At 66.4% G+C, this 56,622-nt stretch carries 50 protein-coding genes (2 of these 50 only partly in view); 36 read left to right on the forward strand and 14 right to left on the reverse strand.

Annotated elements, in window-relative coordinates:
• A protein-coding gene (locus tag EJI00_RS18735; RefSeq protein WP_126749002.1) for a hypothetical protein crosses the window boundary here: on the reverse strand, positions 1 to 216 show its beginning. The gene continues 1,458 nt to the left of window position 1, outside the view; only the first 216 of its 1,674 coding nucleotides appear in the window; its start codon is at positions 214 to 216; its stop codon lies off the left edge, out of view.
• 123 nt (positions 217 to 339) lie between these two features.
• Here EJI00_RS18735 and EJI00_RS18740 point away from each other — a divergent pair, with 123 nt between their 5' ends.
• The 8 genes from EJI00_RS18740 (at position 340) to EJI00_RS18775 (ending at position 7,285) form a co-directional block, all read left to right on the forward strand.
• Positions 340 to 1,011, forward strand: a complete 672-nt coding sequence (locus tag EJI00_RS18740; protein WP_126749056.1) for an amino acid ABC transporter permease — start codon at positions 340 to 342, stop codon at positions 1,009 to 1,011.
• A 27-nt stretch (positions 1,012 to 1,038) separates the two neighbouring features.
• The gene (locus EJI00_RS18745) at positions 1,039 to 1,692 is read left to right on the forward strand and encodes an amino acid ABC transporter permease (protein ID WP_126749003.1); all 654 of its coding nucleotides are present in this window, start codon (positions 1,039 to 1,041) and stop codon (positions 1,690 to 1,692) included.
• A 165-nt stretch (positions 1,693 to 1,857) separates the two neighbouring features.
• Complete coding sequence (locus EJI00_RS18750; protein WP_126749004.1) at positions 1,858 to 2,655, forward strand: transporter substrate-binding domain-containing protein; 798 nt, start codon at positions 1,858 to 1,860, stop codon at positions 2,653 to 2,655.
• 35 nt (positions 2,656 to 2,690) lie between these two features.
• Positions 2,691 to 3,446, forward strand: a complete 756-nt coding sequence (locus tag EJI00_RS18755) for an amino acid ABC transporter ATP-binding protein (protein WP_126749005.1) — start codon at positions 2,691 to 2,693, stop codon at positions 3,444 to 3,446.
• Positions 3,446 to 4,189: a sugar phosphate isomerase/epimerase family protein gene (locus EJI00_RS18760; RefSeq protein WP_126749006.1), complete on the forward strand. Its 744-nt coding sequence runs from the start codon at positions 3,446 to 3,448 to the stop codon at positions 4,187 to 4,189. Before EJI00_RS18755 ends, EJI00_RS18760 begins: the two co-directional genes overlap by 1 nt.
• A 6-nt stretch (positions 4,190 to 4,195) precedes the next feature.
• Positions 4,196 to 5,149: a sugar kinase gene (locus EJI00_RS18765; RefSeq protein ID WP_126749007.1), complete on the forward strand. Its 954-nt coding sequence runs from the start codon at positions 4,196 to 4,198 to the stop codon at positions 5,147 to 5,149.
• Positions 5,150 to 5,151: 2 nt separating this feature from the next.
• Entirely contained in the window at positions 5,152 to 6,135 is a 984-nt protein-coding gene (locus tag EJI00_RS18770; RefSeq protein WP_126749008.1) for a 2-hydroxyacid dehydrogenase, read from the forward strand.
• A 124-nt stretch (positions 6,136 to 6,259) separates the two neighbouring features.
• On the forward strand, positions 6,260 to 7,285 hold the full coding sequence (locus EJI00_RS18775; RefSeq protein WP_126749009.1) for a LacI family DNA-binding transcriptional regulator: 1,026 nt from the start codon (positions 6,260 to 6,262) through the stop codon (positions 7,283 to 7,285).
• Positions 7,286 to 7,610: 325 nt separating this feature from the next.
• Here the strand turns inward: EJI00_RS18775 and EJI00_RS18785 are convergent, their stop codons facing one another.
• The 5 genes from EJI00_RS18785 to EJI00_RS18805 all read right to left on the reverse strand — a co-directional run bounded on the left by EJI00_RS18785 (position 7,611) and on the right by EJI00_RS18805 (position 16,294).
• Positions 7,611 to 8,069, reverse strand: coding sequence for a RidA family protein (locus EJI00_RS18785; RefSeq protein WP_126749010.1), 459 nt, complete (start codon positions 8,067 to 8,069; stop codon positions 7,611 to 7,613).
• On the reverse strand, positions 8,066 to 9,058 hold the full coding sequence (locus tag EJI00_RS18790) for a transglutaminase N-terminal domain-containing protein (protein ID WP_126749011.1): 993 nt from the start codon (positions 9,056 to 9,058) through the stop codon (positions 8,066 to 8,068). Before EJI00_RS18790 ends, EJI00_RS18785 begins: the two co-directional genes overlap by 4 nt.
• A 26-nt stretch (positions 9,059 to 9,084) precedes the next feature.
• On the reverse strand, positions 9,085 to 9,897 hold the full coding sequence (locus tag EJI00_RS18795; protein ID WP_126749012.1) for a basic amino acid ABC transporter substrate-binding protein: 813 nt from the start codon (positions 9,895 to 9,897) through the stop codon (positions 9,085 to 9,087).
• Positions 9,898 to 9,926: 29 nt separating this feature from the next.
• Positions 9,927 to 12,680 (reverse strand): circularly permuted type 2 ATP-grasp protein, encoded by a 2,754-nt coding sequence (locus EJI00_RS18800; RefSeq protein WP_126749013.1) that lies wholly within the window; start codon positions 12,678 to 12,680, stop codon positions 9,927 to 9,929.
• A gap of 83 nt (positions 12,681 to 12,763) precedes the next feature.
• Positions 12,764 to 16,294 (reverse strand): DUF2126 domain-containing protein, encoded by a 3,531-nt coding sequence (locus EJI00_RS18805; protein ID WP_126749014.1) that lies wholly within the window; start codon positions 16,292 to 16,294, stop codon positions 12,764 to 12,766.
• Between the two features lie 139 nt (positions 16,295 to 16,433).
• Here EJI00_RS18805 and EJI00_RS18810 point away from each other — a divergent pair, with 139 nt between their 5' ends.
• From EJI00_RS18810 to EJI00_RS18820, 3 genes are all read left to right on the forward strand, one after another.
• Entirely contained in the window at positions 16,434 to 18,875 is a 2,442-nt protein-coding gene (locus EJI00_RS18810; RefSeq protein WP_260590777.1) for a DNA internalization-related competence protein ComEC/Rec2, read from the forward strand.
• A 91-nt stretch (positions 18,876 to 18,966) separates the two neighbouring features.
• A complete protein-coding gene (locus tag EJI00_RS18815; protein WP_126749015.1) occupies positions 18,967 to 20,466 on the forward strand; it encodes a circularly permuted type 2 ATP-grasp protein in 1,500 nt (499 codons plus the stop codon).
• Between the two features lie 35 nt (positions 20,467 to 20,501).
• Entirely contained in the window at positions 20,502 to 21,458 is a 957-nt protein-coding gene (locus tag EJI00_RS18820; protein ID WP_126749016.1) for an alpha-E domain-containing protein, read from the forward strand.
• A 21-nt stretch (positions 21,459 to 21,479) separates the two neighbouring features.
• On the opposite strand, the gene glpK is transcribed toward EJI00_RS18820, so the two are convergent.
• The gene (gene glpK, locus EJI00_RS18825) at positions 21,480 to 22,973 is read right to left on the reverse strand and encodes a glycerol kinase GlpK (RefSeq protein ID WP_126749017.1); all 1,494 of its coding nucleotides are present in this window, start codon (positions 22,971 to 22,973) and stop codon (positions 21,480 to 21,482) included.
• A gap of 365 nt (positions 22,974 to 23,338) precedes the next feature.
• Positions 23,339 to 24,106 (reverse strand): DeoR/GlpR family DNA-binding transcription regulator, encoded by a 768-nt coding sequence (locus tag EJI00_RS18830; RefSeq protein WP_126749018.1) that lies wholly within the window; start codon positions 24,104 to 24,106, stop codon positions 23,339 to 23,341.
• A 121-nt stretch (positions 24,107 to 24,227) separates the two neighbouring features.
• On the opposite strand from EJI00_RS18830, the gene glpD reads away from it, so the two are divergent.
• The 16 genes from glpD (at position 24,228) to EJI00_RS18910 (ending at position 39,977) form a co-directional block, all read left to right on the forward strand.
• Positions 24,228 to 25,901 carry a glycerol-3-phosphate dehydrogenase gene (gene glpD / locus EJI00_RS18835; RefSeq protein ID WP_126749019.1) on the forward strand — a complete coding sequence of 558 codons (1,674 nt, stop codon included), beginning with the start codon at positions 24,228 to 24,230 and terminating at the stop codon, positions 25,899 to 25,901.
• Entirely contained in the window at positions 25,901 to 26,974 is a 1,074-nt protein-coding gene (locus EJI00_RS18840) for an ABC transporter ATP-binding protein (protein ID WP_126749020.1), read from the forward strand. Before glpD ends, EJI00_RS18840 begins: the two co-directional genes overlap by 1 nt.
• Before the next feature lies 1 nt (position 26,975).
• Entirely contained in the window at positions 26,976 to 28,046 is a 1,071-nt protein-coding gene (locus EJI00_RS18845) for an ABC transporter ATP-binding protein (protein WP_126749021.1), read from the forward strand.
• A gap of 49 nt (positions 28,047 to 28,095) precedes the next feature.
• Positions 28,096 to 28,986 (forward strand): carbohydrate ABC transporter permease, encoded by an 891-nt coding sequence (locus EJI00_RS18850; protein ID WP_126749022.1) that lies wholly within the window; start codon positions 28,096 to 28,098, stop codon positions 28,984 to 28,986.
• Positions 28,983 to 29,795 carry a carbohydrate ABC transporter permease gene (locus tag EJI00_RS18855; RefSeq protein ID WP_126749023.1) on the forward strand — a complete coding sequence of 271 codons (813 nt, stop codon included), beginning with the start codon at positions 28,983 to 28,985 and terminating at the stop codon, positions 29,793 to 29,795. The genes EJI00_RS18850 and EJI00_RS18855 overlap by 4 nt, the downstream gene beginning before the upstream one ends.
• A gap of 1 nt (position 29,796) precedes the next feature.
• A complete protein-coding gene (locus EJI00_RS18860; protein WP_126749024.1) occupies positions 29,797 to 30,105 on the forward strand; it encodes a DUF2160 domain-containing protein in 309 nt (102 codons plus the stop codon).
• A gap of 92 nt (positions 30,106 to 30,197) precedes the next feature.
• Positions 30,198 to 32,018 carry an ABC transporter substrate-binding protein gene (locus tag EJI00_RS18865; protein ID WP_185868164.1) on the forward strand — a complete coding sequence of 607 codons (1,821 nt, stop codon included), beginning with the start codon at positions 30,198 to 30,200 and terminating at the stop codon, positions 32,016 to 32,018.
• Between the two features lie 157 nt (positions 32,019 to 32,175).
• Positions 32,176 to 33,156: a dialkylrecorsinol condensing enzyme gene (locus tag EJI00_RS18870; protein WP_126749025.1), complete on the forward strand. Its 981-nt coding sequence runs from the start codon at positions 32,176 to 32,178 to the stop codon at positions 33,154 to 33,156.
• Positions 33,146 to 34,282 carry a beta-ketoacyl-ACP synthase III gene (locus EJI00_RS18875; RefSeq protein ID WP_126749026.1) on the forward strand — a complete coding sequence of 379 codons (1,137 nt, stop codon included), beginning with the start codon at positions 33,146 to 33,148 and terminating at the stop codon, positions 34,280 to 34,282. Before EJI00_RS18870 ends, EJI00_RS18875 begins: the two co-directional genes overlap by 11 nt.
• A 2-nt stretch (positions 34,283 to 34,284) precedes the next feature.
• Positions 34,285 to 34,680 (forward strand): hypothetical protein, encoded by a 396-nt coding sequence (locus EJI00_RS18880; protein WP_126749027.1) that lies wholly within the window; start codon positions 34,285 to 34,287, stop codon positions 34,678 to 34,680.
• Complete coding sequence (locus EJI00_RS18885) at positions 34,677 to 35,657, forward strand: BtrH N-terminal domain-containing protein (protein WP_126749028.1); 981 nt, start codon at positions 34,677 to 34,679, stop codon at positions 35,655 to 35,657. Before EJI00_RS18880 ends, EJI00_RS18885 begins: the two co-directional genes overlap by 4 nt.
• Before the next feature lie 336 nt (positions 35,658 to 35,993).
• Entirely contained in the window at positions 35,994 to 36,902 is a 909-nt protein-coding gene (locus tag EJI00_RS18890) for an ABC transporter ATP-binding protein (protein ID WP_126749029.1), read from the forward strand.
• A 7-nt stretch (positions 36,903 to 36,909) separates the two neighbouring features.
• Positions 36,910 to 38,067, forward strand: coding sequence for an ABC transporter permease (locus EJI00_RS18895; RefSeq protein WP_126749030.1), 1,158 nt, complete (start codon positions 36,910 to 36,912; stop codon positions 38,065 to 38,067).
• 41 nt (positions 38,068 to 38,108) lie between these two features.
• Positions 38,109 to 38,339, forward strand: a complete 231-nt coding sequence (locus EJI00_RS18900; protein ID WP_126749058.1) for an acyl carrier protein — start codon at positions 38,109 to 38,111, stop codon at positions 38,337 to 38,339.
• A gap of 61 nt (positions 38,340 to 38,400) precedes the next feature.
• Entirely contained in the window at positions 38,401 to 39,477 is a 1,077-nt protein-coding gene (locus EJI00_RS18905; RefSeq protein WP_126749031.1) for a beta-ketoacyl synthase N-terminal-like domain-containing protein, read from the forward strand.
• The gene (locus tag EJI00_RS18910; protein ID WP_126749032.1) at positions 39,474 to 39,977 is read left to right on the forward strand and encodes a hypothetical protein; all 504 of its coding nucleotides are present in this window, start codon (positions 39,474 to 39,476) and stop codon (positions 39,975 to 39,977) included. Before EJI00_RS18905 ends, EJI00_RS18910 begins: the two co-directional genes overlap by 4 nt.
• A 31-nt stretch (positions 39,978 to 40,008) precedes the next feature.
• On the opposite strand, the gene EJI00_RS18915 is transcribed toward EJI00_RS18910, so the two are convergent.
• Genes EJI00_RS18915 through EJI00_RS18935 form a run of 5 tightly spaced genes read right to left on the reverse strand, consistent with a single transcriptional unit; the run spans position 40,009 to position 45,757 of the window.
• Positions 40,009 to 40,635, reverse strand: coding sequence for an N-methyl-D-aspartate receptor NMDAR2C subunit (locus EJI00_RS18915; RefSeq protein WP_126749033.1), 627 nt, complete (start codon positions 40,633 to 40,635; stop codon positions 40,009 to 40,011).
• A gap of 4 nt (positions 40,636 to 40,639) precedes the next feature.
• Entirely contained in the window at positions 40,640 to 41,731 is a 1,092-nt protein-coding gene (mltB, locus tag EJI00_RS18920; RefSeq protein ID WP_126749034.1) for a lytic murein transglycosylase B, read from the reverse strand.
• Positions 41,732 to 41,786: 55 nt separating this feature from the next.
• A complete protein-coding gene (locus EJI00_RS18925; RefSeq protein WP_126749035.1) occupies positions 41,787 to 43,805 on the reverse strand; it encodes a transglutaminaseTgpA domain-containing protein in 2,019 nt (672 codons plus the stop codon).
• Between the two features lie 34 nt (positions 43,806 to 43,839).
• The gene (locus EJI00_RS18930) at positions 43,840 to 44,811 is read right to left on the reverse strand and encodes a DUF58 domain-containing protein (protein ID WP_126749036.1); all 972 of its coding nucleotides are present in this window, start codon (positions 44,809 to 44,811) and stop codon (positions 43,840 to 43,842) included.
• A gap of 25 nt (positions 44,812 to 44,836) precedes the next feature.
• Positions 44,837 to 45,757 (reverse strand): AAA family ATPase, encoded by a 921-nt coding sequence (locus tag EJI00_RS18935; RefSeq protein WP_126749037.1) that lies wholly within the window; start codon positions 45,755 to 45,757, stop codon positions 44,837 to 44,839.
• An 86-nt stretch (positions 45,758 to 45,843) separates the two neighbouring features.
• Between EJI00_RS18935 and EJI00_RS18940 the strand changes: the two genes are divergently transcribed.
• From EJI00_RS18940 to EJI00_RS18970, 7 genes are all read left to right on the forward strand, one after another.
• Positions 45,844 to 46,797: a histone deacetylase family protein gene (locus EJI00_RS18940; RefSeq protein ID WP_126749038.1), complete on the forward strand. Its 954-nt coding sequence runs from the start codon at positions 45,844 to 45,846 to the stop codon at positions 46,795 to 46,797.
• Between the two features lie 39 nt (positions 46,798 to 46,836).
• Positions 46,837 to 48,117, forward strand: coding sequence for a mechanosensitive ion channel family protein (locus EJI00_RS18945; RefSeq protein ID WP_126749039.1), 1,281 nt, complete (start codon positions 46,837 to 46,839; stop codon positions 48,115 to 48,117).
• 137 nt (positions 48,118 to 48,254) lie between these two features.
• Positions 48,255 to 49,004, forward strand: coding sequence for an electron transfer flavoprotein subunit beta/FixA family protein (locus EJI00_RS18950; protein WP_126749040.1), 750 nt, complete (start codon positions 48,255 to 48,257; stop codon positions 49,002 to 49,004).
• 2 nt (positions 49,005 to 49,006) lie between these two features.
• Positions 49,007 to 49,939, forward strand: a complete 933-nt coding sequence (locus EJI00_RS18955) for an electron transfer flavoprotein subunit alpha/FixB family protein (RefSeq protein WP_126749041.1) — start codon at positions 49,007 to 49,009, stop codon at positions 49,937 to 49,939.
• Positions 49,940 to 50,013: 74 nt separating this feature from the next.
• The gene (locus EJI00_RS18960) at positions 50,014 to 51,822 is read left to right on the forward strand and encodes an acyl-CoA dehydrogenase (RefSeq protein ID WP_126749042.1); all 1,809 of its coding nucleotides are present in this window, start codon (positions 50,014 to 50,016) and stop codon (positions 51,820 to 51,822) included.
• An 80-nt stretch (positions 51,823 to 51,902) separates the two neighbouring features.
• Positions 51,903 to 52,865, forward strand: coding sequence for an NAD(P)H-dependent flavin oxidoreductase (locus tag EJI00_RS18965; RefSeq protein WP_126749043.1), 963 nt, complete (start codon positions 51,903 to 51,905; stop codon positions 52,863 to 52,865).
• Positions 52,866 to 52,915: 50 nt separating this feature from the next.
• Complete coding sequence (locus EJI00_RS18970) at positions 52,916 to 54,031, forward strand: acyltransferase family protein (RefSeq protein ID WP_126749044.1); 1,116 nt, start codon at positions 52,916 to 52,918, stop codon at positions 54,029 to 54,031.
• Here the strand turns inward: EJI00_RS18970 and EJI00_RS18975 are convergent.
• Positions 54,023 to 54,991, reverse strand: a complete 969-nt coding sequence (locus EJI00_RS18975) for a LysR family transcriptional regulator (RefSeq protein ID WP_126749045.1) — start codon at positions 54,989 to 54,991, stop codon at positions 54,023 to 54,025. The genes EJI00_RS18970 and EJI00_RS18975 overlap by 9 nt on opposite strands.
• Positions 54,992 to 55,079: 88 nt before the next feature.
• On the opposite strand from EJI00_RS18975, the gene EJI00_RS18980 reads away from it, so the two are divergent.
• Both EJI00_RS18980 and EJI00_RS18985 read left to right on the forward strand, forming a co-directional pair.
• Entirely contained in the window at positions 55,080 to 55,937 is an 858-nt protein-coding gene (locus EJI00_RS18980) for a fumarylacetoacetate hydrolase family protein (RefSeq protein ID WP_126749046.1), read from the forward strand.
• On the forward strand, positions 55,934 to 56,622 hold the 5' portion of the coding sequence (locus tag EJI00_RS18985) for an SDR family NAD(P)-dependent oxidoreductase (RefSeq protein WP_126749047.1). The gene runs 73 nt beyond the window's last position; 689 of the gene's 762 nt are visible here — the first part of the coding sequence; it begins with the start codon at positions 55,934 to 55,936; its stop codon lies beyond the right edge, outside the window. The genes EJI00_RS18980 and EJI00_RS18985 overlap by 4 nt, the downstream gene beginning before the upstream one ends.

Raw genomic sequence — 56,622 nt, forward strand, 5'->3', positions numbered from 1 at the left:
CACGAACTCGTTGTAGTGGCGCTCGTGAAAGCGGCTGCTGTCGCCGGTGTATTCGTCGATCTCCTCGCGCCAGGGCGATGCATCGCCCATCTCGCGCAGCACGTGCCAGGGGCCGTGGTGCGCGGGCTTGGCATCGGGCGCCGGCATCAGCCGCAAGGGCCAGAGCAGGGCTTGCCTGAAATGCTGCACGGCGGGCGCTGAGGATGTATTGGGCATCGCTCCAGTGTAGGCAGGAGGTGCCTACCTAGGGGAATCCCTAGGCTGCTCTGAAACCGGTTTCATATAAGCTGCAAGCATTGCTTTCGAAGCATGCGCACGGCAACGCCCGTGCTCGCACCCATGAACTACCAGTTTCAATTCGACGCCGTCTTCGCTGCCTGGCCGCTGCTGCTCAAGGGCACCTGGATCACGATTCAGCTTTCGCTTTCCGCCACGCTGATCGGCCTGGTGGTCGCCATCTTCTGCGCCTGGGGCAAGACCTCGGGGCCGGGGTGGCTGCGCTTTGTCATCAATGCGTACATCGAGGTCATCCGCAATACGCCGTTCCTGGTGCAGCTGTTCTTTTTCTTCTTCGCGCTGCCGGCCATCGGCCTGCGCTGGTCGCCGCAAACAGCCGCGCTGGTGGCCATGGTGGTGAACCTCGGCGCGTATGCGACCGAGATCATCCGCGCGGGCATCGAGTCGATTCCCAAGGGACAGATCGAGGCGGGCAGGGCGCTCAACCTCAAGCCCTGGGAGATCTTCCGCTTCGTGATCATCAAGCCCGCGCTCAAGGCCATTTACCCGGCACTCACGAGCCAGTTCATCCTGCTGATGCTGAGCTCGGCCGTGGTGTCGGTCATCTCGGCCGACGACCTGACCTCGGTGGCCGCCAACCTGCAGTCGCAAACCTTCCGCAGCTTCGAGATCTACATCGTGGTGGCTGCCATCTACCTCGCGCTGGCACTGGCCTTCTCGGCCATGTTCAAGCTGATCTACAAGCGCACGCTCAACTATCCGGACCGCCGGTAATTCGCTGCGGACGGAGCCAGACCCATCATGCGTACCTTCGGTTTTCCCGAATTCCTGTTCATTCTCGAAGCGGCCAAGTGGACGCTGGCGCTCTCGGCCATTGCATTCGTCGGCGGCGCAATCCTCGGCTTGATCATCGCGCTCATGCGCACGTCCGAGTCGGCGTGGGCACGCGGGGTATCGACCACCTTCATCCAGATTTTCCAGGGCACGCCGCTGCTGCTGCAGCTGTTCCTGGTGTTCTTCGGCGCGCCGGTGCTGGGGCTGGACATCAACCCATGGGTTGCCGCGGGCGTGGCGCTCATCCTCAACAGCGCGGCCTTCCTCGGCGAAATCTGGCGCGGCTGCATCGAGGCCGTTCCGCGCGGCCAGTGGGAAGCCGCCGAGGCGCTGAGCCTCAAGTACAGCGCGCGCATGCGCGACGTGGTGTTGCCGCAGGCTTTCAAGATTGCGCTGGCGCCCACGGTCGGCTACCTCGTGCAGATCATCAAGGGCACCTCGCTCGCGGCCATCATCGGCTTCGTGGAGGTCACGCGCGCGGGGCAAATCGTCAACAACGCCACCTTCCAGCCGCTCGTCGTGTTCTCGGTGGTGGCGGCCATCTACTTTGCGATCTGCTGGCCGCTCTCGTTGCTGGCCGGGCGCATGGAACGCAAGCGCGCACAGGCGCTCGCAAGATGAAAACTCCCCCAGTCTTCGCGCACTTCGTGTCGCTTTCGCCAACCCCCTCGCCGGGGGCAACACCAGCGGCCCGGCAAAGCCGGTTCCGCGGTGTTCCACGAATCGATCGTCAATCACGCTGATTTTTTCTCGTCGCTTCCTTTTCATTTTCAGGAGACACATCCAATGATCCGTACCACCACCCGCCGCGTTGCGCTGGCAGCCCTTGGCCTTGGCGCCGCGCTCACCGTGTTCGCACCCTTCGCATCCGCCCAATCCGTGGCCGACATCAAGAAGAAGGGCGAGATCACCATCGGCATGCTGGTCGACTTTCCGCCCTACGGCACCACCAACGCGCAGAACCAGCCCGACGGCTATGACGCCGACGTGGCCAAGCTGCTCGCGAAAGAGTGGGGCGTCAAAGCCAACATCGTGCCGGTGACCGGCCCGAACCGCATTCCCTTCCTGCTGACCAACAAGGTCGACCTGCTGGTCGCCTCGCTGGCCATCACGCCCGAGCGCGCCAAGCAGGTGCAGTTCTCGCAGCCCTACGCGGCCGCCACCATCGTGCTGTACGGCGCCACCAAGACGCCCATCAAGGCTGCAGCCGACCTGAAGGGCCTGCGCGTGGGCGTGGCCCGCGCTTCGACGCAAGACGTGGCGGTGACCAAGGCCGCGCCCGAAGGCACCGAAATCCGCCGCTTCGACGACGACGCCTCGGCCATGCAGGCGCTGATCTCGGGTCAGGTCGACGCCATCGGCTGCTCGGTGACCGTGGCGGCGCAAATTGCCAAGCGCGTGCCCGCCGGCAGCTACGAAAACAAGTTCACGCTGGTGCAGCAATCGATGGGCATCGCGATGCGCCCGGGCCAGGAAGAGCTGCACAAGGCGGTCAACGAGTTCGTTGCCAAGAACACCGCCAATGGCGAGCTCAACAAGCTCTACCAGAAGTGGCTGCAAGCCGACCTGCCGAAGATGCAGTGAACCGCAAGGGCTGAAGAAGAAAAGGGAATCCTGGCATGACGACGGAATCGATCATCCGCATGGAAGCGGTCAACAAGTGGTACGGTGAATTCCAGGTGTTGACCGGCATCGACCTGTCGGTGCGCCAGGGTGAACGCATCGTGATCTGCGGGCCTTCGGGCTCGGGCAAATCGACGCTCATCCGCTGCATCAACCGGCTCGAAACGGTGCAGAAGGGCCGGATCGTGGTCGACGGCATCGACCTTACGGCCGGCGGCAAGAACGTGGATGCGGTGCGTGCCGAAGTGGGCATGGTGTTTCAGCAGTTCAACCTGTTTCCGCACCTCACCATTCTGGAAAACTGCACGCTCGCGCCGATGCGCTCGCGCGGCATGAGCAAGGCGCAGGCGGAAGAGGTGGCCATGAAGTACCTCACGCGCGTGCGCATTCCGGAGCAGGCCAGCAAGTATCCGAGCCAGCTTTCCGGCGGGCAGCAGCAGCGCGTGGCCATTGCGCGCGCGCTGTGCATGACGCCCAAGATCATGCTGTTCGACGAGCCCACCTCGGCGCTCGACCCCGAGATGGTCAAGGAAGTGCTCGACACCATGATCGGCCTGGCCGAAGACGGCATGACCATGCTGTGCGTGACCCACGAAATGGGCTTTGCCCGCAGCGTGGCCGACCGGGTGATCTTCATGGCCGAAGGCAAGATCGTCGAGCAGGCGCCGCCGCAGGAATTCTTCAGCAATCCGCAGAACGAAAAAACGCGCCAGTTCCTCGGCCAGATCCTGAGCTCGCACCAAGCCCACTGATGTCTTTTCAGGTACTGATTTCTCTGTCGTCCTTCGGTGCGGCCGAGGTGGGCCGGCATGGCCAGCTCTGGTGCTCGCAGCTGGCGCTCGAGGCGGGGGCCGATTCGGTCGAGGTGCGCGGCGAGATGCTGCGCAACTCCGATGCGGAACTGCCTTCTCTGGCAGGGCTGGCGTCTGTGTATTCCAGCCCCGAAGGCCTCTGGGCCGAAGGCGGCTGGCTCGACAGCGCCGCACTGGCGCGCGGCATTACCGCCGCAACCAGGCTGGGCGCCAAACGGCTCAAGATGTCGATCGGCGATTTTCGTGCGTCGTCTCACGGGTCGCTTTGGGGCCTGAAGGTGCAGCTTGCCGAGACGCGTGTCGAACTGCTGATCGAAAACGACCAGACGGTGCGCGCCGGCACGCTGCCCGCGCTGCAGACCTTCTTCGACGTGGCCGACCGTGCCGGCGTCGAACTCGGCATGACCTTCGACATGGGCAACTGGCACTGGCTGGGCGAGTGCCCGCTGCAGGCGGCACAGGCGCTTGCGCATCGCGTGCGCTACGTGCATTGCAAGGGCGCGCAGCGCCTGCCGCACAAGTGGGTGGCGGTGCCGCTGGGCGACTCGGCCGCGCCGTGGCGCGCCGTGCTGCGCGCGCTGCCGGCCGATGTGCCGCATGCCATCGAATACCCCCTGGTGGGTGACGACCTGCTGGCCGTCACACGCACGCAAATCGATTTCATCCGCTCCGCGCGAGCTTAGAAATACATGACTGAACCGACCGCTTTCGACGTTGCCCTGTTCGGCGAGGCCATGCTGCTGCTCGTGGCCGACCGGCCCGGCCCGCTGGAAAACGCAGAGGCGTTCTACAAGCGCACTGCCGGTGCCGAGACCAATGTGGCCATCGGCCTTTCGCGCCTCGGCCTCAAGGTGGGCTGGGCCAGCCGGCTCGGCACCGACTCGATGGGGCGCTATCTGATTGCGACGATGAAAGCCGAGGGCATCGACTGCTCGCACGTGATCTGCGACCCCGCGCAGCGCACCGGATTCCAGTTCAAGGGACGGGTCACCGATGGCAGCGATCCGCCGGTCGAATACCACCGCAAGGGGTCGGCCGCGAGCCACATGGGCCCGGCCGATGTCGATGAAGCCTGGCTGCGTTCGGCGCGCCACCTGCATGCCACGGGCGTGTTCCCGGCCATCTCCGACACCAGCCTGCAGGCGGCGCTCAAGACGATGGACGTGATGCGTGCAGCTGGCCGCACCATCTCGTTCGACACCAACCTGCGGCCCACGCTCTGGCCGTCGACCGACACCATGCGCCACTGGATCAACGAGCTGGCCTCGCGCGCCGACTGGGTGCTGCCCGGCATCGAAGAGGGTCTGCTGCTCACCGGCCATACCCAGCCCGAAGACGTGGCGCGCTTCTACCGCGAGCGCGGTGCCAAGCTGGTGGTCGTCAAGCTCGGTTCCGAAGGCGCCTACTACGACAGCGACGTGGCCGGCACCGGACGCATCGAGGGTTTTCCGGTGAAGGAAGTGGTCGATACCGTGGGCGCGGGCGACGGCTTTGCGGCCGGCGTGGTGAGCGCACTGCTCGAAGGCAAGAGCGTGCCCGAGGCCGTGCGCCGCGGTGCCTGGATCGGCGCACGCGCGGTGCAGGTGCTGGGCGATACCGAAGGCTTGCCGACGCGCGCCGAACTTGAAGAAGCAGGACTCTGACAATGACCGACAAGAAGAACGTGCTTGTCTTCAGGGCGCTGCCCGAAGACCAGCTCGCGCGCCTGCAGGCCGCGCACCATGTGACCGTTGCCGATCCGCGCAAGGAGCCGGAGGCCTTTGGCGCCGCGCTCGGCACCGCGAACGGACTGATCGGTTCGAGCTACAACATCGACGCCGCGCTGCTCGATGCGGCGCCCCAGCTCAAGGTGATCTCGAGCGTATCGGTCGGTATCGACAACTATCCGCTGGCCGAGCTGCACAAGCGCGGCATCGTGCTGTGCCACACGCCCGACGTGCTGACCGAGACGGTGGCCGACACGGTGTTCGCCATCTTGATGGCCACGCAGCGCCGCGTCGTCGAGCTCTCGAACCTCGTGCGCGAAGGCCGCTGGACCAAGAACATCGGCGAAGAGTTCTTCGGCACCGACGTGCACGGCAAGACGCTGGGCGTTCTCGGCTTTGGCCGCATCGGCCAGGCCGTGGCACGGCGCGCGGCGCTGGGTTTCGGCATGCCGGTGCTCTACCACTCGCGCCGGCCGGTCGACCTGGCCGCGCAGGCGCCCGAGCTGCAGGGCCGGGCCACGCATACACCGCTTGACGAACTGCTCTCGCGTTCGGACATCGTGCTGGCGATGCTGCCGCTGACCGATGCGACGCGCGGCATGATCGATGCCGGCTTCTTTGCACGCATGAAGCCGGGGGCGTCTTTCATCAATGGCGGCCGTGGAGCCACCGTGAACGAAGCTGCCTTGCTCCACGCGCTTGACCATGGCACGCTGCGCGCCGCCGGTCTCGACGTGTTTGCGAAAGAACCGCTGCCCGCCGATTCGCCGCTGCGCACCCATCCGCGCGTCACGCCGCTGCCGCACATTGGTTCGGCCACGCATGAGACGCGGCATGCGATGGCGGAGCTGGCAACCACGAACCTGCTGCAGGTGTTGGCCGGCGAGAAGCCGACGGCGCCGTACGACACGGCGGCTGCATGAGGCCCTCGAGGATTTTCTCCCTCCCCTTCCGGGGGAGGGCAGGGGTGGGGGCAAGCGGCGTACCCAATGCGCGCTCTGCCTGCCCCCATCCCAACCTTCCCCCAGCGGGGGAAGGAGCAAATCCATGAACCCGAGCGGGCGCGCCACCATCGCCGATGTCGCCGAAGCCGCAGGCGTCTCCAAAGCCACCGTCTCGCGTTTTCTCAACCACCGCGAACGCTTGCTGAGCCGCGACATCGCAGCGCGCGTCGAGGCAGCCATTGCCAAGCTGGCCTACACCCCCAGCCCCATGGCGCAGGCACTGAGCCACGGTCGCTCGCGCCTCATCGGCCTGATCGTGGCCGACATCACCAACCCGTATTCAGTGGCGGTGCTGCGCGGCGCCGAGAAGGCCTGCCAGGACGCGGGCTACCTGGTGATGCTGTTCAACCTGGGCAACGAGAGCGAACGCGAGCGCGAGGCCATCGATGCGCTTGCGGGCTACCAGGTCGACGGCTTCATTCTCAACACGCTGGGGCGCGGCAGCAACGTGGTCGATGCGGTCACGCTGCACGGCAAGCCCGCGGTGCTGGTCGACCGGCGGCATGCCGGCATGCACACCGATTTCGTATCGCTCGACAACCATTCGGCCATGCGGGACACCTGTGGCCATCTGGTCGAAGGCGGCTACCGCGAACTGCTCTACGTGACCGAGCCGCAGAAGGGCGTGAGCTCGCGGCGTGAACGCACCGCCGCCTTCGGTGCCTGCGTGGCTGCGCACGAGCCGCGCGTGGCGGGCGAGGTGTTCGAAAGCGTCGAGGGAGAAAGCGACGCGCTGGACGAAGCCTTGCGCGCCTTGCATCGGCGCGCAAAGCGAGGGCGCCGTGCGGCGGTGGTCGCGGGCAATGCGGTGGTCACGCTGCGTGTCGCACAGGCCATGGCGCGCCTGGGGTGGCAATTCGGGCAGGAGCTGGGCTTTGTCGGCTTCGACGACCCGGAGTGGGCTTCGCTCATCGGCCCCGGCCTGAGCACCGTGGCACAGCCCACCGACGCCATCGGCCGCTGCGCCGCTACGTGCCTGATCGAACGGCTGCAGGGGCTGGATGTGGCGGCTCGCCAGCTGCTGCTGCCGGGGCAGCTGGTGGTGCGGGGCTCATCTCAGCCGGCATAACGGCCGGCACAGCGGCGGAGCGATCCGCAACGCCGACGAGGCGGCTGAGCTCGACCCGCTCGGCAATCCAGCGCTGAAAATTTCGTTCGGCCTGCAGCTTGAACTCGTTGCGCGTGCGGTTGCAGATGGCGTGGGCAAGGCGCCGGTGCTTCTGCTTGCGAACGCCGCCCAGCGTCGAATCGTTCAGGTGTTCGATGGTGGCCGAGTCAGGCGTGCTGCGAGGCTCCGCAAAATCCATCGGCAAGCCGCACCAGTGGCAGTTGTTGCCGAAGGAAGAGCGCAGGGCCTGCACGCTCATGGCTGTGGCTGCCCGCGTTGGAGCCGGTCAGCCGACTTCGGCGACCAGGTCGATCTCGACGCAGGCGCCCAGCGGCACCTGTGCCACGCCGAACGCGCTGCGTGCATGCGAGCCCTTTTCGGCGCCGAACACCTCGGCAAACAGCTCGCTGGCGCCATTGGTCACCAGGTGCTGCTCGGTGAAGGTGCCGACGGAGTTGACCAGGCTCATGACCTTGACGATGCGCGTGATCTTGTTCAGGTCGCCCACGGCCGCGTGCAGCGTGCCCAGCAGGTCGATGGCAATGGCGCGCGCGGCCTGCCTGCCTTCTTCGGTGCTGATGTTTGCGCCGAGCTGGCCGGTCCAGACCTTGCCGTCCTTCTTGGCGATATGGCCCGACAGAAAAACCAGGTTGCCGGTGCGCACGAAGGGCACATAGGCCGCGGCGGGGGCGGCGACCGGGGGCAGGGTGATACCGAGGCTGGAAAGCTTGTCGTAAACGCTCATTGGAGATCCTTGTCCGAGGGTTGCGATTGAATTTGCGATTGTGTCTGTGATTGTGACTGCGCCGCTTGCGCCGCCTGCGTGCGCAGCTCTTCGATGGGTTGCACCGTCACGCCCACCTTGAGCGTGTGGCGCGCGCCGCCATGCAGCACGCCGCGCATGGGCGACACGTCGGAATAGTCGCGTCCGATGGCAAGCGCGACGTAGTCTTCGCCCGGCTGGCGGCCGTTGGTGGGATCGAACTCGGCCCAGCCGCCGGCGCTCTCGGGGCCGTCGCCTTCGCCGGGCAGGTACACCGACACCCAGGCATGCGAGGCGTCGGCGCCCACCAGCCGCGGCTGGCCGGGTGGCGGTTGCGTGAGCAGGTAGCCGCTCACGTAGCGCGCGGGCAGGCCCATCATGCGAAAGCAGGCAATCATGATGTGGGCGAAGTCCTGGCACACGCCCTTGCGCTGCGCGAGCGCTTCGACCGCAGGCGTACTGATCTCCGTGCTGTCCGCCTCGTAGGCAAAGTCGCGGTACATGCGCTCGGTGAGTTCCATCGCCACGTCGAAGGTCGGCCGCTCGGGCGCGAAGCTTGCGCGCGCATAGGCCGCAAAGTCGTCGTGGCGGTGCACGTAGGGCGACGGAAAAACAAACTCGGAGGCCGGATCGAAGGTGGCGTCCTTGCGGTAGCGGAAACGCTCGCGAACGGCCTCCCAGGGCAGGTCGCGCGCGACGGCCGGCGAAAGCACAGGCGCCGAGGTTTCGACCACGCTTTCGGCAGTGACCACGAGGCTGTCGTGCGTGGCCTCGAGCGCAAAGAAGGCGCGGGTGTTGCCGTACACGTCGGGCAGTTCGTTGCGCTGCGCGGGCTGGGGTTCTATAGCGAGCTTGTGGCTCACCAGCCGCTGCGAGGCGGTGGCCAGCGGCTTCAGGTGGGCCAGGTGCTGCGCCGTTTCGACCGGGGGCGAATACTCGTAGCGGGTTTCGTGCGTGACGTGAAGAAGCATGGGGTTCCTGCTGGGGCTAGCTGGGGCTACTTCGGCGCGCCGCCGAAATGCGCCGCGTAGATCTTGTCGTAGCTGCCGTCGGCCTTGATGTCGTCGAGGCCCTTGTTGATCTTGGCCAGGAGCTCCGCATTGCCTTTCTTGACTGCAATGCCGTATTGCTCGACCGGAAAGGCCGCATCGCTCACCGTCTTGAATCCGCCGCCTGGGTTGTTGGCAAGGTAGTGCTCCACCACGCCGTTGTCGGCCACCACGGCTTGTACGCCGCCGGCTTCGAGTTCCTTGAGCGCGAGCGGCGTGGACTCGAAGCGCTTGATGTTGCCGCTCGACTTGCCCTGCAGCTTGCCCACCACTTCGTCGCCCGTGGTGCCGTTCTGCACGCCGACCTTCATGGCCTTGATGTCGTCGAACCTGGCCACCTGTGCATCGCGCCTGACCGCGATGAGTTGCTTGGCTTCGAAGTAGGGCTTCGAAAAGTCCATCGTCTGGCGGCGCTCGCCGGTGATGGTGATGGCAGACACCAGCAGGTCGCGGTCGCCCTGGTCGAGCGCGTTGAAGATGCCTTCCCACGGCGTGTTGACGAACTTCACTTCGAAGCCGGCCTTGCCCGCGATCGCCTTGACCACCTCGATGTCGAAACCGACGATCTCGCCCTTTTCGTTCTGCGACTCGAAGGGGGTGTAGGCGGCATCGGTGCCGACGACCAGCACCCGGGCCGCGGGCGGAGGCGCGGCCGTACCCGCGGTGGTGGGCTCCTGCTTGCCACAGGCGGCCAGCGCAAGAGCGGCAAGTCCAGCCGCAAGCCCGGCGGCGATCCACGTGATGCGGCGGTTGGCAAGCATGCTGCGGCCTTCTTCAAAAAAGGGCGTGTTCAGGCGCCGACCGAACGCAGCGATTCCGACGTGAGCGTGAAATAGCGCGTGCCGATGGCGTCGGACACATGGTAGGCCGCGGTCTCGCAGCTGGCGAGAAGCTGGACCAGTGCGGGGTAGTCGGCATCGGTGCCGGCCGCGCACAGGTGCTCCAGCGTCCAGGTTGCGGGGTCGGGCAGTTCGTAGGACAGCGCAGTGAGCTTGCCGGGCGCGCTGCCCGCAAGGCGCGCAATGCGCCCGCGCAGCGTTTGCGTGACCCACGCCAACGAGCGCGGGTTCTCGGCGTCGAGCACCAGCAGGTCGACCAGCGTGGCCACATCGCGCCGCTGCTGGTAGCGGGCGTGGAAGGTGATGGTGCTGTCGAACAGCGCCACCATGGCTTCGAAGCCACTCACCTCGTGCACGGCGCCGTTCTCGAAGCCGGCTTCCAGTGCGTTCGACAAAAAGCCCAGCCGCTCGATGTGGCGGCCGATCGACAGCAGGCGCCAGGCGTCGTCGCGCGTCATGCGGTCGGTCTGCGCGCCGGTCATGGCGGCCAATGCGGTGCTTGCGGATTCGAGCGCGCGCAGCGCTGCGCCGGTGGCAAAGCTGCCTTCGCCCGCCTGCTCGGCGGCACGCCGCAGAAACTCGGCTTCGGTGCGCACGATCTGGTTCCAGTTGTCCTGCGAGAGCCGTTCGCGCACGGCGGCGGCGGCCTGCCGGATGCAGCGCAGGCTGAAGCCCACGCTGCCGCCGCGCTCCACGTCACCGAGCTCTGCAACCAGCGCGCGTTCGAACACCCGGCGCGATTGCGGCGCACTGGGCACCCCCGCCGGCACCAGTGCATTGCGCAGGGCCATGCGATGCAGCCATTCGAGCAGCGGGCGCGAAGACTGGTCTTCGCTGCCCAGGAGGTTGAGCGTGAGGCGCGCGAGCCGCACCGCGTTTTCCGCCCGCTCGGTGTAGCGGCCGAGCCAGAACATGTTCTCGGCCGCACGGCTGGTGACCGGCGCGCGGTGCCGCGCAAGCGAAGCCGGCGTGGCATGCGGCTGCAGCAGCGTGGTGCGATCGACTTCGCCGTGCGTTTGCACCCACACGTCGGCACTGCTGCCGCCGCGCTGCATGGAGGCGATCTGCGCATCGCGGCCCGCAAGCCGTGCCAGCCCGCCGGGCAGCACCCGCCATGACTGCGCGCCGTCGCTCACAGCGAAAACGCGCAGCAGCATCGCGCGCGGCGCAATGTGGCCCGGCCCCAGGTCGTTGGCCCAGGTGGGCATCTGCGAGAGCGGCAGGTAGCTCTGGATGGTGTGGGCCTCGCCGTCGCGCACGATGCGGCCGGCCCATTCGTCGAGTTGGCGCCGGCTCAGCTCGCTGCCGAGCACCGCGTCGAAGCTGGTCTGCCCGTCGAACCCGGGGTAGGTCGGCTTGATGGCGCATTCGCCCAGCTGCGGCAGCACGGCCTCGAGCGCGGCACGCTCGCCGCACCACCAGGTCGGCAGCGCTGGCAGCTTGAGCTTTTCGCCGATGAGGCGGCGCGCGAGTCCCGGCAAGAAGCCCAGGAGCGCGGGCGATTCGAGAAATGCCGAACCCGGCATGTTGGCCACCAGCACGTTGCCGGCCCGAATGGCCTGCAGCAGGCCGGGCACGCCCAGCGTGGAATCCGGCCGCAGTTCGAGCGGATCGAGGAACTGGTCGTCCAGCCGCTTGATGAGCCCGTGCACCGGGCGTAGGCCCTGCAGTGTCTTGAGATAGAGCCGCTGGTCGCGCACCGTGAGGTCGCTGCCCTCGACCAGCGTCACGCCGAGATAGCGCGCAAGGTACGCGTGCTCGAAGTAGGTCTCGTTGTAGGGGCCCGGCGTGAGCAGCGCGATGTGGGGCGGCACGCCGGCCGGGCACATGCGTTGCAGGCCGTCCATCATGGCGCTGTAGGTGGCGGCCAGGCGCTGCACATGCAGGGCCTCGAAGGCCTGCGGAAACTGGCGCGTGATGGCGAGGCGGTTCTCGAGCAGGTAGCCCAGGCCCGAGGGCGCCTGCGTGCGCTGCGACACCACCCACCAGTTGCCGTCGGGCCCGCGGGCGAGGTCGAAGGCCGCAATGTGCAGCCATGTGTCGCCCGGCGGCTTCACGCCGTGCAGCGCGCGCAGGTAGCCGGGGTGCCCGCGCACCAGTGCTGGCGGCAGGAGGCCTTCGCTCAGCAATTGTTGCGGGCCGTAGACGTCGGCCATGACGCGGTCGAGCACGCGCACGCGCTGCAGCACGCCGGTTTCGATCTGGTTCCAGCTTTCGGGCGAGACGATCAGCGGGAACAGGTCGAGCGACCACGGGCGCTGCGGGCCGTTGGCGTCGGCGTACACGTTGTAGGTCACGCCGTTGTCGCGGATCTGCCGTTCCAGGTTGACCGCTCGCCGGGGCAGGTCGCCGAACCCGCCTGGGCCGAGCTGCTCGAAGAAAGCGTTCCAGGCCGGCGTGAGGGGCGGCTTCTCGTGGGAGGGCTGCGGTTGCTGGAGAACCTGGGTCTGTGTCTGCGTCTGGAACTGGGCCTGCAACGGATTCGGTGCAAACGCGGGCCGCTCGGCCGCCGCATCGTAGAGCGCGGGCGGCGTGGCCACTGACGGGGCTACGCCGACGACCTGGCGCGGCGGCGCGGCGGGCGTGGCCTGGCCGCGCAGTTCGTCGAAGTGGCCGGGCAGGGCGGCCGGGGCGAGCGCAGACGCCAGGGCGGCCGGAAATTCCAGCGCCTGGGCGTCGAACAGGGATTCGTTCAAAGGGTCCACAGGGGTTGGATTGTCACATTGCCGTCACCGGGCGAGGTGGCGGGCAATGTGCTAAATGTCCCCTTGGGTGGCTTTACGGCCCTTCACCGCCGCAAATCGAGGGTGAACGGGAATTCGCGGCTGCCCGCGAGCTCGATGGTGGCCGGCGGCGTGCGCATCAGGCCGGGCGTGTGGCCCATGCGCGCAAAACGCGACATGCGCCGGCTTTCCGCTTCATAGGCGTTCACAGGCAGGGTGTCGTAGTTGCGCCCGCCCGGGTGGGCCACGTAGTACTGGCAGCCGCCCAGCGAGCGCTTCATCCAGGTGTCGACGATGTCGAAGGTGAGCGGCGCGTGGGCGCCAATGCTTGGATGCAGCGCCGAAGGCGGGTTCCAGGCCTTGTAGCGCACGCCCGCCACAAACTCGCCCACGGTGCCGGTGGGTTGCAGCGGCAGCACCTTGCCGTTGACGGTGATCACGTGGCGGCTTTCGTTCAGGCCGGTCACGCGCACCTCGATGCGTTCGAGCGACGAGTCGACATAGCGCACCGTGCCGCCGGCGGAGCCCTCTTCGCCCATCACATGCCAGGGCTCGAGCGCGTTGCGCAGTGAGAGCTCCACGCCCATGGCCTGTACCTGGCCCACCAGCGGAAAGCGGAACTCGAAATGCGGCGCGAACCAGTCGATGTCGAACGCGAAACCGGCTTGGCGCATTTCGCCGATCACGTCGTCGAAGTCCATCTTGACGAAGGTCGGCAGCAGGAAGCGGTCGTGCAGCTCGGTGCCCCAGCGGGTGACGGGCGCCTTGTAGGGCTCGTCCCAGAAGCGCGCCACCAGGGCGCGAATCAGCAATTGCTGCGCAATGCTCATGCGCGCATGCGGGGGCATTTCGAAGGCGCGCAGTTCGAGCAGGCCGAGACGGCCGGTGCTGGAGTCGGGCGAATAGAGCTTGTCGATGCAGAACTCGCTCCTGTGCGTATTGCCCGAAACGTCGATCAGGATGTTGCGCAGCGTGCGGTCCACCAGCCACGCCGGCATGTTCTGGCCATGGATCTCGCGGTTTCTCGCGATTTCCTTCAGGGCGATTTCAAGCTCGTAGACCTGGTCGTTGCGCGCTTCGTCGACGCGCGGCGCCTGGCTGGTAGGGCCGATGAACATGCCCGAGAACAGGTAGCTCAGCGACGGATGGTTGTGCCAGTAGAGCAGCAGGCTGGCCAGCAGCTCGGGCCGGCGCAGGAAGGGGCTGTCGGCCGGCGTGGCGCCGCCCATCACGAAATGGTTGCCGCCGCCGGTGCCGGTGTGGCGGCCGTCGGTCATGAACTTCTCGGCCGAGAGGCGGGTTTCGAACGCGGCGTTGTAGAGAAACTCGGTGTGGTCGACCAGTTCCTTCCAGTTGTGGGCCGGGTGGATGTTGACTTCGATCACGCCTGGGTCGGGGGTGACGGCCAGCATTTTCAGGCGCGGGTCGCGCGGCGGCGGGTAGCCTTCCATCACGATGCGCATGCCGAGCTGCTCGGCCGTGGCTTCGACGGCGGCGACCAGGTCGAGATAGTCTTCCAGGCGCGCGAGCGGCGGCATGAAGACATAGAGCACGCCCGAGGCGCTGCCCTTTTTCTCGGCCGCCGGGCCGTTGGCGCGGCGCGGGTCGCGCACTTCGACGCACAGTGCGGTGCGCGTGACCCAGTGGGCCGATTCGCCGCGCAAGGGCTGGCGGGTGGCCGGGTTCGCGGAGCGGTCTGCGGTTTGGGCCGCCGCATCGCCCTTCGCTGCATCGCCGCTCGTGGTTGCACCGCCGCCGGGCGACTGCATGCGCAAGGCGGCTGGCACCGCGGGCGGGGCACCGAAGTCGTAGGGCACGGCGCCAAGGTCGGCTCCGGTCGCGCCGCCGGCGGGCATGGCGTAGCGCGCGCGGTAGTCGGCCGAAGTGGGCAACGCGGCGCGCGGCGCGGTCGGGTCGCGCTCGACCAAGTAAGGGTAGTCGCCCTTGCTGGCCCAGGGCTGCGAATCGAGCGGCAGCCGATAGCCCATGGGCGAATCGCCCGGGATCAGGTAGAGCCGGTCGTCGCGCAGGAACCAGGGGCCGGTTTTCCAGCCCGGGCCTGCGAGTGCGGGCGCATCGGCATCGGCGTTGCCGGGTTCGAGCGGCAGCATGTAGCCGATGACCGCGTCGAGCTTTTGCGTGAACACGCGGCGCAGGCGAACCCGCTCGAGCTCGTCGTCGAGCTTCGACTCGAAGGGGTCGACGTTCACCGGCAGGCGGCGCTCGCGCCACAGGTAGTAGTAGACGTCTTCGTAGCCGGGCTGGACGTAGCGCTCGGTAATGCCGAGCTTGTGCGCCAGCACGGTAGTGAAGCGGCGCGCGTCTTCGCTCGTGTAGTGCGTGGGCACGCGCTCGTCGGCAAAGAGTTCGGGATTGTGCCAGAGCGTCTGGCCGTCGGCACGCCAGAAGATCGACAGCGCCCAGCGCGGCAGTTGCTCGCCGGGGTACCACTTGCCCTGGCCGAAGTGGAGAAAGCCGCCCTGGCCGTATTCGGCGCGCAGCCTGTGGACGAGCTCGGTGGCGTAGCCGCGCTTCGTCGGGCCGAGCGCATCGGTGTTCCATTCGGGCGCGTCGCGGTCGCTGGTGGCCACGTAGGTCGGTTCGCCGCCCATGGTGAGCCGCACGTCGCCGGCCTTCAGGCGCGCATCGACCGCGTCGCCGAGCGCGAGCACCTCGGCCCATTGCTCTTCGGTGTAGGGCTTGGTAACGCGCGGCGATTCGTAGATGCGCGTGACCTTCATCTCGTGGCCGAACTCGACCTCCGATTCGTCGACGCCGCCTTCGATGGGCGCCGCGCTCGAAGGCGTGGGCGTGCAGGCGAGCGGAATGTGGCCTTCGCCGGCCATGAGGCCCGAGGTGGCGTCCAGGCCGACCCAGCCCGCGCCCGGCAGGAACACTTCGCACCAGGCGTGCAGGTCGGTGAAGTCGACCGTGGTACCGCTCGGGCCGTCGAGCGCCTTCACGTCAGGGGTCAGCTGGATCAGGTAGCCCGAAACAAAACGCGCCGCCAAGCCGCAATGGCGCAGCAGCTGCACCAAGAGCCAGCCCGAGTCGCGGCACGAGCCGCTGCCGTTGGTGAGCGTTTCTTCCGGCGTCTGCACACCGGGCTCCATGCGGATCAGGTAGTTGACGTCTTTCTGTACCTGCTGGTTCAGGCCGACCAGGAAGTCGATGGTGCGCTGTTCCTTGCGATCGATCTTGTCGAGGTAGGCCGAGAGCAGCGGCGTGGCTTCTTCGGTGACCAGGTAGGGCGCGAGTTCCTCGGCCTGCGAAGCGGTGTACTTGAATGGAAAGTTCTCGGCCTGCGGCTCGAGGAAGAAGTCGAAGGGGTTGTAGACCGCCATCTCGACCACCAGGTCGACCGTGACCTTGAACTCGCGCGTCTTCTCGGGAAACACGAGCCGCGCCTGGTAGTTGGCGAACGGGTCCTGCATCCAGTTGACGAAGTGCTCGGCCGGCTCGACCTTGAGCGAATACGAGATGACGTTGCTTCGGCAATGCGGCGCGGGACGCAAGCGCACGACCTGCGGTCCCAACTGCACCAGGCGGTCGTATTTGTAGTGGGTGACGTGGTGGAGTGCGGCGTGAATGGACATGCGTTTGTGTGCAGTACTGCGAGATTGCATCGAAAAGATGTCTCTTGTGAGACGCATACTAGCCCAGATACCAAGCAATTAACGCGCCATTGAGCGTGGGTCCGGGGAGGGCTTGCATCGTGTGTTCTGGAGTTTGCGGTTGACGCGCGCAAAGGCGTCGGGCGGCGTCGTGGCCGGATCGTGGGCCTTTGCTGCGCTGGGCGGAACCTTGGTCGGCGCGGCATTGCAACTGCATCAGGCGCGGCTTTGGAGCGCGGCGTTCTATGCGGCCTTGTTCATCGCGGGACTTGCGGGGCTGGCCGTGCTCTCCAGGCGGCGGTGGTCTTATTTGCCGATGTTCGTTGCCCTGGCTTGCGGCGCATCCGCTGGGGGCGGACTTGCCGGATGGCGGGCGGTTGCCTATGCGGATGGCGCATTGGACCCGGCCCTCGAAGGGCGCGATCTCCAGGTGACCGGCGTGGTGGCGCAAATGCCCCAGCGCAACGAAGGCGGCACGCGTTTCCGTCTCGATGTCGAGTCGGCACGCTGGGCCGATGAGCGCATTGAAACTTCGGTTCGTGTGCCAGCGCGCATTGCGCTCGGCTGGTATCGCGACGACACCAGCCTGTGGGGGCGCGCGCCAGAAGGGCGTGCCGGCGGAGCGGCCGACGCGGCCTCGCTGCATGCGGGTGAACGCTGGCGCCTCACGGTGCGGCTGAAGGCGCCGCACGGCAACCTCAATCCGCATGGTTTCGACAACGAGCTGTGGATGTGGGAGCAGGGCGTGCGCGCCAGCGGCTATGTGCGAACGGGCGCCCGCGATGCCGCGCCGATCCGTCTTCAATCCACATGGTTGCACCCGCTCGAACGTGCGCGCGAAGCAGTGCGCGATGCGGTGTTCGAACGCGTGGCCGACGCGCGGCAGGCCGGCGTGATTGCCGCCCTTGTCACTGGCGACCAGGGCGCCATCGACCGCGGGGACTGGGATATTTTTCGCGCCACCGGGGTTGCGCACCTGATGTCGATCTCGGGCCTGCACATCACGATGTTCGCCTGGCTCGCCGCGCACGCGGTCGGGGCGGCGTGGCGGCGCAGCGTGCGGCTCACGCTGCGCTTTCCCGCGCCGCAGGCCGCACTCGTCGGCGGCGTGCTGTTGGCCGGGCTCTATGCGCTCTTCAGCGGCTGGGGCGTTCCTTCGCAGCGCACGGTCTGGATGCTGGCCACAGCGGCGCTGCTGCGGCTTACCGGGCGGCGCTGGCCATGGCCGCATGTGTGGCTGCTGATCGCGGCGGTGGTGGTGGCTATCGACCCTTGGGCGCTGATGCAGGCGGGCTTTTGGCTCAGCTTCGTCGCGGTCGGCGTGCTGTTCACGACCGGCTTCATGAGGCCTGCCGGCGAGACGACCGGGCCATTGCTCCGGCTGCTGGCGTTTTTTCGCGAGCAATGGGTGATCACGTTGGCCCTTACCCCGCTGAGTCTGCTGCTCTTCCAGCAGGTGTCGGTGGTCGGCTTGCTGGCCAACGCCGTCGCTATTCCGTGGGTAACGCTCGTCATCACGCCGCTGGCCATGCTGGGGACCGCCGTGCCGCCTCTTTGGGACCTTGCTGCGTGGGCCGTGCAGGCGCTGGCCGTGCTGCTGAAGTGGCTTGCCGCCTTGCCCTATGCCACGCTGTCGATGGCTGCTCCCCCAGCGTGGATGGCCGGCTTCGGTGTGGCGGGCGGCGTGCTGCTGGCCATGCGCCTGCCGTGGTCGCTGCGTCTGCTCGGCCTGCCGCTTCTGCTGCCGGTGCTGCTGTGGCAGGCGCCCCGGCCCTCCGCCGGGCAGTTCGAAGTGCTTGCGGCCGACATCGGGCAGGGGAACGCGGTTCTCGTGCGCACGGCAACGCACAGCCTGCTGTACGACGCGGGTCCGCGCTACAGCCTGGAGAGCGACGCCGGGCATCGCGTGCTGGTGCCCTTGCTGCGTGCCTTGGGCGAACGGCTGGACATGCTTGTGCTGAGCCACCGCGACAGCGACCACACCGGCGGCGCGGCCGCGGTGCTCGCAATGCAGCCCCAGGCCGAAGTCCTGAGTTCGATCGAAGCCAACCATCCGCTGCAGGCTGTCCGCCCGAACAGGCGCTGCGAAGCGGGCCAGCGCTGGACCTGGGACGGGGTGGATTTCGAGATCCTTCATCCCGCGCCGGCCGACTATCTTTTCTTCACCAAGCCCAACGCCGTTTCTTGCGTGCTGCGCATCGCGAACGGCCGGGCCACGGTGCTGCTGGCCGGCGACGTCGAACGCCTGCAGGAGGCCGCCCTGGTGGCGCGAACCCTGGAGCTTCGCGCCGACGTGCTGCTCGCGCCGCATCACGGCAGCAAAACCTCGTCGAGCGCGGCGCTGCTCGAGGCGGTGCGCCCGCGCATTGCGCTGGTTCAGGCCGGCTACCGCAACCGCTTCGGCCACCCGGCCCGCGAGGTGGTCGAGCGCTATGCCGCCCATGGCGTGCGGCTCGTCGAAAACGTGCCTTGCGGCGCAGCGCTGTGGCGCAGCCGGGCGCCTGAAGAGGTTGGCTGCGAAAGGGAGCGCAACGCCCGTTATTGGCACCACCGCCTGCCCTGAAAAGCGGCGCGCGGTGCGGAATCCGCGCCGACATAGGGCTTTCACTGGCCTCGAACTTGCTAAGCTATGGCTCAAGGAGATTGGTCGTTCCATGCACAAATTCGACGAGATGTATGAGCAGTTGCCCTATGCGGGGGCTGCGATCAGGCAACACTACAAGCGCTACGACCAATGGCTTGCGAAGCAACCCGGCGAGGCCATGCGGGCGCGGCGCGAAGAGGCGGAAATGATCTTCCGCCGGGTCGGCATCACCTTTGCGGTGTATGGCGCCAAGGACGAGGACGGTTCGGGGACCGAGCGGCTCATTCCGTTCGACCTGCTGCCGCGCATCATTCCCGCCCATGAGTGGGAGAGCATGGAAAAAGGGCTCGTGCAGCGCGTGACGGCGCTCAACCGCTTCTTGCATGACGTCTACCACGACCAGGAAATCATCAAGGCCGGCATCATTCCGGCCGAGCAGATCCTGAACAACGCGCAGTTCCGCCCCGAGATGATGGGTGTGAGCGTGCCGCACAACGTCTACTCCAACATCTCGGGCATCGACATCGTCCGCGCGCCCGATGCCCAGGGCAACGGCGAGTACTACGTGCTCGAAGACAACCTGCGCGTGCCCAGCGGCGTGAGCTACATGCTCGAGAACCGCAAGATGATGATGCGGCTCTTTCCCGAGCTGTTCAACCAGAACCGCATTGCGCCCGTGGCGCATTACCCGGACCTGCTGCTCGAGACGCTGCGCGCCAGCGCGCCGGCCGCCACGGCCGAGCCCACGGTGGTGGTCCTGACTCCCGGCATGTACAACAGCGCCTACTTCGAGCATGCCTTCCTCGCCCAGCAGATGGGCGTGGAACTGGTCGAAGGGCAAGACTTGTTCGTGAAGGACAACTTCGTCTACATGCGCACCACGCGCGGGCCGAAGCGCGTGGACGTGATCTACCGCCGCGTCGACGACGATTTTCTCGACCCCGAGGTGTTCCGCCCCACGTCGACGCTCGGCTGCGCGGGCCTGATGCGTGCCTACCGCGACGGCAACGTCGTCATCTGCAATGCGGTGGGTACCGGCGTGGCCGACGACAAGTCGATCTACCCCTACGTGCCCAAGATGGTCGAGTTCTACCTTGGCGAGAAGCCGATCCTGAAGAACGTGCCCACCTACATGTGCCGCAACAAGGACGAGCTGCAGTACACGCTCGACAACATGAAGGACCTGGTCGTCAAGGAGGTGCACGGCGCCGGCGGCTACGGCATGCTCATCGGCCCGGCCGCCACGCAGGCCGAGATCGAAGACTTCAAGAAGGCCGTGATCGCCAAGCCCGATGGCTACATCGCGCAGCCCACGCTGAGCCTTTCCACATCGCCGACTTTTGTCGACGCCGGCATTGCGCCGCGCCACATCGACCTGCGCCCCTTCGTGCTCTCGGGCAGCGAGGTGCAGATGGTGCCCGGCGGCCTGACGCGCGTGGCGCTCAAGGAGGGCTCGCTGGTGGTCAATTCGTCTCAGGGCGGCGGCACCAAGGACACCTGGATTCTCGAGGCGGACCGCAGTGCCAAGCCGAAGGCGTCGCAGTCGCAAAGTCAATCGCAATCGGCCTAGCGTAGCAGGCAAGCAAGGAATCAGGAGAACAAACGATGCTGTCACGCACTGCCGATCACCTCTACTGGATGTCGCGCTACACCGAGCGCGCGGAAAACACCGCGCGCATGCTCGACGTCAACTACCAGACCTCGCTCCTGCCCCAGTCGGCCGAAGTGGCCAAGTACGGCTGGCAGGGCGTGCTTTCCATCAGCGAACTGCTGCCCTCGTACAACAAGAAGTACGAGCAGATCACGCCTCACGATGTGATGGAGTTCATGGTCAAGGACGAGAGCAATCCGTCTTCGATCGTCTCTTGCCTCAAGGCCGCGCGCGAAAACGCCCGCGCGGTTCGTGGCGCGCTCACCACCGAGGCGTGGGAAACCCAGAACACCACCTGGCTCGAAGTCAACCGCATGCTGCGCGCCGGTGATTTCGAACGCGACCCGGCTCAGTTTTGCGAATGGGTCAAGTTCCGCTCGCACCTTTCGCGCGGCGTGACGCTCGGCACCATGCTGCAGGACGAGGCCTTTTACTTCTCGCGCCTGGGCACCTTCCTCGAACGCGCCGACAACACCGCGCGGCTGGTGGACGTGAAGTTTCACGCCCTCAACAGCGAGTTCTTCGGCACCGCCACCGAGGAAGACCAGGAGTACGACTTCTATCACTGGAGCGCCATTTTGCGCAGCGTCTCGGCCTTCGAGGTGTACCGCAAGGTGTACCGCGACGTGATCAAGCCGGAGCGCGTGGCCGAACTGCTGATTCTTCGCGCCGACATGCCGCGTTCGCTGCACGCGAGCCTGGTCGAGGTGGTGAACAACCTTGCCAAGGTGCAGAACGAGCAGAGCGCCGAAACCCAGCGCCGCGCCGGCAAGCTGCTGGCCGACCTGCAGTACGCGCGGGTCGACGAAATCCTGGCGACCGGGCTGCATGCCTACCTCACGCAGTTCCTCGATCGGGTGAACGAGTTGGGCGGTCGCATCAGCCAGGACTTTTTGGTCCCGGCGCACTGAAGGCCCGCAGGCTGCCGCGCCTCAGGTGGCGGTGGCCTGCCGCACCGCGCGCTCCCAGCGCGCCATCGATTCCTCGGCCTGCGCGCGGCCCATGGTCGGCATGAAACGGCGCTCCACTTTCCACAGCTTCGACAACTGGCGCGCGTCGCTGTAGACGCCGGTCGACAGGCCCGCGAGGTAGGCAGCGCCCAGCGCGGTGGTCTCGATCACTTCGGGCCGCACCACGGGAATGCCGAGCAGATCGGCCTGGAACTGCATCAGCAGGTCGTTCACGCTGGCGCCGCCATCCACACGTAGCTCGGCCACGGGCGTACCACCGGCGGCGACCGCATCGCGGCTCATGGCCTGCAGAAGCGCGGCGCTCTGGTAGGCAATGCTCTCGAGCGCGGCGCGCGCGATGTGCGCCACGGTGGTTCCGCGCGTCAGGCCGGTGATGGTGCCGCGTGCATCGGCGTTCCAGTAGGGCGCGCCCAGGCCGGTGAAGGCCGGCACCATCATCACGCCGCCCGCATCGGGCACGCTTTCGGCAAGCGACTGCACTTCGGCGCTGCCCTTGATGGCCTTGAGCCCGTCGCGCAGCCACTGCACCACGGCGCCGCCGACGAAGACGCTGCCTTCCATGGCGTACTGCGGCGTGGCGTCTGTCTGCGCGGCGCTGGTGACGAGCAAGCCGTTGTGCGAAGGCTGGAACGCCGCGCCCGTGTGCATGAGAAGGAAGCAGCCGGTGCCGTAGGTGTTCTTGGCCATGCCGGCTGCAAAGCAGGCTTGGCCGAAGAGGGCGCTCTGCTGGTCGCCGGCCACGCCGCCGATGGGCAGGGCGCGGCCGAGCAGTGCCTCGTCGGTGTCTGCAAAGTGGGAGCTCGACGGTTGCACCTTGGGCATGAGCGCGACGGGAATATCGAGGGCCTTGAGCAGGTCGGCATCCCATTCGTTGCTGTGCACGTTGAAGAGTATGGTGCGCGAGGCGTTGCTCACGTCGGTTACATGCACCTTGCCGCCGGTAAGCTGCCACATGAGCCAGCTGTCGACGGTGCCGAAGGCGAGCTCGCCGCGTTCGGCCTGCGCGCGTGCGCCGGGTACGTTGTCGAGCAGCCAGCGCAGCTTGGTGCCTGAAAAATACGCGTCGATGACCAGCCCGGTTTTTTCCTGGATGGTGCCGGTCATGCCATCTTCGCGCAGCTTTGCACACAGCGGTTCGGCGCGCCGGTCTTGCCACACGATGGCGTGGTGCACGGGCTGGCCGGTCTTGCGGTTCCACAACACGGTGGTTTCGCGCTGGTTGGTAATGCCAATGGCATGGATGTCGGAAGGCTGGAGCTTGGCCTTGACGAGCACTTCGCGTGCGGTGGCCAACTGGCTGTGCCAGATCTCCATCGGGTCGTGTTCTACCCAGCCGGGCTGAGGGTAAATTTGTGTGAGTTCCTTTTGCGCGATGGCGACGATGCGGCCTTCGCGATCGAACACGATGCTGCGGGAGCTTGAGGTGCCCTGGTCGAGTGCTAGCAGGTAGGTCATGGCTTGGGTGTTCCTTGGAGTCTGGTCATGCTTGACTTGTGTTCTTGGCGCTGTCGTTTTGGCGCGGCTGTTCAGGGCACGTGCAAAGGCCACCGGGTACTCCCCTCCGCGAATGTCCCCCGCCTTCGGCTCCTCCTTTATTTCGCTGCGGGGAGCACCCGATGCCCTGTGCACACCGGGCGTGGCGCTTGTTCCGTTCGATCAACAACCGCTCTGTGCAATGCTCACGTCGATGGGGTGCCTTGCGCAGCGAAATAAAGGAGGAGGCCGCAGGCCGGGGGACATTCGCGGAGCAAGGTACCCCGTCGGCGGGAGCGCACCCTGAATGCCTTCCAGCGCGGCAAACAAAACCACAAGCCCTCATCTCAATCGCGCGCAATTTCAAGCCGAACCTGCGCCGCATGCAGCAAATCAGCAAAAGGCGGCGGCGGCTCCGCGTCGGTAAACAGACGGTCGATCTGCGACAACGTGCCCAACTGGATCATCGCCGGCCGATTGAACTTGCTCGCGTCCGCCGCCAGCCACACCTCGCGAGCTTGCGCGATGATGGTTTGCGCCACCTTCACTTCACGCAAATCGAAGTCGCGCAATGATCCGTCGGCCTCGATGCTCGACACCCCGATCAGTGCGATGTCGACCTTGAACTGCCGGATGAAATCGATGGTGGCCTCGCCCACGATGGCGCGGTCGCGCGGCCGCACCGACCCGCCCGCGACGATCACCTCGCACGAGGTATTGCCGCTCAATATGGTCGCCACGTTCAGGTTGTTGGTGATCACGCGCAGGCCCGTGTGCCGCAGCAAGGCCTTGGCAATGGCTTCCGTGGTGGTGCCGATGTTGAGGATCAGCGAACAGTCGTTGGGCACCAGCTCGGCCACGCGCCGCGCAATGCGTGCCTTGCCTTCCGCATGCAGCGTTTCGCGCTGCTGGTAGCCGATGTTCTCTGTGGTGGAGCTCGGCACGCGCACGCCGCCATGAAAACGCGTGAGCAGGCCTTCGTCGGCCAGCCGCTGCACGTCGCGCCGCACCGTTTGCAGCGTAACGCCGAGCATCTCGGCCAGCTGTTCCACAGTGACGGAGCCGCGCGTGCGCACGGTATCGAGAAGGTTGATCTGGCGCGGATTGGAGTTCACAAAAGCGTCGTGGAGAACGGGAAGACTCTCTGGAGAGTACAGGCCGTGTCACTTTAAAACGAAAGAAAACGAACCGTACTAAGGGAAAACTCGGGGGAAAATCGCGTCAAAAGGAATCCAAATGAAAAGACGCGAAAATACAATGGCGCCCTCCCGTGACCGAAGTCACGAACCAACGGGCCCATCTTCTGTGAGCGATTTCTCCTCCAATTCGCCTCTGCCGGCAACCGATTGCGATGTGCTGATCGTCGGCGGCGGCATCAACGGCTGCGGCATTGCGCGCGACCTGGCGGGTCGGGGCTGGCGCGTGGTGCTGTGCGAAAAGGATGATCTCGCCTCGCACACGTCTTCCTCGTCGACCAAGCTTATCCACGGCGGGCTGCGCTACCTGGAGTATTACGAGTTCTCGCTCGTGCGCAAGGCGCTGCAGGAGCGCGAAGTGCTGCTCAAGAGCGCGCCGCACATCATGTGGCCGCTGCGCTTCGTCATGCCGCATGACCCGTCGATGCGGCCGGGCTGGATGATCCGCATCGGCCTGTTCATGTACGACCACCTCGCCAAGCGCGAAGTGCTGCCGGGCTCGCGCAGCATCGACCTGCGCAGCCATGCGGCCGGTGTGCCGCTGAAGCCGCAGTTCAAGCGCGGCTTTGTCTATTCCGACGGCTGGGTCGACGACGCGCGGCTGGTGGTGCTCAACGCCGTGGACGCCCGCACGCGCGGCGCCGAGGTGTTCACGCGCACCCGCTGCGTTCATGCACAACGCGACGCCGATGGCTGGACGGCCACGCTTGAGGCTGCGGACGGCGGCATTCGCGTGGTGCGCGCCCGCGCCGTGGTCAACGCGGCGGGGCCATGGGCGGAATCGTTCCTGCGCGGCGTGGCGCAGTCGGCCAAGGGGGAGGCGCTCGCCACCCGGCATCTGCGGCTGGTCAAAGGCAGCCACATCGTGGTGCGGCGCCTCTTCGAACACGACCATGCCTACATCTTCCAGAACCCCGACAAGCGGATCATCTTCGCGATTCCGTACCAGGACGAATTCACGCTGATCGGCACCACCGACATCGAACTGAACGGCGACGATCCCGGCGCGGCACGCATTGCCGACGAAGAAATCGCGTATCTCTGCACCCAGGCCAGCCGCTACTTCGAGAAGCCGATCGTGCCGGCCGATGTGGTCTGGACCTACTCTGGCGTGCGTCCGCTACTCGACGATGCCTCGGGCGACCCCTCGGCCGTGACGCGCGACTACATGCTGGAGTCCAACACCGCCGCGGCGCCGCTGCTGTCGGTGTGGGGCGGCAAGATCACCACCTTTCGGAAGCTCGCCGAAGACGCGGCCGACGAGGTCGGCAAGATGCTCGGCCAGCCGAACGCGCAACGCCCGGCCTGGACCGACGGCGCCTTTCTGGCGGGCGGCGATCTTTCCGGATGGATCGGCGCGCCGAAGCGGCCGGACGACGACTTCGAACGCTTCGTGGCCGCGGTGCAGGCCCGCTACCCCTGGCTCGACGCCAGGCTTGCGCGGCGCCTCGCACGCGCCTATGGTGCGCGCGTGGCCGAGCTGCTTGGCAATGCGCAGTCCATGGCCGACATGGGCGACGCCGTAGCGCCGGAGCTTCATGAGGGCGAACTGCGGTTTCTGCAGGAAAGCGAATGGGCCATGAGCGCGGACGACGTGCTCTGGCGCAGGTCGAAGCTCGGCCTGCGCTACACGGCCGAAGAACGCGCGCAGGTGGCCGCCTGGCTGCAGGCGCATGCAAAGAACAACAGCAACACGATCAACCGGGAGCGCTGATGCAATTGACTCTGGAGCGCGTCACCAAGAAGGTCGGCGCGCAAACATGGCTCTACGAGCAGAGCATCGCCCCGCGCAGCGGCGCGGTCACCGTGCTGCTGGGCGCGACCCAGGCCGGCAAGACCAGCCTGATGCGCCTCATGGCGGGGCTGGACACGCCGACTACCGGCAAGGTGCTGGTCGACGGCAAGGACGTGACCGGCATGCCGGTGCGCGAGCGCAACGTAGCCATGGTGTACCAGCAGTTCATCAACTATCCGTCGCTCAAGGTGGCGGACAACATCGCCTCGCCGCTCAAGCTGCGCGGCGAGAAGAACGTCGATGCCCGGGTGCGCGAGCTGGCCGACAAGCTGCACATCGGCATGTTCCTCGACCGCTTGCCGGCCGAGCTTTCGGGCGGGCAGCAGCAGCGCGTGGCACTGGCGCGCGCGCTGGCCAAGAATGCGCCGCTCATGCTGCTCGACGAGCCGCTGGTCAATCTCGACTACAAGCTGCGCGAAGGCCTGCGCGAGGAGCTGACGCAGCTGTTTGCAAGCGGCGACTCCACCGTGATCTACGCAACTACAGAGCCCGGCGAGGCGCTCCTGCTCGGCGGCTACACGGCCGTGATGGACGCCGGCGAGCTGCTGCAATACGGCCCCACGGCCGAGGTGTTCCATGCGCCGCAGTCGCTGCGCGTGGCGCGCGCCTTCAGCGATCCGCCGATGAACCTGCTGCCCGGCACTGCATCGGCGGGCCGCGTGCAACTTGCCGGCGGCCCGGCGCTGGCCTTGGCCGTGCCTGAAAACGTGTCGGGCGCGGTCACTGTCGGCCTGCGCGCAAGTGCGCTCAACGTGGGCGCGGGGGAGGGCGACATCGGCCTGCCCGGCAAGGTGGAGCTGGCCGAAATCTCCGGTTCCGACACCTTCGTTCACGTCGATACCGCGGTCGGCGAGCTGGTGGCGCAGCTCACCGGCGTGCACCGCTTCGAATTGGGCACCTCGATCACGCTGTACTTCAGCCCCTCGCAAGCCTATGTGTTCGATGCCGGCGAAAAGCTGGCGCTCGCGCCGGCATGGCGCAAAGGAAACTGACATGGCCCGCATCGACCTGGACCTGGCCCACGCCTACCGCCCCAACCCCACGCAGGACAGCGACTACGCGCTGCTGCCGCTGCAGATGAGCTTTCGCGACGGCGGGGCCTATGCCTTGCTCGGCCCCTCCGGCTGCGGCAAGACGACCATGCTGAACATCATCTCGGGCCTCTTGGTGCCTTCGCAGGGCACGGTGAAATTCGACGGCCGCGACATGACGCGCGCCACGCCGCAGGAACGCAACATCGCGCAGGTGTTCCAGTTTCCGGTGATCTACGACACCATGACCGTGGCCGAGAACCTCGCGTTCCCGCTGCGCAACCGCAAGGTGCCTGAAGACCAGATCAAGAAGCGCGTGGGCGAGATTGCCGAAATGCTCGACATGAGCGGCCAGCTCAACCAGCGCGCCGCAGGCCTTGCGGCCGACGCCAAGCAGAAGATCTCGCTCGGCCGCGGGCTGGTGCGCAGCGATGTGTCGGCCGTGCTGTTCGACGAGCCGCTCACCGTGATCGACCCGCACCTGAAGTGGCAGCTGCGCCGCAAGCTCAAGCAGATTCACCGCGAGCTCAAGCTCACGCTGATCTACGTGACGCACGACCAGGTCGAGGCGCTCACCTTTGCCGAAGAGGTGGTGGTCATGACGCGCGGCAAGGCCGTGCAGGTGGGCAGCGCCGAGGCGCTGTTCGAGCGGCCGGCCCACACCTTCGTCGGTCACTTCATCGGCTCGCCCGGCATGAATTTTCTGTCGGCAAACAACACGAACGGCGCGCTCGAAGTTGCAGGTACGCCGCTCGTTCCTACGCGCCAGCTGCCCGAGGGGGCGATCAAACTGGGCATCCGGCCCGAATACCTGCGGGTGGTCGAACCACGGGCGCAGGGCGCCGTGCCCGCCACCGTGACGCAGGTGCAGGACGTGGGCACCCATGCCATGCTGAGCGCCGACGCCGGCGGTAGCGCGCTCAAGGCGCGCCTGCATGCCGACGCGCCGTTGCCGGCCGTGGGAGACACCGTCTGGCTGCGCGTGCTGGACACCCACACCTGCTACTACCGCGACGAGGAGCTGGTTGCATGAACGCATCGCAGCAGAACCGCTTCAAACTCATACCGAAGATGGACGCCCCATGGACGCCGTGAACAAACCCATCAACCAGAAGGCCTGGTGGCTGGTGCTGCCGGTGCTGATCTGCGTCGCCTTCTCGGCCATCGTGCCGCTGATGACGGTGGTCAACTACTCGGTGCAAGACATCATCTCGCCCGAACGCCGCGTTTTCGTCGGCACCGAATGGTTTGCCGCTGTGATGCGCGACGGCGAGCTTCATGCCGCCCTCTGGCGCCAGCTCGGCTTCTCGCTCTCGGTGCTCGCGGTCGAGATTCCGCTGGGCATTGCGCTCGCACTCTCGATGCCGGCCACCGGATGGAAATCGTCGGCGGTGCTGGTGGTGGTGGCGCTCTCGCTGCTCATTCCGTGGAACGTGGTCGGAACCATCTGGCAGATCTACGGCCGCGCCGACATCGGGCTCTTGGGCCATGCGCTGCAGAAGATGGGCATCGACTACAGCTATACCGGCAATGCGACCGACGCGTGGCTCACCGTGCTGCTGATGGATGTGTGGCACTGGACGCCGCTGGTGGCGCTGCTGTGCTTTGCGGGCCTGCGCTCGATTCCCGACGCCTACTACCAGGCCGCCCGCATCGACGGCGCCAGCAAGTTCGCGGTGTTCCGCTACATTCAGCTGCCCAAAATGCGCGGCGTGCTGATGATTGCGGTGCTGCTGCGCTTCATGGACAGCTTCATGATCTACACCGAGCCTTTCGTGCTGACGGGCGGCGGGCCGGGCAACGCGACGACCTTCCTGAGCCAATACCTCACGCAGAAGGCGGTCGGCCAGTTCGACCTGGGCCCGGCGGCGGCTTTCTCGCTGATCTATTTCCTGATCATCCTCTTGCTGTGCTTCATCCTCTACAACTGGATGCAGCGCGTCGGTACCCAGAAGGCGGAGGTGGAGCAATGAACGAGCGCAGATTCCGCAAACGCAGCATCTTCCTGCTGCTCTACATTCTTTTCGCGCTGTTGCCCATCTACTGGATGGTCAACATGAGCTTCAAGACGAATGGCGAAATCCTTTCGAGCTTTTCGTTCTTTCCGCAGCAGTTCACCTGGGCCAACTACACGCGCATCTTCACCGACGCGTCCTGGTACTCGGGCTACATCAACAGCCTGATCTACGTGGGCATCAACACGGTGATCTCGCTCACCGTGGCGCTGCCGGCGGCCTACGCGTTTTCGCGCTACTCGTTCCTGGGCGACAAGCACGTGTTCTTCTGGCTGCTGACCAACCGCATGACGCCGCCCGCAGTGTTCCTGTTGCCGTTCTTTCAGCTCTACAGCACGGTGGGCCTGATGGACACGCACCTGGGCGTGGCGCTCGCACACTTGCTGTTCAACGTGCCGTTGGCCGTGTGGATTCTCGAAGGCTTCATGAGCGGCATTCCGCGCGAGATCGATGAAACCGCTTACATCGACGGCTACAGCTTTCCGAAGTTCTTCATCCGCATTTTCCTGCCGCTGATCAAGGCCGGCGTGGGCGTGGCGGCGTTCTTCTGCTTCATGTTCAGCTGGGTCGAACTGCTGCTGGCGCGCACGCTCACCAGCGTCAACGCCAAGCCGATCGTCGCGACCATGACCCGCACCGTGAGCGCATCGGGCATGGATTGGGCTACGCTTGCGGCCGCCGGCGTGCTCACCATCGTGCCGGGTGCCATCGTGATCTGGTTCGTGCGGCACTACATCGCCAAGGGCTTTGCGATGGGGAGAGTCTGAAATGTTTGCCTGGATGTCCTGGACCACCCCGGTGGCCGTGTTCTTCATCTGCATCGCGCTGATGCTGGTCGGCATGACGGTGTGGGAGATCAAGTCGCCCACCACGCTGCGGCGCGGCTGGCTGCCGATCGAGACCACGCGCGGCGACCGGCTGTTCATCGGCCTGCTCTCGGCAGCCTATATCAACCTGATCTACATCGGCCTTGCCGAATGGGCCAAGTCCGCAATGACGCTGCAGGCCGAGCCTTCGATCTGGATCGGCTTTGTGTTTTCGATGCTGGTGCTCGCGCTGATCATGCGCAAGGGCTAGCTCGCGTACTCCGGCAATTCGGCCCGGTGCTTCCCCGGGGCCGAGGTGAATACAGCCGCACACGGGGAAGCGAAGGAACGAGGAGATAAACCATGAAGTTGCGCTACACCGCGCTCGCGGCCGCTATGGTGCTGGCACTGTCGGCCTGCGGAAAGAAGGACGAGCCTGCGGCCCAGGCTCCGGCAAGTACCCCGGCACCGGCTCCGGCAGCGGCGCCCGCCGCGGCCACTCCGGCTGCGGCACCGGCTGCGCCCGATGCGGCGGCCAAGTGGATCGACAGCGAATTCCAGCCATCGACGCTCAGCAAGACGCAGCAGGCCGAAGAACTCAAATGGTTCGTCGACGCCGCGGCAAAGCTCAAGGCCAAGGGGGTGACCGAGATCTCCGTGGTCTCCGAGACCATCACCACGCATGAATACGAGTCGAAGACGCTGGCCCGCGCCTTCGAGGAAATCACCGGCATCAAGGTGAAGCACGACCTGATCCAGGAAGGCGACGTGGTCGAGAAGCTGCAGACCTCGATGCAGTCGGGCAAGTCGATCTACGACGGCTGGATTTCGGACTCGGACCTGATCGGTACCCACTACCGCTACGGCAAGATGATGAACCTGACCGACTACATGGCGGGCCCGGGCAAGGAGTTCACCAACCCCGGCCTCGATGTTGCCGACTTCATCGGCACCAAGTTCACCACCGCGCCCGACGGCAAGCTCTACCAGCTGCCCGACCAGCAGTTTGCCAACCTGTACTGGTTCCGCGCCGACTTGTTCGACCGCCCCGACCTGAAGGAAAAGTTCAAGGCCAAGTACGGCTACGACCTGGGCGTGCCGCTCAACTGGAGCGCCTACGAGGACATCGCCGAGTTCTTCAGCGTCGACGTGAAGAACATCGACGGCAAGCCGATCTATGGCCACATGGACTACGGCAAGAAGGACCCGTCGCTGGGCTGGCGCTTCACCGATGCATGGCTTTCGATGGCCGGCACGGCGGACATCGGCATTCCGAACGGCGTGCCGATCGACGAATGGGGCATTCGCGTGGCCGACGACAAGTGCACGCCGGTGGGCGCAGCCGTGTCGCGCGGTGGCGCCACCAACTCGCCGGCGGCCGTGTATGCGCTGACCAAGTACGTGGACTGGATGAAGAAGTACGCGCCGCGTGAAGCCACCGGCATGACCTTCGGCGAAGCGGGCCCTGTGCCCGCCCAGGGCCAGATCGCGCAGCAGATCTTCTGGTACACGGCCTTCACGGCGGACATGGTCAAGCCCGGACTGCCGGTGGTCAACGCCGACGGCACCCCCAAGTGGCGCATGGCGCCGGGACCGAACGGCCCCTACTGGAAGCAGGGCATGCAGAACGGCTACCAGGACGTGGGTTCGTGGTCGTTCTTCAAGGGCCATGACGAGAACAAGACCGCGGCAGCCTGGCTGTACGCGCAGTTCGTCACCTCCAAGACGGTGTCGCTCAAGAAGACCGTCGTGGGCCTGACGCCTATCCGCGAATCGGACATCCAGTCGCAGGCAATGACCGACATGGCGCCCAAGCTCGGCGGCCTGGTCGAGTTCTACCGCAGCCCGGCGCGCGTGGCGTGGTCGCCGACCGGCACCAACGTGCCCGACTATCCGAAGCTCGCGCAGCTCTGGTGGAAGAACGTGGCCGAAGCCGTCACCGGCGAGAAGACGCCGCAGAAGGCCATGGACACGCTGGCGGACGAGATGGACGACGTGATGGCCCGCCTGGAGCGCGCCGGCATGGACAAGTGCGCGCCCAAGCTCAACCCGAAGGGCGACCCCGCCAAGTGGCTGAGCGACCAGCACGCCCCCTGGAAGAAGCTGGCCAACGAGAAGCCGAAGGGTGAAACCATCGAGTACAACAAGCTGCTCACGGCCTGGAAGGAAGGCAAGGTGCGCTGAACCTTCGGCGTTCTCTCTGGTCCTCTCAAGAGCCGCGCCCCAAAAGGCGCGGCTTTTTTTCGTCCATTCGTGGGATCGGCGCGACGGCATGACCAATGGCAGATGCGCCCGGCGTACGGTTGGCTTACATTCGACGGCCCCCGTTTCGCCCCAGCAAGTGACCTCTAGCATTCCCAGCCCCGCCGAGCGCCTCAAACGTGTTCTGGTGATCCACTACTCGCAGACCGGCCAGCTCGGCAGCGTCGCCGAGCAGATCGTCGCGCCGCTCAGGGCCGACCCGGAGATCTCCGTGCATGTCGAAACACTGCGCCCGCTGGCGGATTTTCCGTTTCCCTGGCCGTTCCTGACCTTCTTCGACGCCTTTCCCGAATCGGCGCACCTGAAGCCGCCGCCGCTGGCGCCGCTCTCGCTCACCGGGGGCGAGCACTTCGACCTGGTCATCCTGCCGTACCAGGTCTGGTTCCTGGCGCCGTCGCAGCCGATCGTCGCCTTCCTGAAGCATCCGCTGGCAGCGCAGCTGCTGCGGGGCAAACCCGTCGTCACAGTGATCGCCTGCCGCAACATGTGGCTGCTGGCGCACGAAAAACTCAAGGGCCTGCTCGACGCAGTGGGCGCCCGCCTGATCGACAACGTGGTGCTGACCGACCCCGGCCCGACGCTGGCCACCTTCTTCACCACGCCGGCCTGGCTGATCTGGGGCCGCAAGCGCGGTTTCTGGGGCATGCCCGACGCCGGCCTCAGCGAAGGGCAGATCCGCGGTGCCGGCCGTTTTGGCCGCGCACTGCGCGAGGCGCTGCACAACGATCTCGAACGCGGATCGCAGCCACTGCTCTCCGGCCTCGGAGCCGTTCAGGCCAACGCAAAGCTCCTGATCAGCGAAAAGGCCGGCACCCGCAGCTTTTTTCTCTGGGGCAAGCTGATCATGGCGGCGGGGCGGCCGGGCGCGTGGCAGCGCAAGCCGTTGCTGCTGCTGTACGTGGCCTTCCTCCTCGTGCTCATTGTCACGGTCGTGCCGGTGAGCTTGACGCTCCAGGCGCTGCTGCGGCCGCTGTTCAAGGGGTGGCTGACTAAAATGACAGCTCATTTCGAGCGCCCGTCGGGCTCGGCCACGGACCGTTCTCCCCGCTATGACGACTGATGTCTTCCTGACCCGCACTGCCGCCTTTCTGCCCTTTTCCCCGGTCAGCAATGAAGACATCGAAGACGTTCTCGGTCGCATCGGCGGCAAGGCGTCGCGAGCGCGGCGGCTGATTCTTCGCAGCAACGGCATCCAGTCGCGCCACTACGCGATCGACCGGGCCACCGGCCAGCTGGCCATGAGCAACGCGCAGCTCACCGCTTCGGCCATCCGGGCGCTGGGCGACGACATCGGCCCGGTCGATTGCCTCGTCAGCGGCACGTCGCTGCCCGACCAGCTGATGCCCAACCACGCGGTCATGGTGCACGGAGAGCTTGGCTGGCCGCGGCTCGAGGTAGTGGCTTGCGCGGGCATCTGCCTGGCGGGCACCACGGCGCTCAAGCATGCCTGGCTCTCGGTGCGCTCAGGCGACGCCCGCCGTGCGGTTGCCACGGGCTCGGAATTGGCCTCGGCCGTGATGCGCGGCTCCCGCTTCGAGGCCGAGCTGGAGCACAAGCTGCAGGCGCTCGAGGAGCGGCCCGAAATCGCTTTCGAAAAAGACTTTCTGCGCTGGATGCTCTCCGACGGTGCAGGCGCCGTGCTGCTCGAGCGAGAGCCGCGCGGCCCGCTGTCGCTGCGCGTGGAGTGGATCGACCTGTCTTCCGCCGCGCACGAACTGCCGGTATGCATGTATGCAGGCGCCGACAAGAACCCCGAAGGCGGCCTGGACGGCTGGGCGCGCACCGCGCCCGAAGACTGGCAGCGCGAGTCGACCTTTGCCGTGAAGCAGGACGTGCGCCTGCTGAACGAGAACATCGTTCGTGCCACGCTGGGCGAGCCGCTGGCGGCCATCATCGAGAAGCGCGGCCTGAAGGCTGCCGATGTCGACTGGTTTCTGCCGCATCTCTCGTCGGGCTATTTCATCGAACCCGTGAGCCAGTGCCTGAAGGCCATGGGTTTTGCCATTCCGCGCGAACGCTGGTTCAGCAATCTTGCGACAAAGGGCAACACCGGCTCGGCATCGCCTTACATCATGCTCGACGAGCTGTTCCGTTCGGGCCGCATCAAGCCAGGCCACAAGCTGCTGATGTTCGTGCCCGAAAGCGGCCGCTTCTCCAGCGGCTTCATCTACCTGGAAGCCATCTAGCCATGGACCTCGACGCCGTTCCGCAAGAAGGCAACGCCACCCTCGACGGCCACGCCAAGCTCATGTACGCGCGCGATGCGCAGGGCCGCGTGGTCACCACGCGCTCGCGCGGCTGGGAGGCGGAAGAAATCGTCACCAGCCACGCGGTCGACGTACTCATCGAGCAGGCGCAGGCCGCAAAGGAGCGCGTGGCCCAGGGGCTCGCGTCGCCGCTCGAATACTGGATGTACGAGCGCCGCATGGACGTGGCGCTGCTCTCGCAGACCAGCGGCTTCTGGCAATGGCGCGTGCGGCGCCACCTGAAGCCGAAGCATTTCGCGGCGCTGCCCGCGAAGCACCTGGCGCGCTATTCCGAGGCGCTGGGCCTGCCCGTTTCCACCTTGCAAGGCCTGCCGTGAAATTCGAACACCAGCAAGCGGCACACTGCGAAAGCGGCGTCATCTCGAACCTGATGCGCCATCACGGCGTGCCGATGACCGAGAGCATGGCCCTCGGCCTGTCGTCGGCACTGTCGTTCGCCTACCTGCCGTTCATCAAGCTTTCGGGCCTGCCGCTCATCTCGTACCGCATGCCGCCCAAGGCCATCATCAAGGGCCTGCTGGCCCCAATGGCCGCACGCTTCCGCTTCGAGACCTTTCGCAGCCCCGAAGCCGGCGCACAGCGCCTCGACGCACTGCTGGCCGCCGGGGAGCTCGTGGGGCTGCAGACCTCGGTCTACTGGCTGCCTTACTTTCCGCCCAACATGCGCTTTCACTTCAATGCGCACAACCTGCTGGTGTACGGCAAGGAGGGCGACGACTACCTGATCAGCGACCCCGTGTTCGAAGAGCCGGTGCGCTGCGCCAGTGCCGACCTTTCGCGTGCGCGCTTCGCCAAGGGCGTGCTTGCGCCCAAGGGCCTCATGTACTACCCGCAGGCCATCGAGCGCAAGGCGGTCGACGCTGCATCGGTCACAAAGGCCATCCGCAAGACCGTGCGCAACATGCTCGCCCCCATTCCCATCGTTGGCGTGCGCGGCATGCGCACATTGGCCAACCGCATGCAGAAGCTCGCGCCTGCCGATCCACGCAGCGTCGACTTCATCGGCCACGTGGTGCGCATGCAGGAAGAAATCGGCACGGGCGGGGCGGGCTTTCGTTTTATCTACGCCGGCTTTCTGCAAGAGGCCGCGGTACTGCTCCACAAGCCGCAGCTGCAGCAGATGTCCGAACGGCTCATCGCCATCGGCGACGGCTGGCGCGCTTTTGCACTCAAGGCGGCGCGCATGGTGAAGGGGCGCGAGCCGGTCGATCCTGCCGCGCTGGCTGGCAAGCTGCGGGAGCAGGCGCAGCAGGAAGAGGCCTTCTTTCGCGACCTGAAGGCTGCTGTTGCTTGAGATGACGCATTGGCTTTCTGCTCGCCGCGTTGTGGTTGAAATGCGATGTTCAGGGCGCGCACCCGCCGACGGGGTACCTTTCTCCGCGAATGTCCCCCGGCCTGCGGCCTCCTCCTTTATTTCGCTGCGCAAGGCACCCCGCCAGCGGGTGCGTTATACGGAGCAGTCGTTGATCAGCGATACATCAGCAGCGTGCCCCAGTGCACAGGGCATCGGGTGCTCCGCGCAGCGAAATAAAGGAGGAGCCCGAAGGGCGGGGGACATTCGCGGAGGGGAGTACCCGGTGGCCTTTGCACAAGCCCTGGATCAGCGGCCTTCCAAACGAGCAACCGCTACATGCTCGAACTGAAGAACCTCAGCTACCGCTACCCGCATGCCGACGCGGCCGCGTTGGCCGACGTCTCGCTAGCGGTCCCCAGGGGCTCCGTGATGGGCTTGCTCGGCCCCAACGGCGCAGGAAAGACCACGCTGATCTCGCACTTGTCGGGTGCGCTCGCAGTGCAGTCGGGCGAAATACGGATCGACGGCCAGCCGCTGCAGCAGGTCCGAGCCAAGGCGCCAACCCGCATCGCCGTCGCCCCGCAGGACCAGGCCTTCTACCCCATGCTCACCGTGGCCGAGAACCTCGCGTGCTTTGCAGCGGCCGGGGGACTTTCCGGCGAGCGCAAGAAGATTCGCATCGAAGCCTGCACGCGCTTTTCTCAGCTTGAACAGTTTGCAGGCGTGCGGGCCGAGCGGCTCTCGGGCGGCCTGAGACGCCGATTGAATCTCGCGATTGCGCTCTTGCCTGAGCCTGAGCTGATGCTGTTCGACGAGCCTACGGTAGGCGTCGATCCGCAATCGCGTGCGTTCATCCTCGACGCCATCAAGAGCCTGGCACAGCAGGGCGCCGCGGTGATCTATGCCTCGCACTACATGGAAGAGATCGAGGCCATCGCCGACCGCGTGGCCATCCTCGATCATGGACGCGTGCTGCGCGAAGGTTCCCTCGAGGAGCTATTGTCGAAAAGCGCAATGCTGCTGACTCTCGCAGCCGACGGGCTCGACGAGGCCATGCTCTCGCGGTTTGGAACGGTGGAGCCCGGCGGGGTGCATTGGCGCGTGCATCTGCACGAAGGCACAGGGCCCGGTCCGGTGCTGGCGACGCTCGAGGCCGAAGGCATCGAAGTGCGCCACGCGGAGTTCGGTCGCCACGACCTCGAGCAGCTCTTCATGGCGCTCACCCACCGCTCCTTGCGCGACTGAACACAACATGCTCTTCGCGCTCATCAAGAAGGAACTGCTGGCACTCGTGCGCGACATGCACGGGCTGGCCGCGCTGTTCCTCATGCCGATGGTCTTCATCGTGCTGATGTCGCTCACGCTCAAGGACATCTATCGACCACCGCTGGCAGAACTCAGCTATGCCGTGGACATGCGCGACACCGAAACGCCGGCGCAATGGCTGCAGCAGATCTGGCAGCGCAGCCACGGCGCACCCAAGACGCTCGATGCCGATTGGGAGGCCCAGTTGCGCAGCGGCTCGCTCAAGTACGTCATCGTGCTCGAGCCGGGCCTCTCGGCGGAGCTCGAATCGCCCGCGCTCTCGACCAAGGCGCACGTCCGTTTGCTGACGGAGCCGGGCATCGACGCCAACCTGTTCAACGCCCTGCGTGCTGAACTCGTCGGCGCCTCTGGTGAACTGAAGGCCCGGCTGGCGCTTGCGGTGCCCGGCACCTCGGGCCCGCCGCCCGGCGCCTCGATCCAGGCGCTGGTGAATGCCGAGCGCTATTCCACCGCCGGGCCGCGGCCCACCTCGGTGCAGCAGAACGTGCCAGCATGGCTGGTGTTCGGCATGTTCTTCGTGGTGGCGTCGCTCTCCAGCCTGTTCGTGCAGGAGCGCAGCTCGGGCGCGCTGGGCCGGCTGCGCAGCCTGGGCGTGTCGCGCTTCATGCTGCTGATGTCCAAAGCCTTGCCTTACCTCGGCGTCAACGTGCTGCAGGCCGTGCTGATGCTCGCTGCCGGCATCTGGCTGATGCCCTTGATCGGCGGCGATGCGCTTTCGCTTGCGGGTATCGATTGGGCTGCGTTGGTGGTTGCGCTGGCGGCCGTGAGCCTGGCCGCGGTGAGCCTGTCGCTCGCGCTGGCTTGCGCCGTGCGCAGCCATGCGCAGGCCGCGACCATCGGGCCGATGGTCAACGTGCTCATGGCGGCGGCTGGCGGCATCATGGTGCCGAAGTTCGTCATGCCGGGCTTCATGCAGCGGCTGGTCGAAATTTCTCCGATGAACTGGGGGTTGGAGGCGCTGCTTACCGTGCTGTTGCGCGGTGGCGGCGTGGCCGACACCCTGCCGCAGGTCGGCCGGCTCGTGCTGTTTGCGGCCGCCATGTTTTTGCTCGCCGTTTTCTTGTTTCGCAGGCCCGCATCGTGACCGACTCCGTTTCCGCCGAATTCATCGCCAGCCTGAAGGCCATGGTGCTCGAGGCCGTTGAAAAAGAGGCGCCTCCGGGCGGTCTTGGCGATGACGAGCCGCTGTTCGGCCCCGAAGCCCGACTCGACCTCGACTCGCTCGACGCGCTGCAGGTGTCGATGACGATCCAGCAGCGCTTCGGCGTGCGCATGCCCGACAGCAAGGAAACGCGCCGCGCGCTCACTTCCATCGCACACCTGGCGAATCACCTGGCGCAAGCGGGCAAGGCATGAGCGCCGCGCCGGGCCGCCCCAAGCAAGCTCGCGCCGCGGTGCGGAGCACGAAGGCTGTCTGATGCCGGCTGGGGGCGTGTACCTTGCCGGCATGGGCCTGGCCTGCGCGCTCGGCAACGACCTTTCATCTTCCGTGGCCGCACTTGCGCGCGGCGGTGTACCGCCCACGATGGTGGCCGTCTCTGAAAGCGTGCAGTGGCCCGTCTACACGCTGCCGCCGCAGGACGGCAGCTGGATCGAGCGGCTGCAGCGCATCGTGCGAAGCGTGGCGGCGCAGGCGGACGGGGGCGCAGGGCGTTCATGTCCGCTCTTCGTTGCATCGTCTTCCCTGGACATCGGCCTCATGGAGCACGAGGTGCAAGACCTGCGCCTGGGCGGCGATCTCCAGGACTTTGCCGGGCTCGTGGCCGGTGCGCTCGACTGGCAGGGGCCGGTGTTCACCGTCTCGACAGCCTGCACCTCCGCGATCAATGCCGTGCTCGCAGGCTGCGACCTGATTCGAAGCGGCGAAGCCGAAGAGGCGCTGGTGATCGGCGCCGAGCTTGGCAACCGCTTCACCGTGGCTGGCTTCGGCGCCATGCAACTGCTCTCACCCGATAGCGCGCAGCCTTTCGGTGCCGAGCGCAACGGGCTGGTGCTCGGCGAGGCGGTGGCCGCATTGCGCCTCAGCTCGCACCCTGGGCGCTGGCGGATTGCGGGTGGTTCCAACATGGTCGATGGGCGCAATCCTTCGGGCACCGAAGCCAGCGCGGTGATCGCCATGTGCCACGAAGCATTGGCGCAGAGCGGCCTTGGCGTGCATGACATCGATCTGGTCAAGGTGCAGGCCGCGGGCAGCCCGGTCAACGACGCGATCGAGGCCGAGGCGCTGAAGCAGGTCTTCGACGCGCTGCCGCCGCTGGTGTCGCTCAAGTCGCAGATCGGGCACACGCTGGGCGCCTCGGGCGCGGCCGAACTCGCCTTGCTGGTTGGCTGCATCGAAGCCGGCACCTGGCCTTCTGTCGGCTATGCCATCGACGGCGAACTCGGCATTGCATTGAGCACGCAGGCCCCGGCCAGGCTGCGCAGCATGCTGCTCAACGTGGTGGGGTTCGGCGGCGGGCACACGTCGCTGGTGCTACAGGACTGCGCGGCATGAGCACCCATCTCGAGCAGGCATGGCGCATCGCCGCGCACTTCACCGCCGATCCGCTGCCGGCGGATTGGCGTGACCAGCTGGCGCACCGGCTCGGCCGGCGGCCGCGGCGTGTGGGCATGTGGACCGAGCTTGCAATGTACGGTGCACGCCGCTGCCTCGACGAGGCGGGCGAGGCGGCCCTGCCCGCCGGTGCACGGCTGCGCGTGTCGAGCATGCGCGGCGCCTGGGGAGCGACGCATGGGGCGCTGGCCCAGCTCGATGCGGGCATGCTGATGCCGTTCACCTTCATGCAGAGCCAGCCGGCTCTGATGCTGGCGGAGGTGGGCCGTTGCCTCGAATGGCAAGGCGACGCGAGCTTCGCACTGTGCCGCAATCCGGAGCAGCTGCTGCGGCTTTCGCGAGCAGGAGCTGGAAGTGCCGGCTTGCTGGTCGGCATCGTGGAAGAAGAGCGCAACAGCGAAAAGCCCCGCTCCGAATGGTGGCGGCTGGTGCCGGCCTGAAGCACCGCAGTCCGGCCAGCAGCCGGGCAGGTCAATCCACTGCTGCGATCGACCGGGCGAGGTTGGCACGCGCCCGCGTTTCGAGCAGCGCATGCATCCGCGGCGTGGTGTAGATCGCCTCTCGCTCGAGGAAGCGGTTCAGGATCGCGCGGCGGCGCGGCCGACGGATCTCGTCGGGCACAAAGGCGTATTCGGCATGCACCTGCCGTTCGTACTCGTCGAACCGCGCGCGCTCGGCACCGAGGATCGACAGGTCGATGTCGATCAGCAGTTCGGCGTCGCGGCCCTCGGGCACTGCGTCGTGCCGCGTGGCCATGACCAGTGCATGCACGCGCTCAGCCGCTTCTTTAGTCGCTCCTTGCGCGAGCATCGCACTGCGTGCCCAATCGGCACTGCGAACCTCGTTGTCGTGCGCATGCACGTCGTAGATGGCGTCGTGGAACCACAGCGCGAGCGCCACTTCGCCGGGGCGCTCGGCCAGTTCTTTCTGTTGCTCGAACCACGCGAGGCATTCGCCCAGATGCTGCATGGTGTGATAGTGGCGCTGCGGCTCGCTGTAGCGGCGCTGCAACTCGATGCACAGCGCTTCGTCGGCATTGGCCGCGCCAAGTGCCCGCCACGCGGCGCTCCAGTTGTCCAGCAGCGCCTCGGGCGTCATGGAGTCATTGCTCCATGGCGGCCTTGACCTCCTGGCCTAGGTCGAGCACCGACATTGCGTAGTAGCTGCTCCAGTTGTAGCGCGTGATCACGTAGAAGTTGCGCGTGCCGGCCACGTAGGTCGGCGGTGCGTCGGCACCGTTTTGCAGCTCCACCAATGCCAGCAGCCCCTTGTGGCGCAAGCCATCGCCTTCAGGCACCGCGCCGGCCGCCACGAAGCTGTCGATGCTGAAGGTGGGCAGGATGTCCGGCGCGAGGAGCAGCGGCTTCTTGAGGCGCTCTTCTTCAAAATGCACCGGGTAGATGGCCGGCATGCCCGGCGTCCAGCCGAAGGCCTTGAAATAGCTGGCAACGGAGCCGATCACGTCGGCGGTGTTGTCGACCAGGTCGATGCGGTTGTCGCCGTCGAAGTCGACCGCGTACTTGGCGATGCTGCTCGGCATGAACTGCGGCATGCCCGTGGCGCCGGCATAGCTGCCCACGGGCACCAGCGGGTTTTCGGAGGTGCGGCTTTCGGTGCTCAAGAAGCTCTCGAGTTCGCCGCGGAAGAAGGCTTCGCGCTCCGCCGCGCGCGGGTGCGCCTGCGGAAAATCGAACGACAGCGTGGCAAGCGCATCGATCACGCGGAAGTTGCCCATGTTGCGGCCGTAGATGGTTTCGACGCCCACAATGCCCACGATGATTTCCGGCGGCACGCCGTACACCTGCTCGGCCCGCGCGAGCGTGTCGGCGTTGTTGCGCCAGAAGCGCACGCCCGCCGCAATGCGCGTCGCATCGATGAAGCGGCTGCGATAGACCTGCCAGTTCTTTACCGAGCCCACGGGGCCGGGCAGCATCAGGCGAGGCACGTTCGGCAGGAAGCGTGCGCTGCCGATGGTGGCGCGCACCCATTCGCGGTCCAGGCCGCGGCGCTCGGCCACCTCGTCGGCAAAGCGCATGGCGTCCTCGCGCGTGGCATAGGGCGTGCTGCCGGTCACCGTCTTCACGCCGCGGGCGCCGGACGCTTTCTGGGCTTGTGCCCCCGTGGACCAGGCGCAGCAGGCGGCCAGGAGGGCAATGGAGGCGGCGCGGAAGGGCGCAGGAAAAAAAGATCGCATGGCGCGATTGTGCCGCCCGTCCGGGAGGCCTCCGGGACCGATGCTCGGCGGGGATTCAGCGCCGGGGATTCACCGCCGGCCAGTTCAGCCGGCGGAACTCACCGCGCAGGGCCGCCAGCGAAGCAGGGGACGCCTTGGCATAGCGCTGGGCTTCCAGCTTCAGCAGCCAGTCGCGCACCGCGCCGGCTGCCGGGCCGAAGCGCGCCTCGGCCTGGGCGGCCATCTGGCGCGGTGGCGCCGTTTCCGGGACCTTGAGTCCGGCTTTCGCCAGCTGCGCGCGTGCCTGGCCGAGCAGGCGCAGCCAGGGGTCGTGCTGGCTGCGCTCCCACAGCGTCCAGGCGGCACCGGCGAGGCTCGCGCCCACCAGCAGGTACAGCAGCACATAGGCCAGGTCTTCGAGGCTGGGGGCTTCGAAGCCGATGCTTTTGAGCAGGTTGAGCTGGCGGCTCTGGGTGTAGTTGAGCACCCACTGGTTCCAGCTGTTGTTCACCGCTTCCCAGGCGGCGCGCACGTTCTGTGCGAGCGTGGGGCTCATAGCGCCGATGGCGCCGGCAAAGAGGCCCGGCTGCGGTGCAAGCCGCTGGAACTGGCCGACCCGGCCAGGCGATACGGCCGCGGTGGGGTCCACGCGCACCCAACCCATCCCTTCTTGCCAGACTTCGGTCCACGCGTGCGCATCGCTCTGGCGCAGTATCCAGTAGTCGTCGACGCTGTTGAGTTCACCGCCCTGGTAGCCGGTCACGATGCGCGCCGGAATGCCCAGCCCGCGCATCAGCACCACGAAAGCCGAGGCGATGTGTTCGCAGAAACCTTCCTTGCGATCGAACCAGAACTCGTCGGCCGTGTTGGCGCCATACACGCCGGGTTCCAGCGTGTAGGTGTAGCCGCCGGTGCGCAGCCGTTGCATCGCGGCACGCACGAAGGCGGCGGTATCGGCGTTGGCAAGCTCGGGCTGGGCGCGCATTTCCTCCGCGAGCGCGGCGGTGCGCGGGTTCAGGCCGGGCGGCAGGGCCAGGTAAGGCCGCAGCGCGCCGGTCTGCCGAGTCGGGCCGCTCAGGAACTGGGTGTAGCTCTCGGCGCGATAACGCACGAGGTCGGAAACCGGCCGGTTGGCGAGCCATTGCAGGTCGGGCGTTCCCGTCACTTCGAAGCCCGGCGCCTCGGGGGCGCTTTGCGCGGCATCGAGCGTGAGCAGCCAGGGCCTATGGTTGGGCTCGAGCGTGATCTCGTAGCGCACCGGCGCGCCGCTGGTGCGCAGGTTGGCCGACGATTGCCCGCCGCGCGCCCACGGTGGCAGCGCAATCCATTCACGCCCGTCGAACTGCGTCAGCACCGGGCCGCGAAAGTACATCTGGCTTTGCGGCGGTGCACGATCATTGTCGAACTTGATGCGTGCCGCAATGCTGTCGTCGAGCGCCAGTTCGGCGATGGCGCCCACGCGCATGGTGTTCGAGAGCCCCGTGCGGCCCGCCATGGCGTCGCTGGGCGTACCCCACAGCGGCGCGAACCGAGGAAACAGCAGGAACAACGCGAGCATGATCGGCGCGCCCAGCAGGGCCATCCAGCTGGCGGTACGGGCGGCCTGCATGAGCGGCGGCTTGCCCACAGGCATGTGCGCATTGACAAGCGCGGTCAATAGGCCCAGCAGCGCGAGCAGCATGGTGAACGCCGTCATCAGCGACTGCGAATAGAAGAAGTTCGTCAGCATCGCGAAGAAGCCGAGGAAGAACAGCACGAAGGCATCCCTTCGCGCGCGCAATTCCAGCGTCTTGAGCGCCAGCAAGATAACGACCAGCGTGACGCCCGGGTCGCGGCCGAGCAGGGTGCGGTGGGTGGCGAAGGTGGCGGCTACGGCCAGCGCCAGCAGGCCGGCGCGCCACCATTTGCTTGGAAGGGGGCGGGCCTCGATGGCCAGCGTGCCGCGCCACACCAGGACCATTGCGGTGATGGCGGTGCACCACCACGGCAGGTTCTCGGCCTGCGGCAAGACAATCAGCGCAATGACCGAGAGCAGGAACAGCGTGTCCCGGGCGTCCCTCGGCAGCGCCGCGATCTCGCGCCTGAACTTGTTCATGCGCGGTGCTCCTTGCGGGAGGAAAGGGCTGCGTTCAGCATAGTGCCAAGGCCTCCAGGCAGGCCCTGCGGTGGGCTTCGCCCTGCGAGGGCTGCACCACCCGTCCGGCAATGCGGATTCCGTAGTCCACGCCCAGGCGGTCCGCCATCAACACCCATGCGCAGAGCCGAGATGCGCGGGCCTCGGTCTCGGCGAGGTTGGTGGCCTGCGCGTCGAGCCAGAGTTCCTCGCGCTGGGTCTGCTGCGTGTCCCGGCTCACGAGTTCTTCAGACCCGGTGGCTTGCGCCCGGGCCGCTTTTTTCCAGACCACCAGCTTGAGCGGATCGCCACGCCGGTACGACCGCAGACCGTCATATTCACCGGCCGAGTGGGAGCGCAGGGCGGCCGATGTCGCGGCCGGGCCGGAGAGGGGTTCGCCGGGCGGCAACGGCGGCGGGTGCGCTTCGGGTGTCGGGTAGACCAGCATCTGCGCGGCCGGCCGCCACACCGTCCAGACGCGGAATGTTCCCAGCGGAAAGCGGGTTTCGGCGGTGAGCGGCGGCACGGGGTGAAGGCCGCGCCTTTCGGGCTTGAACGCAATCTCGACGGTGGAGGTGCCTTCGGCCGGCACGTCCGTCCAGGCCCACTGGCCGCTGCCGCGCACGGCCATGCCGATGCCGTAGCGCACGCTGCGCCGCGTGTTGTGCAGCACCACCCGAAAGACCGCGGCGGCGCCCGCATAGTGCGCATCGGGCGGCGTCAGGTGCATGGCCAGCCCGCGCAACGTGGCATGGCAGACGTGGATGCCCACGGCCACGCTGCCCGCGAGCAGGAAGGTCAGCAGGTAGCCCAGGTTGAGCTGGTAGTTGATCGACGCGACCAGCAGCACCAGCAGCGTGGCGGCCAGCGTCCAGCCTGCGCGCGTGGGCACGATGTAGACGTTGCGCTGCGTGAGCTCCAGCGTGTCCGAAGGCGGCCGGCGCGACAAGAACCAGCCGTCGATGCGCGAGCGTAGCGACGCGATCATCGGTGGCAAACGAGATCGTTCATCGTTAAGGCAGCGGCACGTCCGCGATCATCGCGCGCACCTGCTCCACGGCGCCGCGGCCGGCGTCTCCCACGGGCGTGAGGCGGTGCGCAATCGTCTGCGGCAGGATCGATTGCACATCGTCCGGCGCAACGTAGCTGCGGTTGGCCAGCAGCGCCTGCGCCTTGGCGGCGCGCAGCACCGCAATGCCGGCGCGGGGCGAAAGGCCCTGCAAGAACCACCGGCCGGAGCGCGTGGCGGCGATCAGGTCTTGCACGTAGTTCAAAAGCGGCTCGGCCGCATGCACCTGCTGAACGCGCTGCTGCAGTGCCGTGAGCTCGCCCGCGGTCAGCAGCGAGGGCAGGGTGGCCAGCATTTCGCGGCGGTCGGCACCCGCGAGCAGTTCGCGCTCGGCCGCGCGGTCGGGGTAGCCCAGCGAAATACGCATGAGGAACCGGTCGAGCTGCGACTCCGGCAACGCGAAGGTGCCGAGCTGGTCCTGCGGGTTCTGCGTGGCAATCACGAAGAATGGCGTGGGCAGCGGCCGCGTCTCTCCTTCGATGGTGACCTGCTTTTCTTCCATGGCCTCGAGCAGGGCGCTCTGGGTCTTGGGGCTGGCACGGTTGATTTCGTCCGCCAGCAGCACCTGCGCGAAGATGGGGCCGGGATGGAACACGAAGGCCTGCTGGCCCCGGTCGTAGATGGCCACGCCCGACAGGTCGCCCGGCATCAGGTCGGCCGTGAACTGAACGCGCGAGAACTGCAGGCCGAAGGTGTGCGAGAGCGCATGGGCGAGGGTGGTCTTGCCGACCCCCGGCACATCCTCGATGAGCAGGTGCCCGCCCGCCAGCAGGCAGGCCACGCAGTCGCGCACTTGCGCCTCTTTGCCGACGATCACCGTGTTAAGCTGATTCAGCAAAGTGGCAAGCTTCGCAGCAACGTCCATATTTGTATCCATATGCAAACGATACCGTAAGACCGCGCGGCCCCATGCTGTGTGAGGTCTAGATACGACAGAGACACGGCAAAGAGATGGGCAAGACCGGCTACTTCACACATCGCGATTGCTGGAAGCACGACATGGGACGGGGCCACCCCGAATGTCCCGAGCGGCTGGATGCCATCGAAGACAGGCTGCTGCTGACCGGCGTGGGCGACGCCCTCGAACACCGGGACGTGCCGCTGGCCACCCTTGCCCAGATCACCCGGGCGCACAGCGAAGCGCATCTGGAACACCTCGAAGAGCTCCACCAGCGCCTGGTGGCGGACGAGCCGGCCGGCGGGCCGGCCCATGCGATGCTCGACCCTGACACCATCCTGAACCGCTACACGCTGCTGGCCGCGCGCCGGGCCGCCGGAGCCGCCATTGCCGCCACTGACGCGGTGATGGCCGGCGAGGTCGACAACGCCTTCTGCTCGGTGCGTCCGCCCGGGCACCACGCCTGCCGCGAGCAGGCCATGGGTTTCTGCTTTCTGAACAACGTGGCCATTGCGGCGCGGCATGCGCTCGAGGTGCATGGCCTGGAGCGCGTGGCGGTGGTCGACTTCGACGTGCACCACGGCAACGGCACCGAAAACATTCTTTCGAACGACCCGCGCGTGCTGATGGTGGGCTTCTTCCAGCACCCGTTCTACCCGTACAGCGGCACCGACCATCCGGCCTCGAACATGCTGAACCTGCCGATTCCGGCCTATACCAAGGGCATGGACGTGCGCGAGCTGATCGAGGCCGCCTGGATGCCCCGGCTCGAAGAGTTCGGGCCCGAAATGATCTTCGTGAGCGCAGGCTTCGACGCCCACCGCGAGGACGACCTGGGCCAGCTCGGGCTCACCGAGAACGACTTCGCCTGGATCACGAGCCGCATCCAGGACGTGGCCAAGCGCCATTCGCGCGGGCGCATCGTCTCGATGCTCGAGGGCGGCTACAACCTCGATGCGCTGGCGCGCAGCGTGGAAGCGCACATCCGCGTCCTGGCCGATCTGTAACGCCGCGGGCGCGAATACGGCGCCATGTTTTCCCAAGAGATGAATTTCAACGATTTCACACAACGATTGGCGCAGGTCGACGCGCGCGGCCTGGGCATTGAACTGGCGGCGCTGGTGGCTTGCGTGGCCCTGGCCTGGATGGCAAGCCGCTGGTTCGGGCGCGACCAGCCCAAGGATTCGATCTGGTTCGGCGAGCGCACCTTCGACGGCGTGCTGTTCCCTCTGCTGGCGCTGGTGTTCACCGAGCTCGCCCGCCGCCTGGTGACCGGCTTCCAGCCGGTGCTGGTGCTGCGTATCGCGGTATCGGTTTTCCTGTCGCTGCTGGTCATTCGCCTGTTCGCGCGGGTGATGAGGGCGGTTTTCCCCGCCTCCAACCTGGTGCGGCTGCTGGAGCGCACGATTTCCTGGCTGGCCTGGATTGCCGCCATTCTCTGGATCGTCGGGCTGCTGCCGCCCGTGCTGGCCGAACTCGACAACATCACCCTCTCGTTCGGCAAGACGCGCGTCAGCCTGCAAACCATCATCCAGGGGGCGCTGTCCGCGGGGCTGGTGCTGGTGATTGCTCTGTGGATTGCCGCCACCATCGAGAAGCGCATCCTGCTGGAGGCGGTGACCGACCTGTCGATGCGCAAGGTGGCGTCGAACGCGATTCGCGCCATCCTGCTGCTGGTCGGGCTCCTGTTCGCGCTGTCGGCGGTGGGGGTCGACCTCACGGCGCTTTCGGTGCTGGGCGGTGCGCTGGGCGTGGGCCTGGGTTTCGGCTTGCAGAAGCTGGCGGCCAACTATGTGAGCGGGTTCGTCATCCTGCTGGAGCGCTCCATCCGCATCGGCGACAACGTCAAGGTCGACACCTTCGAAGGCCGCATCACCGACATCAAGACCCGCTACACGCTCATCCGTGCCGGCAACGGGCGCGAAGCCATCGTGCCGAACGAGTCGCTCATCACCAGCCGGGTCGAGAACCTCTCGATGGCGGACCGCAAGTTCAACATCACGACCAGCATCGTGGTGGGGTACGACAGCGACGTGGCGCAGGTCCAGTCGATTCTTTGCGGGGCTGCCAAATCGCAAGAGCGCGTGATGACCGATCCGGAGCCGGTCACCTATCTCTCCAGCTTTGCGCCCGACGGGCTCGAGTTCATCCTGAACTTCTGGGTCGCAGACCCCGACAAGGGCAAGGACAACGTTCGCTCGGCCATCAACATCGCCATTCTGGAAGGCCTGCGCAGCGCGGGCATCGACATTCCGTACCCCCAGCGCGTGCTGCGTGTCGAGTCGCTGCCGGCCGGCGTTTCGGGCACCCCCGACGCTGCCGTATAATCACGGAAAAGCACGATCGTTCTTTTTTTGTTGCCCCGCAGTGCAATCGCCATGAAAGCAGAGGCGGCAAAGGTCGGACTCTAGAATGACCGGCTGCCCTCGAAGCCCCCTTTTTGCAATCCAATGGAGTCAAGTCAATGAAGGTTCTAGTGCCTGTCAAACGGGTCGTCGATTACAACGTCAAGGTGCGCGTGAAGAGCGACGGCACCGGGGTGGACATTGCCAACGTCAAGATGAGCATGAACCCCTTCGACGAGATCGCCGTTGAAGAAGCCGTTCGCCTGAAAGAGAAGGGCGTTGTGACCGAAGTCATCGCCGTTTCCTGCGGCGATGCCAAGTGCCAGGAAACCCTGCGCACCGCCATGGCCATCGGCGCCGACCGCGGCATCCTGGTCGAGACCACCGAAGAGCTCCAGCCCCTGGCCGTTGCCAAGCTGCTCAAGGCGCTGGTCGAGAAGGAACAGCCCCAGCTCATCATCCTGGGCAAGCAGGCGATCGACGACGACGCCAATCAAACCGGCCAGATGCTCGCCGCCCTGACCGACCTGCCGCAAGCCACCTTCGCCTCCAAGGTCGAAGTGGCCGACGGCAAGGCCACCGTGACGCGCGAAGTCGACGGTGGCCTGGAAACCATCCAGCTCAGCCTGCCGGCCGTCATCACGACCGACCTGCGCCTGAACGAGCCGCGCTACGTCACCCTGCCCAACATCATGAAGGCAAAGAAGAAGCAGCTCGACACCTTCAAGCCCGAAGACCTGGGCGTGGACGTGAAGCCCCGCCTGAAGACCCTGAAGGTCAGCGAGCCGCCCAAGCGCGGCGCCGGCATCAAGGTGCCCGATGTTGCAACGCTGGTGGACAAACTGAAGAACGAAGCGAAGGTGATCTGAACATGACCGCACTTGTTATTGCCGAACACGACCACGCGACCGTCAAGCCCGCGACCCTCAACACCGTGACCGCGGCGCTCGCCTGCGGCGGCGACGTGCACGTGCTCGTGGCCGGAGCCAATGCCGCCGAAGCCGGCAAGGCCGCCGCGCAGATCGCCGGCGTGGCCAAGGTCATCGTGGCCGACAGCCCCTCGCTGGCCGAGAACCTTGCAGAGAACGTGGCTGCCCAGGTGCTGGCTATTGCCTCCAACTACAGCCACATCCTGTTCCCCTCGACCGCCAACGGCAAGAACGTCGCTCCGCGCGTGGCCGCAAAGCTCGACGTGGCGCAGATCTCCGACATCACTTTGGTTGTGAGCCCCGACACCTTCGAGCGCCCGATCTATGCCGGCAATGCCATCGCCACCGTGCAGAGCAGCGACGCCACCAAGGTGATCACGGTTCGTACCACCGGCTTCGACGCGGCAGCCGCCACCGGTGGCAGCGCATCGGTCGAAACGGCCGAAGGCGTGGCCGACAGCGGCAAGTCGAGCTTTGTGGGCCGCGAAGTCACCAAGAGCGACCGCCCCGAACTCACCGCCGCCAAGATCATCGTCTCGGGCGGCCGGGCCCTCGGCAGCGCCGAGAAGTTCACCGAAGTGATGACGCCCCTGGCGGACAAGCTGAACGCCGGCCTGGGCGCCAGCCGCGCCGCCGTCGATGCGGGCTACGCCCCCAACGACTGGCAAGTGGGCCAGACCGGCAAGATCGTCGCGCCGCAGCTGTACATCGCTGCCGGCATTTCGGGCGCCATTCAGCACTTGGCCGGCATGAAGGACTCCAAGGTGATCGTCGCGATCAACAAGGACGAGGAAGCACCGATCTTCTCGGTGGCCGACTACGGCCTTGTGGCCGACCTGTTCACGGCCGTGCCGGAACTGGTCAAGGCGCTCTGACGCGATTGCCGCACTGAGCCGGAGGGCATCGTTCGCGATGCCCTTTTCGTATCCGCTGTATCTGGAGACAAGAGATGAGCTACACCGCCCCCCTCAAGGACATGCTGTTCGACATCGAGCACCTGGCCAACATCGGCGAGATCGCCAAGCTGCCCGGCTTTGAAGATGCGGGCCTCGAAACCGCGCAAGCCGTGCTCGAGGAATGCGCGCGCTTCAACCAGGACGTGGTCGCGCCGCTGAATGTGGAGGGCGACCGCAATCCTTCGTCGTTCAAGGGCGGTGAAGTCACAACCACCCCGGGCTTCAAGGAAGCCTTTGCGCAATACGTGTCGGGCGGCTGGCAGGGCCTGCAGCATCCGGCGGACTTCGGCGGCCAGGGTCTGCCCAAGACCATCGGCGCGGCTTGCGGCGAGATGCTCAACTCGGCCAACATGAGCTTTGCGCTGTGTCCGCTGCTGAGCGACGGCGCCATCGAGGCGCTGCTCACGGCCGGCTCCGACGAGCTCAAGGCGGTGTACCTGGAAAAGCTGGTGAGCGGCCAATGGACCGGCACCATGAACCTCACCGAGCCGCAGGCCGGCAGCGACCTTGCGCTGGTGCGCAGCCGCGCCGAACCGCAGGTGAGTCCATCCGGGCAGCCTGACGGCACCTACAAGATCTTCGGCACCAAGATCTTCATCACCTACGGCGAGCACGACATGGCCGAGAACATCGTGCACCTCGTGCTTGCGCGCGTCACCGGCGCGCCCGAGGGCGTGAAGGGCATCAGCCTGTTCGTGGTGCCCAAGTTCATTGTCGGCAAGGATGGTTCACTGGGTGAGCGCAACGACGTGCACTGCGTGAGCATCGAGCACAAGATGGGCATCAAGGCCTCGCCCACCGCCGTGCTGCAGTACGGCGACAACGGCGGCGCCGTGGGCTACATCGTGGGCCAGGAGAACCGCGGCCTCGAGTACATGTTCATCATGATGAACTCGGCCCGCTACGCCGTGGGCATGCAGGGCATTGCCATCGCCGAGCGCGCCTACCAGCATGCCGTGGCCTATGCAAAGGACCGCGTGCAGAGCCGCCCCGTCGACGGCTCGATGAACGCGAGCGCGCCGATCATTCACCACCCCGACGTGAAACGCATGCTGATGACGATGCGTGCCTACACCGAAGGCTGCCGCGCCATGGCGAGCGTGGCCGCAGCCGCCTACGACGCGGCGCACCACCACCCCGATGCGGACGCCCGCAAGCAGAACCAGGCGTTCTATGAATTCATGGTGCCGCTGGTCAAGGGCTACAGCACCGAGATGAGCCTGGAAGTGACCTCGCTCGGCGTGCAGGTGCACGGCGGCATGGGCTTCATCGAGGAGACGGGCGCGGCGCAGTATTACCGCGACGCCAAGATCCTCACGATCTACGAAGGCACCACGGCCATCCAGGCCAACGACCTCGTGGGCCGCAAGACGGCGCGCGACGGTGGCCAGACGGCCAAGGCCATTGCCGTGCAGATCGAGAAGACCGAAGCCGAGCTCGCGAAGAGCGAAAGCGCGGCGGCTGCGGCGGTTCTCAAGCGCCTGAAGGCCGCGCGCGAAGCCTTTGTCGAGGTGGTCGATTTCGTCGCGGGCCAGACCAAGGCATCGCCCAATGCGGTGTTTGCGGGCAGCGTGCCTTACCTGATGCTGGCGGGCAACCTCGTGGCCGGCTGGCAGCTGGCACGCTCGCTGATCGTTGCGCAAGAGCTCGCTTCGCGCAGCGTCGACATCGATTTCATGCAAGCCAAGGTTGCCACCGCGCGCTTCTACGCCGAGCACATCCTCAACAAGGTGCCGGGCATGCGCGACAGCATTGTCGATGGGGCCGAGAGCGTCACGGCACTGGCAGTCGACGCCTTCTGACCCAAGACCCTGTGTCGCGCACCTGACGGGCGGCGCGGCCTTCCCCTTATATAAAACCGAAACCTCATTCCGGAGAAGACATGTCCAAGCTGCCCCCCGTGCTCGCGAACCTGCCGTTGCCGATCATCGGCTCGCCGCTGTTCATCATCAGCAACCCCAAGCTTGTGATCGCGCAGTGCAAGGCCGGCGTGGTCGGCTCGATGCCGGCACTCAACGCCCGCCCCGCTGCGCAGCTCGAAGACTGGCTGGCCGAAATCACCGAGGAACTCGCGGGCTACAACAAGGCCAACCCGGACAAGCCCGCGGCGCCGTTCGCCATCAACCAGATCGTGCACAAGAGCAACGACCGCCTCGAGCACGACATGGAAATGGTCGTGAAGTACAAGGTGCCGATCGTCATCACCTCGCTGGGCGCGCGCACCGATGTGAACGACGCGGTGCACAGCTACGGCGGCGTCACGCTGCACGACATCATCAACAACAAGTTCGCGCAGAAGGCCATCGAGAAGGGCGCCGACGGCATCATCGCCGTGGCGGCCGGTGCCGGCGGCCATGCGGGCGTGAAGAGCCCGTTTGCGCTGGTGCAGGAAATTCGCCAGTGGTTCGACGGCCCCATCGCGCTCTCGGGCTCCATTGCCACCGGGGGCGCGGTGCTCGCGGCGCAAGCCATGGGTGCCGACTTCGCGTACATCGGCACCGCATTCATCGCCACCGAAGAAGCGCGCGCCAGCGATGAATACAAGCAGGCGATTGTCGAAGGCACCTCCGACGACATCGTGTATTCGAACCTCTTTACCGGCGTGCACGGCAACTACTTGGCACCCAGCATCGTCAAGGCCGGCATGGACCCGGCCAACCTGCCCGAAGGCGACGTGAAGACCATGAACTTCGCCGCCGGAGAAGGCAGCAAGGCCAAGGCCTGGAAAGACATCTGGGGCTCGGGCCAGGGCATCGGCGCCGTCACCGAAGTGGCCAGCGCCGCCGCATTCATCGAAAAGCTCAAGCGCGAATACCAGCAGGCAAGGCAGCGGCTCGCGCTTTGAACGGCGCGGACAAACCGGCACCTGCCGCGGAGCCCCCGCAGCGCGGGCGGATGCCGCTGCTCGACATTGCCAAGGGCATCGCTTGCGCGGTGATCGTCGGGCACCACCTGACGCGCTACGGCGCAATGCCGGCAGGGGCCCTTCCCCTGGCCCCCGCCTTCCTTGGCTGGCTGGCGGACGATGGCCGGCTTGCCGTGCAGGTGTTCCTGGTGATCGCGGGTTTTCTGGCGGCCGCCAGCCTGGCGCCCGACGGCGTGCTGCGCGTCGACCGCCCCATGGCCCGTATCCTGCAGCGCTATGGCCGGCTGGTGATGCCCTACCTGGCCGCGCTCACCGTGTGCGTGCTGGTCGCCGCGCTCGTGCGCCCCTGGATAAGCGGAGACGATGTGCCGGCTTCGCCCAGCATCGGCCAACTGTTCGCCCACGGCTTGCTGATGCAGGATCTGCTGGACTACGACGCGCTCTCCACCGGCGTCTGGTATGTGGCCATCGACTTTCAGCTCTTCGTGCTGGCGCTGACGCTCATGGGAATGCCGGCCATGCTGCGGCGGGGCAGGGCGGCCTCGTTGGCGGCCGCCTCACGCGAACATTGGATTTCTGTGGCGCTCGTGCTCGCCGTCGCCATCGCTTCGCTGGTGGTTTTCAACCGCAACGCCGATCTCGACGACACGGCGTTCTATTTCTTCGGTGCCTACGGCCTTGGCATGCTGGTGTTCTGGATCGGGCGCGCCACGCGCGACAGCACCTGGCAAAGCGCCATCGCGCTGCTGGCGTTGACCGGCGCGGGCGCGCTGGCCATCGATTGGCGCAGCCGCATCGCCATTGCGCTGGTGAGCGCGCTGTTGGTTGCCGTTGCGCAGCGGCAAGACTGGCTTTCGCTCGCAGGCCGGCCGAATGCGGCCATGCCGCTGCAGCGTCTGGGCCGCATCTCGTATTCGCTGTTCCTCATTCACTTTCCGGTGCTGCTGGCCACGAACGCAGCGGTTGCGCAACTGGGGCCGCACGACGCGTGGATCGATGCGCTCGGCATGGCCGTCACCTTCGGTCTTTCAGTGGCCGCCGCGCTGGTGCTGTACCGCTGGGTGGAGGCGCGCCGGGCGTCGTGGCGCTCGGTAGCCGGACTGTTTGCTGCGCTGCTGGTCAGCGGGATGCTGGTCTCACTCTGACCTGAAAGGTCCTGGTGCCTCGGCGAAGCGCCGCAGGTGCGCGATGAAACTCTCCGCCGTCTCCGACAGCGGCTCGCCGATGCGCGTCAGCACGCCGAAGCCTTTCAGATCCTTGCCGATGGCCACGGGCAGTACGCGCAGCAGCTTCGCGCGCACGTGGTCGCGGACGACGGATTCCGGCAGCGCGCCCACCGCGTCGCTGGCCTGCAGCAATTGCAAGGTTGCGAAGACGGACGCGCATTCCACCAGGTTTGCAGGCGTGCTCCGTCCCACCGAGGTGAATTCCTCTTCCATCAATTGCCGGGCGGGGCTGGTCAGCGGCTGAAGAATCCAGGGCCAATCCGTGAGCGCTTCCAGCGTCAGGCCGCGCTGGCGCGCGCATGGGTGTCCGCGCCGCACCACGACCTGCATGGTCTCGTTGGCCAGCGGTGCGAATGCAAAGGTATTGTGCTGCTTGAGCGACGAAAAGCGTCCGACGGCGATTTCGATCTCGTGCCGGTCAAGCAGGGCGCCGACCTGGTCGCTCGTTTCGCCGAGGAGGCGGACGTTGAGGAGAGGGCGCTCGCGCTTGATCTCCGCCATCGCACGCGCAACGAGGTCGGGTGCCGCTCCCATGATTGCGCCGATGACCAGTTGCCCATGGCCGCCGCGCTGCTTGATCTCCAGGCCTTCGAGGAAGCGGGACAGGCCGGCCTGGGATTGGCGCGCATAGGCGACGACTTCCTCTCCGAGGGGCGTGGGACGCAGGCCCCGCGAATGGCGCTCGAACAATGGAAACCGGAATGCCGATTCGATGTCCGCCAGCATCTTGGTGGCCGAGGGCTGGGTCACGCTGACCGCGGAGGCAGCCTGGGCGAGCACAGGTGTGTCCGCCAGCGCGGCCAGAAGTGCCCAGTGCTTCAGTCGCAGGCGATTGATGAGCCGGGGCGCGCCGGTCGGATTGTTGATTCGATATTCCATTTCGGAAATGCTACCGGCAAATTTTCGATTGGATCGTAATGGCGGGCGCTTCTAGAGTCCAGGCCATCAAACATCACGGAGACGAACCATGAGACTGTTGCGATATGGCCCTGCGGGCCAGGAACGGCCGGGCCTGCTTGACGCCGACGGGATCCTGCGGGACCTGTCATCCTTTGTGGCGGACATCACCGGCGAGGTTCTTTCCCCCGCGAGCCTTGCCAGGCTTGCGGCGCTCGACCCGCAAAGCTTTCCGGCCGTGCCGGGCCAGCCGCGGCTGGGTGCGCCGGTCGGGAACATCGGGAAGTTCATCGCGATCGGCCTGAACTACGCGGACCACGCGGCCGAGTCGAACCTGCCGCTGCCGACTGAACCGACGGTGTTCACCAAGGCGATTTCCTGCATCGTCGGCCCCAACGACGACGTCACCATTCCACGCGGTTCGGTCAAGACGGACTGGGAGGTCGAGCTGGGCTTCGTGGTCGGCACCCGCGCAAGCCATGTGCCCAAGGAGCGTGCGCTGGAGCACATCGCGGGCTACGTGCTCATCAACGATGTGTCGGAGCGGGCCTTCCAGATCGAGCGGGGCGGTACATGGGACAAAGGCAAGGGGTGCGACACCTTCGGGCCGATCGGGCCCTGGCTCGTGACGCGCGACGAAGTGGGGGATGCGCAGCAGCTCGGCATGTGGCTCGACGTGAACGGGCAGCGCCGCCAGACCGGCAGCACCGGCACGATGGTGTTCGACTGCGCAACCATCCTGAGCTACCTGAGCGAGTTCATGACGCTGATGCCGGGCGATGTTGTCACCACCGGCACGCCGCCTGGGGTCGGCATGGGCATGAAGCCCGAGCCCGTGTACCTGAAGGCCGGCGACGTGATGACCCTGGGCATCGACAGGCTCGGCACGCAGAAGCAGACCGTGGTCGCATGGAAGGAGGCCGCATGACTGCCGCTCCTTACGCCAACCGCTTTGCCGGCCGCCGCGCCATCGTCACCGGCGGCGCCGCCGGCATCGGCCTGACCTTTGCCAAGCGCTTCGTCGCCGAAGGCGGCTCGGTGAGTCTGTGGGACATGAACCAGGGAGCGCTGGACCAGGCGTGCGCCGCGCTGGGTGCCAAGGCTTCTGGCGTCAAGGTCAACGTGGCCGACTGGGCGGAGGTCGAGGCAGCGGCCGCCACTTCGGCCGCGCAGCTCGGCGGCGGCATCGACGTGCTCGTGGCCTGCGCGGGCATCACCGGCCCCAACGTGCCGCTGGCCGAGTACCCGGTGGACCAGTGGCGGCGGGTGGTCGACGTCAACCTGAACGGGCTCTTCTATTGCAACCGCGCCGTGCTGCCGTACATGCAGGCCGGCAACTACGGCCGCATCGTCAACGTGGCCTCGGTGGCGGGCAAGGAAGGCAATCCCAACGCCTCGGCCTACAGCGCATCGAAGGCGGCGGTGATAGGGCTGACCAAGTCGCTCGGCAAGGAACTCGCCAAGGCCAACATCACGGTCAACGCCGTGACGCCGGCGGCAGTGAAGACCGCGATCTTCGACCAGATGTCGCCGCAGCACATCGAGTTCATGTTGTCGAAGATCCCGATGGGGCGCTTCGGCACGGTCGACGAGATCGCGGCGGTGATCGGCTG

The organism is Variovorax sp. DXTD-1 (genome assembly GCF_003984625.1).
Taxonomy (GTDB): domain Bacteria; phylum Pseudomonadota; class Gammaproteobacteria; order Burkholderiales; family Burkholderiaceae_C; genus Variovorax.

What these genes read in the sequence shown, in the direction of transcription:
- EJI00_RS18740 (WP_126749056.1), top strand. Translation starts at nt 340, where the DNA reads ATGAACTACCAGTTTCAATTCGACGCCGTCTTCGCTGCCTGGCCGCTG.
- EJI00_RS18745 (WP_126749003.1), top strand. Translation starts at nt 1,039, where the DNA reads ATGCGTACCTTCGGTTTTCCCGAATTCCTGTTCATTCTCGAAGCGGCC.
- EJI00_RS18750 (WP_126749004.1), top strand. Translation starts at nt 1,858, where the DNA reads ATGATCCGTACCACCACCCGCCGCGTTGCGCTGGCAGCCCTTGGCCTT.
- EJI00_RS18755 (WP_126749005.1), top strand. Translation starts at nt 2,691, where the DNA reads ATGACGACGGAATCGATCATCCGCATGGAAGCGGTCAACAAGTGGTAC.
- EJI00_RS18760 (WP_126749006.1), top strand. Translation starts at nt 3,446, where the DNA reads ATGTCTTTTCAGGTACTGATTTCTCTGTCGTCCTTCGGTGCGGCCGAG.
- EJI00_RS18765 (WP_126749007.1), top strand. Translation starts at nt 4,196, where the DNA reads ATGACTGAACCGACCGCTTTCGACGTTGCCCTGTTCGGCGAGGCCATG.
- EJI00_RS18770 (WP_126749008.1), top strand. Translation starts at nt 5,152, where the DNA reads ATGACCGACAAGAAGAACGTGCTTGTCTTCAGGGCGCTGCCCGAAGAC.
- EJI00_RS18775 (WP_126749009.1), top strand. Translation starts at nt 6,260, where the DNA reads ATGAACCCGAGCGGGCGCGCCACCATCGCCGATGTCGCCGAAGCCGCA.
- EJI00_RS18785 (WP_126749010.1), bottom strand. Translation starts at nt 8,069, where the DNA reads ATGAGCGTTTACGACAAGCTTTCCAGCCTCGGTATCACCCTGCCCCCG.
- EJI00_RS18790 (WP_126749011.1), bottom strand. Translation starts at nt 9,058, where the DNA reads ATGCTTCTTCACGTCACGCACGAAACCCGCTACGAGTATTCGCCCCCG.
- EJI00_RS18795 (WP_126749012.1), bottom strand. Translation starts at nt 9,897, where the DNA reads ATGCTTGCCAACCGCCGCATCACGTGGATCGCCGCCGGGCTTGCGGCT.
- EJI00_RS18805 (WP_126749014.1), bottom strand. Translation starts at nt 16,294, where the DNA reads ATGTCCATTCACGCCGCACTCCACCACGTCACCCACTACAAATACGAC.
- EJI00_RS18815 (WP_126749015.1), top strand. Translation starts at nt 18,967, where the DNA reads ATGCACAAATTCGACGAGATGTATGAGCAGTTGCCCTATGCGGGGGCT.
- EJI00_RS18820 (WP_126749016.1), top strand. Translation starts at nt 20,502, where the DNA reads ATGCTGTCACGCACTGCCGATCACCTCTACTGGATGTCGCGCTACACC.
- glpK (WP_126749017.1), bottom strand. Translation starts at nt 22,973, where the DNA reads ATGACCTACCTGCTAGCACTCGACCAGGGCACCTCAAGCTCCCGCAGC.
- glpD (WP_126749019.1), top strand. Translation starts at nt 24,228, where the DNA reads ATGAAAAGACGCGAAAATACAATGGCGCCCTCCCGTGACCGAAGTCAC.
- EJI00_RS18840 (WP_126749020.1), top strand. Translation starts at nt 25,901, where the DNA reads ATGCAATTGACTCTGGAGCGCGTCACCAAGAAGGTCGGCGCGCAAACA.
- EJI00_RS18845 (WP_126749021.1), top strand. Translation starts at nt 26,976, where the DNA reads ATGGCCCGCATCGACCTGGACCTGGCCCACGCCTACCGCCCCAACCCC.
- EJI00_RS18850 (WP_126749022.1), top strand. Translation starts at nt 28,096, where the DNA reads ATGGACGCCGTGAACAAACCCATCAACCAGAAGGCCTGGTGGCTGGTG.
- EJI00_RS18855 (WP_126749023.1), top strand. Translation starts at nt 28,983, where the DNA reads ATGAACGAGCGCAGATTCCGCAAACGCAGCATCTTCCTGCTGCTCTAC.
- EJI00_RS18860 (WP_126749024.1), top strand. Translation starts at nt 29,797, where the DNA reads ATGTTTGCCTGGATGTCCTGGACCACCCCGGTGGCCGTGTTCTTCATC.
- EJI00_RS18865 (WP_185868164.1), top strand. Translation starts at nt 30,198, where the DNA reads ATGAAGTTGCGCTACACCGCGCTCGCGGCCGCTATGGTGCTGGCACTG.
- EJI00_RS18875 (WP_126749026.1), top strand. Translation starts at nt 33,146, where the DNA reads ATGACGACTGATGTCTTCCTGACCCGCACTGCCGCCTTTCTGCCCTTT.
- EJI00_RS18880 (WP_126749027.1), top strand. Translation starts at nt 34,285, where the DNA reads ATGGACCTCGACGCCGTTCCGCAAGAAGGCAACGCCACCCTCGACGGC.
- EJI00_RS18890 (WP_126749029.1), top strand. Translation starts at nt 35,994, where the DNA reads ATGCTCGAACTGAAGAACCTCAGCTACCGCTACCCGCATGCCGACGCG.
- EJI00_RS18895 (WP_126749030.1), top strand. Translation starts at nt 36,910, where the DNA reads ATGCTCTTCGCGCTCATCAAGAAGGAACTGCTGGCACTCGTGCGCGAC.
- EJI00_RS18900 (WP_126749058.1), top strand. Translation starts at nt 38,109, where the DNA reads ATGGTGCTCGAGGCCGTTGAAAAAGAGGCGCCTCCGGGCGGTCTTGGC.
- EJI00_RS18905 (WP_126749031.1), top strand. Translation starts at nt 38,401, where the DNA reads ATGCCGGCTGGGGGCGTGTACCTTGCCGGCATGGGCCTGGCCTGCGCG.
- EJI00_RS18910 (WP_126749032.1), top strand. Translation starts at nt 39,474, where the DNA reads ATGAGCACCCATCTCGAGCAGGCATGGCGCATCGCCGCGCACTTCACC.
- EJI00_RS18915 (WP_126749033.1), bottom strand. Translation starts at nt 40,635, where the DNA reads ATGACGCCCGAGGCGCTGCTGGACAACTGGAGCGCCGCGTGGCGGGCA.
- mltB (WP_126749034.1), bottom strand. Translation starts at nt 41,731, where the DNA reads ATGCGATCTTTTTTTCCTGCGCCCTTCCGCGCCGCCTCCATTGCCCTC.
- EJI00_RS18925 (WP_126749035.1), bottom strand. Translation starts at nt 43,805, where the DNA reads ATGAACAAGTTCAGGCGCGAGATCGCGGCGCTGCCGAGGGACGCCCGG.
- EJI00_RS18930 (WP_126749036.1), bottom strand. Translation starts at nt 44,811, where the DNA reads ATGATCGCGTCGCTACGCTCGCGCATCGACGGCTGGTTCTTGTCGCGC.
- EJI00_RS18935 (WP_126749037.1), bottom strand. Translation starts at nt 45,757, where the DNA reads ATGGACGTTGCTGCGAAGCTTGCCACTTTGCTGAATCAGCTTAACACG.
- EJI00_RS18940 (WP_126749038.1), top strand. Translation starts at nt 45,844, where the DNA reads ATGGGCAAGACCGGCTACTTCACACATCGCGATTGCTGGAAGCACGAC.
- EJI00_RS18945 (WP_126749039.1), top strand. Translation starts at nt 46,837, where the DNA reads ATGAATTTCAACGATTTCACACAACGATTGGCGCAGGTCGACGCGCGC.
- EJI00_RS18950 (WP_126749040.1), top strand. Translation starts at nt 48,255, where the DNA reads ATGAAGGTTCTAGTGCCTGTCAAACGGGTCGTCGATTACAACGTCAAG.
- EJI00_RS18955 (WP_126749041.1), top strand. Translation starts at nt 49,007, where the DNA reads ATGACCGCACTTGTTATTGCCGAACACGACCACGCGACCGTCAAGCCC.
- EJI00_RS18960 (WP_126749042.1), top strand. Translation starts at nt 50,014, where the DNA reads ATGAGCTACACCGCCCCCCTCAAGGACATGCTGTTCGACATCGAGCAC.
- EJI00_RS18965 (WP_126749043.1), top strand. Translation starts at nt 51,903, where the DNA reads ATGTCCAAGCTGCCCCCCGTGCTCGCGAACCTGCCGTTGCCGATCATC.
- EJI00_RS18970 (WP_126749044.1), top strand. Translation starts at nt 52,916, where the DNA reads ATGCCGCTGCTCGACATTGCCAAGGGCATCGCTTGCGCGGTGATCGTC.
- EJI00_RS18975 (WP_126749045.1), bottom strand. Translation starts at nt 54,991, where the DNA reads ATGGAATATCGAATCAACAATCCGACCGGCGCGCCCCGGCTCATCAAT.
- EJI00_RS18980 (WP_126749046.1), top strand. Translation starts at nt 55,080, where the DNA reads ATGAGACTGTTGCGATATGGCCCTGCGGGCCAGGAACGGCCGGGCCTG.